At 52.8% G+C, this 57,671-nt stretch carries 56 protein-coding genes and 1 pseudogene; 34 read left to right on the top strand and 23 right to left on the bottom strand.

The genetic code is table 11. From position 1 onward, the window contains the following. The 8 genes and pseudogenes from ACMZ66_RS00005 to ACMZ66_RS00040 form a co-directional block, all read right to left on the bottom strand. Nucleotides 1-1,184: formate dehydrogenase (locus ACMZ66_RS00005; protein WP_416933244.1), on the bottom strand; the 1,184-nt coding region annotated here is incomplete at its 3' end. Further along, a pseudogene (locus ACMZ66_RS00010) lies at nucleotides 1,181-1,426 on the bottom strand (NAD(P)H-dependent oxidoreductase subunit E); the annotation flags it as partial. The pseudogene ACMZ66_RS00010 and the gene ACMZ66_RS00005, both read right to left, overlap by 4 nt. Nucleotides 1,427-1,447: 21 nt before the next feature. Then, entirely contained in the window at nucleotides 1,448-1,648 is a 201-nt protein-coding gene (locus ACMZ66_RS00015; RefSeq protein ID WP_416933246.1) for a hypothetical protein, read from the bottom strand. A 22-nt stretch (nucleotides 1,649-1,670) separates the two neighbouring features. After that, nucleotides 1,671-2,639 carry a sterol desaturase family protein gene (locus tag ACMZ66_RS00020; protein ID WP_416933248.1) on the bottom strand — a complete coding sequence of 323 codons (969 nt, stop codon included), beginning with the start codon at nucleotides 2,637-2,639 and terminating at the stop codon, nucleotides 1,671-1,673. After that, complete coding sequence (locus tag ACMZ66_RS00025; protein WP_416933250.1) at nucleotides 2,623-3,060, bottom strand: hypothetical protein; 438 nt, start codon at nucleotides 3,058-3,060, stop codon at nucleotides 2,623-2,625. Before ACMZ66_RS00025 ends, ACMZ66_RS00020 begins: the two co-directional genes overlap by 17 nt. Continuing rightward, nucleotides 3,057-4,709, bottom strand: coding sequence for a GMC family oxidoreductase (locus ACMZ66_RS00030; RefSeq protein ID WP_416933252.1), 1,653 nt, complete (start codon nucleotides 4,707-4,709; stop codon nucleotides 3,057-3,059). The genes ACMZ66_RS00025 and ACMZ66_RS00030 overlap by 4 nt, the downstream gene beginning before the upstream one ends. Before the next feature lie 98 nt (nucleotides 4,710-4,807). After that, nucleotides 4,808-6,505, bottom strand: coding sequence for a GMC family oxidoreductase (locus ACMZ66_RS00035; RefSeq protein WP_416933254.1), 1,698 nt, complete (start codon nucleotides 6,503-6,505; stop codon nucleotides 4,808-4,810). Between the two features lie 66 nt (nucleotides 6,506-6,571). Continuing rightward, entirely contained in the window at nucleotides 6,572-7,585 is a 1,014-nt protein-coding gene (locus tag ACMZ66_RS00040; RefSeq protein ID WP_416933256.1) for an AraC family transcriptional regulator ligand-binding domain-containing protein, read from the bottom strand. A 221-nt stretch (nucleotides 7,586-7,806) separates the two neighbouring features. Between ACMZ66_RS00040 and ACMZ66_RS00045 the strand changes: the two genes are divergently transcribed. The 11 genes from ACMZ66_RS00045 to ppa all read left to right on the top strand — a co-directional run bounded on the left by ACMZ66_RS00045 (nucleotide 7,807) and on the right by ppa (nucleotide 19,702). Next, the gene (locus tag ACMZ66_RS00045) at nucleotides 7,807-8,889 is read left to right on the top strand and encodes a Zn-dependent alcohol dehydrogenase (RefSeq protein WP_416933258.1); all 1,083 of its coding nucleotides are present in this window, start codon (nucleotides 7,807-7,809) and stop codon (nucleotides 8,887-8,889) included. Nucleotides 8,890-9,000: 111 nt separating this feature from the next. Next, nucleotides 9,001-10,680 carry a class I adenylate-forming enzyme family protein gene (locus tag ACMZ66_RS00050; RefSeq protein WP_416933260.1) on the top strand — a complete coding sequence of 560 codons (1,680 nt, stop codon included), beginning with the start codon at nucleotides 9,001-9,003 and terminating at the stop codon, nucleotides 10,678-10,680. A gap of 110 nt (nucleotides 10,681-10,790) precedes the next feature. Continuing rightward, nucleotides 10,791-12,440, top strand: coding sequence for an FAD-binding oxidoreductase (locus tag ACMZ66_RS00055; protein ID WP_416933262.1), 1,650 nt, complete (start codon nucleotides 10,791-10,793; stop codon nucleotides 12,438-12,440). 19 nt (nucleotides 12,441-12,459) lie between these two features. Next, complete coding sequence (locus ACMZ66_RS00060; RefSeq protein WP_416933264.1) at nucleotides 12,460-13,146, top strand: glutathione S-transferase N-terminal domain-containing protein; 687 nt, start codon at nucleotides 12,460-12,462, stop codon at nucleotides 13,144-13,146. A gap of 15 nt (nucleotides 13,147-13,161) precedes the next feature. Further along, nucleotides 13,162-14,595, top strand: a complete 1,434-nt coding sequence (locus tag ACMZ66_RS00065; protein ID WP_416933266.1) for a wax ester/triacylglycerol synthase domain-containing protein — start codon at nucleotides 13,162-13,164, stop codon at nucleotides 14,593-14,595. Nucleotides 14,596-14,608: 13 nt separating this feature from the next. Further along, complete coding sequence (locus ACMZ66_RS00070) at nucleotides 14,609-15,331, top strand: hypothetical protein (RefSeq protein WP_416933268.1); 723 nt, start codon at nucleotides 14,609-14,611, stop codon at nucleotides 15,329-15,331. Nucleotides 15,332-15,378: 47 nt separating this feature from the next. Then, nucleotides 15,379-16,812 carry an aldehyde dehydrogenase family protein gene (locus ACMZ66_RS00075; protein ID WP_416933270.1) on the top strand — a complete coding sequence of 478 codons (1,434 nt, stop codon included), beginning with the start codon at nucleotides 15,379-15,381 and terminating at the stop codon, nucleotides 16,810-16,812. A gap of 17 nt (nucleotides 16,813-16,829) precedes the next feature. Continuing rightward, nucleotides 16,830-17,204: a VOC family protein gene (locus ACMZ66_RS00080; RefSeq protein WP_416933272.1), complete on the top strand. Its 375-nt coding sequence runs from the start codon at nucleotides 16,830-16,832 to the stop codon at nucleotides 17,202-17,204. Continuing rightward, a complete protein-coding gene (locus ACMZ66_RS00085; RefSeq protein ID WP_416933274.1) occupies nucleotides 17,201-18,643 on the top strand; it encodes an MFS transporter in 1,443 nt (480 codons plus the stop codon). Before ACMZ66_RS00080 ends, ACMZ66_RS00085 begins: the two co-directional genes overlap by 4 nt. After that, complete coding sequence (locus ACMZ66_RS00090; RefSeq protein ID WP_416933276.1) at nucleotides 18,643-19,167, top strand: shikimate kinase; 525 nt, start codon at nucleotides 18,643-18,645, stop codon at nucleotides 19,165-19,167. Before ACMZ66_RS00085 ends, ACMZ66_RS00090 begins: the two co-directional genes overlap by 1 nt. A 10-nt stretch (nucleotides 19,168-19,177) precedes the next feature. Further along, nucleotides 19,178-19,702 (top strand): inorganic diphosphatase, encoded by a 525-nt coding sequence (gene ppa, locus ACMZ66_RS00095; RefSeq protein ID WP_416933278.1) that lies wholly within the window; start codon nucleotides 19,178-19,180, stop codon nucleotides 19,700-19,702. 32 nt (nucleotides 19,703-19,734) lie between these two features. On the opposite strand, the gene ACMZ66_RS00100 is transcribed toward ppa, so the two are convergent. Further along, on the bottom strand, nucleotides 19,735-20,727 hold the full coding sequence (locus ACMZ66_RS00100; protein WP_416933280.1) for an AraC family transcriptional regulator ligand-binding domain-containing protein: 993 nt from the start codon (nucleotides 20,725-20,727) through the stop codon (nucleotides 19,735-19,737). 97 nt (nucleotides 20,728-20,824) lie between these two features. Between ACMZ66_RS00100 and ACMZ66_RS00105 the strand changes: the two genes are divergently transcribed. From ACMZ66_RS00105 to ACMZ66_RS00140, 8 genes are all read left to right on the top strand, one after another. Further along, complete coding sequence (locus tag ACMZ66_RS00105) at nucleotides 20,825-21,631, top strand: metal-dependent hydrolase (RefSeq protein WP_416933282.1); 807 nt, start codon at nucleotides 20,825-20,827, stop codon at nucleotides 21,629-21,631. A 120-nt stretch (nucleotides 21,632-21,751) separates the two neighbouring features. Then, nucleotides 21,752-23,983 carry a molybdopterin-containing oxidoreductase family protein gene (locus ACMZ66_RS00110; protein WP_416933284.1) on the top strand — a complete coding sequence of 744 codons (2,232 nt, stop codon included), beginning with the start codon at nucleotides 21,752-21,754 and terminating at the stop codon, nucleotides 23,981-23,983. Between the two features lie 12 nt (nucleotides 23,984-23,995). Beyond that, a complete protein-coding gene (locus tag ACMZ66_RS00115) occupies nucleotides 23,996-24,421 on the top strand; it encodes a MarR family winged helix-turn-helix transcriptional regulator (protein ID WP_416933286.1) in 426 nt (141 codons plus the stop codon). Nucleotides 24,422-24,435: 14 nt separating this feature from the next. Beyond that, nucleotides 24,436-26,625 (top strand): molybdopterin-containing oxidoreductase family protein, encoded by a 2,190-nt coding sequence (locus ACMZ66_RS00120; RefSeq protein ID WP_416933288.1) that lies wholly within the window; start codon nucleotides 24,436-24,438, stop codon nucleotides 26,623-26,625. A gap of 181 nt (nucleotides 26,626-26,806) precedes the next feature. Further along, complete coding sequence (locus tag ACMZ66_RS00125) at nucleotides 26,807-27,169, top strand: DUF7009 family protein (protein WP_416933290.1); 363 nt, start codon at nucleotides 26,807-26,809, stop codon at nucleotides 27,167-27,169. A gap of 36 nt (nucleotides 27,170-27,205) precedes the next feature. Beyond that, nucleotides 27,206-27,853, top strand: coding sequence for a cysteine hydrolase family protein (locus ACMZ66_RS00130; RefSeq protein ID WP_416933292.1), 648 nt, complete (start codon nucleotides 27,206-27,208; stop codon nucleotides 27,851-27,853). A 2-nt stretch (nucleotides 27,854-27,855) separates the two neighbouring features. Next, entirely contained in the window at nucleotides 27,856-28,599 is a 744-nt protein-coding gene (locus ACMZ66_RS00135; RefSeq protein ID WP_416933294.1) for an isochorismatase family cysteine hydrolase, read from the top strand. Between the two features lie 70 nt (nucleotides 28,600-28,669). After that, nucleotides 28,670-29,068, top strand: coding sequence for a hypothetical protein (locus tag ACMZ66_RS00140; protein WP_416933296.1), 399 nt, complete (start codon nucleotides 28,670-28,672; stop codon nucleotides 29,066-29,068). Nucleotides 29,069-29,094: 26 nt separating this feature from the next. On the opposite strand, the gene ACMZ66_RS00145 is transcribed toward ACMZ66_RS00140, so the two are convergent. Together ACMZ66_RS00145 and ACMZ66_RS00150 are read right to left on the bottom strand one after the other, a co-directional pair. Next, nucleotides 29,095-29,343, bottom strand: a complete 249-nt coding sequence (locus ACMZ66_RS00145; protein ID WP_416933298.1) for a hypothetical protein — start codon at nucleotides 29,341-29,343, stop codon at nucleotides 29,095-29,097. A 103-nt stretch (nucleotides 29,344-29,446) separates the two neighbouring features. Beyond that, nucleotides 29,447-30,517, bottom strand: a complete 1,071-nt coding sequence (locus ACMZ66_RS00150; protein ID WP_416933300.1) for a site-specific integrase — start codon at nucleotides 30,515-30,517, stop codon at nucleotides 29,447-29,449. A 327-nt stretch (nucleotides 30,518-30,844) separates the two neighbouring features. Between ACMZ66_RS00150 and ACMZ66_RS00155 the strand changes: the two genes are divergently transcribed. From ACMZ66_RS00155 to tnpC, 5 genes are all read left to right on the top strand, one after another. Further along, nucleotides 30,845-32,530 carry a hypothetical protein gene (locus ACMZ66_RS00155; RefSeq protein WP_416933302.1) on the top strand — a complete coding sequence of 562 codons (1,686 nt, stop codon included), beginning with the start codon at nucleotides 30,845-30,847 and terminating at the stop codon, nucleotides 32,528-32,530. Between the two features lie 306 nt (nucleotides 32,531-32,836). Next, nucleotides 32,837-34,057 (top strand): hypothetical protein, encoded by a 1,221-nt coding sequence (locus ACMZ66_RS00160; RefSeq protein ID WP_416933304.1) that lies wholly within the window; start codon nucleotides 32,837-32,839, stop codon nucleotides 34,055-34,057. Between the two features lie 246 nt (nucleotides 34,058-34,303). Then, nucleotides 34,304-34,612, top strand: coding sequence for an IS66 family insertion sequence element accessory protein TnpA (gene tnpA, locus ACMZ66_RS00165; protein ID WP_416933306.1), 309 nt, complete (start codon nucleotides 34,304-34,306; stop codon nucleotides 34,610-34,612). An 11-nt stretch (nucleotides 34,613-34,623) separates the two neighbouring features. Continuing rightward, complete coding sequence (tnpB, locus tag ACMZ66_RS00170; protein ID WP_416933308.1) at nucleotides 34,624-35,001, top strand: IS66 family insertion sequence element accessory protein TnpB; 378 nt, start codon at nucleotides 34,624-34,626, stop codon at nucleotides 34,999-35,001. 23 nt (nucleotides 35,002-35,024) lie between these two features. Next, nucleotides 35,025-36,599, top strand: coding sequence for an IS66 family transposase (tnpC, locus tag ACMZ66_RS00175; protein ID WP_416933310.1), 1,575 nt, complete (start codon nucleotides 35,025-35,027; stop codon nucleotides 36,597-36,599). A 229-nt stretch (nucleotides 36,600-36,828) separates the two neighbouring features. Here the strand turns inward: tnpC and ACMZ66_RS00180 are convergent, their stop codons facing one another. The 6 genes from ACMZ66_RS00180 to ACMZ66_RS00205 form a co-directional block, all read right to left on the bottom strand. Continuing rightward, entirely contained in the window at nucleotides 36,829-36,981 is a 153-nt protein-coding gene (locus ACMZ66_RS00180) for a hypothetical protein (protein WP_416933312.1), read from the bottom strand. Between the two features lie 73 nt (nucleotides 36,982-37,054). After that, nucleotides 37,055-38,044 (bottom strand): hypothetical protein, encoded by a 990-nt coding sequence (locus ACMZ66_RS00185; protein ID WP_416933314.1) that lies wholly within the window; start codon nucleotides 38,042-38,044, stop codon nucleotides 37,055-37,057. 87 nt (nucleotides 38,045-38,131) lie between these two features. Then, complete coding sequence (locus tag ACMZ66_RS00190) at nucleotides 38,132-38,329, bottom strand: hypothetical protein (RefSeq protein WP_416933316.1); 198 nt, start codon at nucleotides 38,327-38,329, stop codon at nucleotides 38,132-38,134. A gap of 11 nt (nucleotides 38,330-38,340) precedes the next feature. Continuing rightward, nucleotides 38,341-39,183 carry a hypothetical protein gene (locus tag ACMZ66_RS00195; RefSeq protein ID WP_416933318.1) on the bottom strand — a complete coding sequence of 281 codons (843 nt, stop codon included), beginning with the start codon at nucleotides 39,181-39,183 and terminating at the stop codon, nucleotides 38,341-38,343. Between the two features lie 64 nt (nucleotides 39,184-39,247). Next, on the bottom strand, nucleotides 39,248-39,778 hold the full coding sequence (locus tag ACMZ66_RS00200; RefSeq protein WP_416933320.1) for a sigma-70 family RNA polymerase sigma factor: 531 nt from the start codon (nucleotides 39,776-39,778) through the stop codon (nucleotides 39,248-39,250). Then, on the bottom strand, nucleotides 39,775-40,761 hold the full coding sequence (locus tag ACMZ66_RS00205) for a hypothetical protein (RefSeq protein WP_416933464.1): 987 nt from the start codon (nucleotides 40,759-40,761) through the stop codon (nucleotides 39,775-39,777). Before ACMZ66_RS00205 ends, ACMZ66_RS00200 begins: the two co-directional genes overlap by 4 nt. Nucleotides 40,762-41,361: 600 nt before the next feature. Between ACMZ66_RS00205 and ACMZ66_RS00210 the strand changes: the two genes are divergently transcribed. From ACMZ66_RS00210 to ACMZ66_RS00245, 8 genes are all read left to right on the top strand, one after another. Then, a complete protein-coding gene (locus ACMZ66_RS00210) occupies nucleotides 41,362-41,652 on the top strand; it encodes a transposase (protein ID WP_416933322.1) in 291 nt (96 codons plus the stop codon). Continuing rightward, nucleotides 41,649-42,506, top strand: coding sequence for an IS3 family transposase (locus ACMZ66_RS00215; protein WP_416933324.1), 858 nt, complete (start codon nucleotides 41,649-41,651; stop codon nucleotides 42,504-42,506). Before ACMZ66_RS00210 ends, ACMZ66_RS00215 begins: the two co-directional genes overlap by 4 nt. A 39-nt stretch (nucleotides 42,507-42,545) precedes the next feature. Continuing rightward, a complete protein-coding gene (locus ACMZ66_RS00220) occupies nucleotides 42,546-43,034 on the top strand; it encodes an RNA polymerase sigma factor (protein ID WP_416933326.1) in 489 nt (162 codons plus the stop codon). Next, the gene (locus ACMZ66_RS00225; protein WP_416933328.1) at nucleotides 43,031-43,612 is read left to right on the top strand and encodes a hypothetical protein; all 582 of its coding nucleotides are present in this window, start codon (nucleotides 43,031-43,033) and stop codon (nucleotides 43,610-43,612) included. The genes ACMZ66_RS00220 and ACMZ66_RS00225 overlap by 4 nt, the downstream gene beginning before the upstream one ends. Continuing rightward, nucleotides 43,613-46,921: a UvrD-helicase domain-containing protein gene (locus ACMZ66_RS00230; RefSeq protein WP_416933330.1), complete on the top strand. Its 3,309-nt coding sequence runs from the start codon at nucleotides 43,613-43,615 to the stop codon at nucleotides 46,919-46,921. It abuts the gene before it with no gap. Nucleotides 46,922-46,997: 76 nt separating this feature from the next. Continuing rightward, the gene (locus tag ACMZ66_RS00235) at nucleotides 46,998-47,918 is read left to right on the top strand and encodes a DUF7665 family protein (protein ID WP_416933332.1); all 921 of its coding nucleotides are present in this window, start codon (nucleotides 46,998-47,000) and stop codon (nucleotides 47,916-47,918) included. Next, the gene (locus tag ACMZ66_RS00240; protein ID WP_416933334.1) at nucleotides 47,905-48,375 is read left to right on the top strand and encodes a hypothetical protein; all 471 of its coding nucleotides are present in this window, start codon (nucleotides 47,905-47,907) and stop codon (nucleotides 48,373-48,375) included. Before ACMZ66_RS00235 ends, ACMZ66_RS00240 begins: the two co-directional genes overlap by 14 nt. Beyond that, a complete protein-coding gene (locus ACMZ66_RS00245; protein ID WP_416933336.1) occupies nucleotides 48,354-49,637 on the top strand; it encodes a ThiF family adenylyltransferase in 1,284 nt (427 codons plus the stop codon). The genes ACMZ66_RS00240 and ACMZ66_RS00245 overlap by 22 nt, the downstream gene beginning before the upstream one ends. 141 nt (nucleotides 49,638-49,778) lie before the next feature. On the opposite strand, the gene ACMZ66_RS00250 is transcribed toward ACMZ66_RS00245, so the two are convergent. Continuing rightward, a complete protein-coding gene (locus tag ACMZ66_RS00250; protein WP_416933338.1) occupies nucleotides 49,779-51,644 on the bottom strand; it encodes a ParB/RepB/Spo0J family partition protein in 1,866 nt (621 codons plus the stop codon). A 290-nt stretch (nucleotides 51,645-51,934) separates the two neighbouring features. Beyond that, entirely contained in the window at nucleotides 51,935-52,810 is an 876-nt protein-coding gene (locus ACMZ66_RS00255) for a ParB/RepB/Spo0J family partition protein (RefSeq protein WP_416933340.1), read from the bottom strand. A gap of 115 nt (nucleotides 52,811-52,925) precedes the next feature. On the opposite strand from ACMZ66_RS00255, the gene ACMZ66_RS00260 reads away from it, so the two are divergent. Together ACMZ66_RS00260 and ACMZ66_RS00265 are read left to right on the top strand one after the other, a co-directional pair. Then, nucleotides 52,926-53,447 carry a hypothetical protein gene (locus ACMZ66_RS00260; protein WP_416933341.1) on the top strand — a complete coding sequence of 174 codons (522 nt, stop codon included), beginning with the start codon at nucleotides 52,926-52,928 and terminating at the stop codon, nucleotides 53,445-53,447. Nucleotides 53,448-53,495: 48 nt separating this feature from the next. Beyond that, nucleotides 53,496-55,424, top strand: coding sequence for a BTAD domain-containing putative transcriptional regulator (locus ACMZ66_RS00265; RefSeq protein WP_416933343.1), 1,929 nt, complete (start codon nucleotides 53,496-53,498; stop codon nucleotides 55,422-55,424). Nucleotides 55,425-55,464: 40 nt separating this feature from the next. Here ACMZ66_RS00265 and ACMZ66_RS00270 read toward each other — a convergent pair whose 3' ends face one another. From ACMZ66_RS00270 to ssb, 4 genes are all read right to left on the bottom strand, one after another. Beyond that, nucleotides 55,465-56,043, bottom strand: coding sequence for a ParB N-terminal domain-containing protein (locus ACMZ66_RS00270; protein WP_416933345.1), 579 nt, complete (start codon nucleotides 56,041-56,043; stop codon nucleotides 55,465-55,467). Between the two features lie 83 nt (nucleotides 56,044-56,126). Beyond that, on the bottom strand, nucleotides 56,127-56,516 hold the full coding sequence (locus ACMZ66_RS00275) for a VOC family protein (protein ID WP_416933347.1): 390 nt from the start codon (nucleotides 56,514-56,516) through the stop codon (nucleotides 56,127-56,129). Further along, nucleotides 56,513-56,827 carry an ArsR/SmtB family transcription factor gene (locus ACMZ66_RS00280; protein WP_416933349.1) on the bottom strand — a complete coding sequence of 105 codons (315 nt, stop codon included), beginning with the start codon at nucleotides 56,825-56,827 and terminating at the stop codon, nucleotides 56,513-56,515. The genes ACMZ66_RS00275 and ACMZ66_RS00280 overlap by 4 nt, the downstream gene beginning before the upstream one ends. Nucleotides 56,828-57,229: 402 nt before the next feature. Continuing rightward, complete coding sequence (ssb, locus tag ACMZ66_RS00285; protein WP_416933351.1) at nucleotides 57,230-57,649, bottom strand: single-stranded DNA-binding protein; 420 nt, start codon at nucleotides 57,647-57,649, stop codon at nucleotides 57,230-57,232. Nucleotides 57,650-57,671: the final 22 nt, after the last annotated feature.

The raw sequence follows: 57,671 nt of genomic DNA on the forward strand, positions 1-57,671 counted from the left end.
CCACCATGCCCCACACCAGCACCAAGCTGCGCAATCGCTTCGTAGGTGAGCGGCGTATCGAACTCGTCGGGAGACAAGTACGCCCCGAGCGGTCCGCCGATCTGTACGGTCTTTACCGGCCGACCCGACTGGGTGCCACCGACACGATCGATAAGGTCACGGATCGTTATGCCAAATGGAAATTCAAACAAGCCACCACGAGCGACATTCCCACTGATTTGGAAAGGCATCGTGCCGGTTGATGGGCCCACGCCAAACTCGGCATAAGCTTCGCCCCCATGCTGAACGATCCAAGGGACAGAGGCCAACGTAATGACGTTGTGAACAAGCGTGGGTTGTCCGTAGAGCCCCGCGATCGCAGGAATGGGAGGTTTTGCGCGAACTTCGCCGCGCTTTCCTTCAAGGCTTTCCAGTAAAGAAGACTCTTCACCACAGATGTATGCACCTGCACCAATAAAGAGATCGATGTCGAACGGCGTATTGTGACCAATTACCGAATTCGCCCGCGCGTTGTCTAAGGCGCGCTCTAGCACGGCAGCAGCGACTGGGTATTCTGAGCGTAAATAGATTACGCCACGGCTTGCGCCGGTCGCCTGACCGGCAATGATCATCCCTTCTATCAGACGGTATGGGTCACCTTCCATTAGCATCCTGTCAGCGAAGGTGCCAGAGTCGCCTTCGTCGGCGTTGCATACAATCCACTTCTGATCCCCTGGAGTGTTAGCGACGGTGGACCATTTGATGTGTGCTGGAAAACCTGCACCACCGCGCCCACGCAGGCCAGATAGCTCGATTTCTTTGATGATGTCCTGTGGTGAGAAGCGAGTAGGTTGGAATCCGCCTTGCGAGCGATATTGATCTAGGGACAGTGGGTCAATTAGTCCGCTGTTGGAGAATACGAGTCGAGTCTGATCCCCGATGAGTTGATCCACGAGATCCAAAGGTTCAAGTCCCGCAAATGCTGAATCACCGGTATTTATCGCCTCTGTGGTCACGTTTGCATATAACAATCGCTCACCGAGCAGGGTTTCGATTTCTATGCATGGTTCGGCCCAAGACAATCCGCGTGAACCAGTGCGTACAACCTCGACGTCTCGAGCTTCGAGTGCATCTACGATGTCATTCGCACCCAAGGCAATTGCGATTGAATCCATAGAAACGTAGGCGCGAGATACTTCCGTCATTGCTCAAGCCTTTCGAGGATAGAATTCGCGTCTGAGCAATGTGCCACCAGTTCGTCGTTAATCATGGCGACCGGACCCCGAGGACACAGTCCGAGGCAGACCACAGGTTCGTGTTCGACATAGTCGGGGCCTTTTGATTGGTTGAGCGCCTGGCTTTTCGCCATAAAATCGGCCGTTAAGCCACGACTTCCGACGGATTGGCAAGCTTCGCCCTGACAGATACGGACTATGTGTTTGGCTGGCGGACTTGTGCGTAGGTCTGCTTAGAAACTGACGATGCCGCGCACCTCTGCGCGGCTAAGGTTAAATACGTTCGCCACGTTAGAGATGTGGTTGTCGTTGATGAACCCAAATTGAGCAACGATGGCTCGTAGAGCACGGATAGGACCGCCGATCGTATCCTGATAGATCAGCGCAAGGTCATTCGCAGAAACGTCTTCATCGGATTCGATCAGCGTGCTCATCTGCTTATCCCCTAGTTTACATCTACGATGCAGTGGCCAGCTTAGGCTCGGTTTGAACGTCCGAGACATCCGGCAGCCCCGGTCCCCCAGCGGAGGTAGGGTTAAGGCGAACATGCCTTGCTTTGATCATCTTGCTGGTTTCTCTCGAACCATCATGACTCCAGCCCGGTGGTTTGAACATATAGTTCAACCGCTGTCGCAATGAAAGACCCGGTCTGACTACGTCTTTTGCGATACTTGCCCATTCATGAAAGGCAACGCGAACCACATTGAATGTGTGTAGGTTTTTAACAATGCCATATCGACAAGGTTCGTTATCATCTTCCGGAACGAATGTGCCGAAGAGCTTGTCCCAAATGATGAATGTACCCGCATAGTTTGCATCAAGGTACTTGGGATTGGTGGCATGATGAACTCGATGGTGGCTAGGTGTGTTCATGATGGCTTCGTACCAGCGGGGCAATCGCTTGATTGTTTCGGTGTGAAGAAAAAACTGATAGACGAGATTAACTCCGGCACAAAACCCTAACAGCGCAGGATGAACGCCGATTAAAACAAGTGGTACATATAGCAAGATCAAGCCTGTCAACGCATATGTCCAAGTCTGGCGTAGCGCAACTGACGTATTGAAATGTTGGCTTGAGTGATGGACGACATGGCTTGCCCACGCCCATCGCACGGTATGCTCGATACGGTGTTTGATGTAGTAAATCAAATCATCAGCAACAAACACGATCGCCACGAGCAGCCAGCTAAATTCAAAATCGAATACCCGATACTGATAAAAGTACATTAGAACAAAGGCATATAAGACTCCTGAAAGTACACGCTCAGTACCAGCGACAAAGCTTGTGAAGAGATTAAGCCCTGTGTCGCGTATTTCGAATTTTGCATTGCCGTAGACTCGGCCAATAACAAGTTCGAGTAGCATTACGGCGATGAAGACGGGAACGGCTAGGTGGGTTGGTGCGAGTTCAGGCAGCTGATCCATTGGATGTCACCTCTAGTTGGTTGAATGCTGCATACCACCGATCTGCAATATCGCGTTCTAGCTTGATCTTCACAGTTGGCATAGTGAAGTCATCCATTGTGAGCTTCAGTCCCGTTTCACAGCGCGTGATGTGGCTGATGTCAGGTTGAAGCAGGCGCGTTGCCCACTTATCTCCTGTGACAACGACAAAGCCCATTGATTTGGCTTTGTCTTTCTTTAGCTCTAGTAACGCAACACGACCATCTGTGGAGACGGTTCCGAACACAGACTCGTGCTCTGGAAAATCGGTGATGAATCGTTCTGCGGCAAACGACCAATTCGGGATGGTCTCGGGGCGCCACCAACCGGCAAGCCCGACCGCGCCTACGATGGCAAGAATTCCGATTGGTCCCGCCCACTGCAAAACGATTTCGAGACTCACTGGGCGAGATCCTCAAGGATCATTGCGGCACACTTCTCACCGATCATGATTGAGGGTGCATTCGTATTGCCGGAAATGACCATCGGCATGATGGAGGCGTCTGCGACCCTTAGTCCTTCAAGGCCATGGACTTTCAAGCGTTCATCGACAACTGCCATGTCATCCTGTCCCATCTTGCATGTGCCTACAGGGTGATAGATGGTGTCCGCGCGATTACGAATGTCTTCGCGCAGAACATCGAGATCGTGCGAACCTGATTCGTAAAGCGGTTCTGCTAGCACCTTTTCAAATGCTGGGCCTTCCATGATCTGTTGTGCTTTCAAAACGCCGTTCAGCATCACTTCCATGTCACGATCGTCTGCCAGTATGGCCGGATCGATTTGTGGTGCAGTGAGTGGATTGGAGTCCGTGAGCGTCAAATTGCCTCGGCTTTTTGGCCGAAGTACACAGACGTGACAGGTATACCCTGGATAGCGATGAATTTTTCTGCCATGGCTATCCACGATTGATAGGGCAAAGTGTAGTTGTACGTCAGGCGAAGGTTCTGATCTGTCGGTGTAAAAGAAAGCACCAGACTCATTGAAGTTTGTTGTGAGCATCCCTCGTCTGCGCAATCGGTACTGCAACGTGTCCCACATGATCTTGATGCCCGATCTGGTATTCGCTCCGATCGCATGATGAGAAGTACTCTTGTATAAGAGCGTGTAGTCCGGGTGGTCATGCAGATTCTCGCCGACGCCGGCCAGCTCGTGTCGAACCTCGATACCGTGCGGGGTTAGTTTGTCGGGTGAACCGATGCCAGAGAGTAGTAACACTTGCGGGCTTTGTAAGGCACCCGCAGATACGATGACTTCACGGTTGGCTCGAATCGCTTTCCGTTGACCTTTGATCAGTGCTTGAATGCCGGTCGCACGTTTGCCTGCGATGGTTACTTTCTCAACGTAGGCTTCTTGTATGACGGTCAGGTTTTTGCGACCCAATGCGGGATCGAGATAGGCGTGTGCGGCTGTGCATCGTTCGCCATTTCTCTGCGTCAGTTCGTAATAGCCGACACCCTCCTGAGACCCCGAGTTGAAATCGTCATTACGGGGTATCTGTGCTTCTTCGGCTGCTCGAATAAAGATGTCGTTTAGAGGGTTTGGGCTCCTCACTGGTGAGACGGTGAGTGGACCGCCAACTCCGTGGTCCTCGGTCTCTCCGGCGACATGGTCTTCAGACTTTTTGAAGTAGGGAAACACATCTTTCCACGCCCAGCCCGTATTTCCTAAATCAGCCCAAGCGTCGTAGTCTTCAGGCACACCTCTGATGTAGATCATTCCATTGATCGAGGAAGAGCCTCCAAGTGCCTTACCCCTTGGTTGAAAGCCCTGCCGGCCATTAAGGCCTTTCTGTGGGGTGGTCTCGAAATTCCAGTTTTTAAAGCCACGAGAAATCGTTAGCGCAACATTGAAAGGAACAGTGATGAGGGGAGACGTGTGAGAATCACCTGCTTCAAGCAAACACACAGTGTGCTCACCTGATTCTGATAGGCGGCTCGCGATCGTACATCCAGCTGAGCCACCCCCGACAACAACGTAGTCGAAACTCAGCGCATTCGAAGGTGTCGTTTCCGCCATTGCATCACAGCCAATTTCCCCAGGATTGGCCATTGTTTGGCAGCCGTAGCGTGATTTGTATGATCGCTATGCCCAATAATTGACATATTCGCTCAAACCCCTTCGGAGCGCGGATGAGAGATGCGATATCACTAACTAGCGAGGCTGAGCGGATTTTGTCCGGCGCGGGCTTCTTCCAAGATCATCGCAGCGCATTTTTCTCCAATCATGATGGAAGGGGCGTTTGTATTACCTGAGATGACGATAGGCATGATCGATGCATCTGCGACTCGGAGACCATCTAGACCTTTAACCTTAAGCTGCTCGTCGACAACCGCCATGTCGTCTTGTCCCATCTTACAGGTACCAACTGGATGGTAGATTGTGTCCGCTCGATTGCGGATATCTTCAATAAGCTCATCGCGATCCTTCAATCCTGAGCCATATAAGGGCTCTCCACGGATCGAATCAAAGGCGGGGCCTTCCATGATTTGCTGCGCTTTCATCACTCCCTTGAGCATTGTCTCCATGTCATCGTCATGGGCGAGGATAGCGGGATCGATCTGAGGATGTGTTTGTGGATCAGAGTTCGTTAACGTCAGATTGCCTCGACTCTTAGGACGCAAGACGCATACATGGCAGGTATAGCCGTGGTAGCGATGAATTTTTCTACCGTGGCTATCAACGATGGAGATCGCGAAGTGAAGCTGAATATCCGGAGAGGGCTCAGATCGATCGGTATAGAAGAAGGCCCCAGACTCATTGAAGTTTGTGGTCAACATGCCACGCCTTCTGAGTTTGTACTGGATTGAATCCCACATGATTTTCAATCCGGATCGGGTATTCGCACCAATGGCGTCTGATGAACTTGTTTTGTAAAGAAGAGCGTAGTCCGGGTGATCGTGCAGATTTTCACCGACACCGGGGAGATTGTGAGCGACGGAAATACCGTGCGGGGTTAACTTATCCGGAGCACCAATACCTGAAAGTAGAAGAACCTGAGGGCTTTGAAGCGCGCCAGCGCAAACAATGACTTCTCGAGCGGCGTTTATACGCTGCGATTTGTTTCCTATGGAGGCCTGCACGCCTGTCGCTTTCTTGCCTTCCAAAATGACGCGTTCAACGTAGGCGTTTTGTAACACAGTAAGGTTCTTCCTTCCTTCGGCTGGGTCTAAGTACGCGCGTGCCGCGGAACATCGCTCACCGTTGCGTTGAGTGAGCTCATAGTAACCGGCGCCTTCTTGGGATCCAGTGTTGAAGTCAGTGTTTAGAGGAATCTGAGCCTCTTCCGCAGCTCGAATAAAAACATCGTTAAGAGGGTTGGGACTGCGTACAGGAGAAACCGTGAGCGGACCACCAACTCCGTGTATGTCGGTTTCTCCGGCAACGTGGTCTTCGGCTTTTTTGAAGTAGGGTAGAACCTCGTCATAGGACCACCCATTGTTTCCTAATGCAGCCCAGCTGTCATAGTCTTCTTTGACGCCGCGAATGTAGATCATTGCGTTAATTGAAGACGATCCACCAAGGGCTTTTCCTCGAGGTTGAAATCCTTTCCTGCCGTTTAATCCAACTTGTGGGGTCGTTTCGAAATTCCAGTTCTTAACGCCTCGGGAAACAGTAACTGCGAGATTAAAAGGGATTGTCACAAGTGGCGATTTGTGTGTGCCGCCAGCCTCCAACAAGCAAACATTGTATTGTCCCGACTCGGAGAGACGACTGGCTATAGTACAGCCTGCCGAACCACCCCCGACAATTACATAGTCGAAGTTATGTTCTGCGGATTTGGTAGAGTTGTCTGTTGCCATCGATCCCAAGGCCCAATTACCCAAATTGACCCTATTTTTTGGCATGGGTTGCTCCAATGACATGACATGCCAAGTCAATGATTGACATTTTCGTTCAGAATCTTTCGGTGTTTAGTGTTGCTCTCGTTCGGCTTTCCGCCATGCACCCGGTGCCATGCCTTCAATTCGGCGGAATGAGCGTACAAAGCTTGCCGCCTCTGAATAGCCTAGCTGGTCAGCTATTTCGTCGATGTTCCTTGGAGAACCGATCAACATAACGCGTGCCAATGAATGTAGCGTTTCGGCCCGTACTTCGCGAAATGTCGTGCCTTCCTCCTTGAGCCGTCGGCGCAAAGTGCTACCGGATATCTTGAGTGATCGAGCTACAGTGTCTTCAGATTGGTTCTTTTTTGGATCAATCAGAATTAGCTCACGCACCTGATTTGCAAATGTCGCCTCCCTTCGTGATTTTATTGCCTTCAGTTCTTCCTCCGATCGTTGACGATTCCATGGGTCCGCCAGCTTTAGTGGCTCTCTAAACAGAGGTCGCTCGAATGATATTTTGTATACCTCGGCACCGTACTCAATCTTAGTGTCGAAGAATGAATCGTAGAGATCTGAGTCTTGGGGCTTGGGAGTTCGAAGCTGGACTGACAAGGGGGCGATGTTTCGCCCTAATAACTCGGACACCCAGACTTTGAGTGAGGCGACGCCGCGAATCGAACAAAAATCTCGACATGATTCGGGAAGGGTGTGGGGTAGAACAAAAAACTCAACGACGTTACCCCGAGCTCCGGTTGTTACATCGCAAAGCCAAAGAGAAATCGAGTGAAACTTAGCTGCTATCTCGAGCGCTGAGCGAATATCGAAACTTGAGAGCATGGCATAGCCCAAAGTTCCGAGCGTGGTGATATGTAATCGACTGGCTGATTGGAGGGCGAGAGATAGAGGTGCATCGATTTCACGAAGGTTTTCGATAGCTCGCAACTCTTGCCAGACCTCAATTTCGGCCTGATGCGAGTAGACATTGTCCTCGTTGAGTTCCGTGTCAACAAGAATGGACTCAGGGCTGATGCGTTGGTCTTTGGCGACGTCTAACAGTATTCGTAGGGCTGCTGCATCCCGTTTAGCGTTCTTATCAAGCATAAGCGTTCTACATATTTGGTTACCCGAGCAATTTCCGTTCAATCGTTTTTAAGGGTTCGCATACTTTCAGTCTGATTTCTGAACTAGCGCAATGCTTACCAGTATTCAGCAGATGGGAAGGAATGTGAACGAAAATGTCAACAATAAGCTGAATTAATCATGTACGGATCCTCCTCGGAGGCAGAGGCTGTCGCGTCTTAAGAAACTATCGGAGAGACATCGTGAAAGCGGCCGTACTAAGAGAGCACAACACTCCAATTGAAATCGAAGATGTTGAGATATCAAAACCTGGACCTAGGGAAGTTCTTGTTCGTCCGGTGGCTGCTGGGGTTTGTCATACGGATTTACACTTTCTCGACGGATCCTGGCCCTTTCCTCTGCCAACGATCCTTGGTCATGAGAGTGCGGGTGTGGTGGAAGAGGTGGGTTCAGATGTTTCGTACGTAAAAAAGGGCGATCACGTAATTACCTGTCTGTCTGCTTTTTGCGGACATTGCAATCACTGTTTAACCGGGCACCTTTCTTTGTGCCAGAGTCCTGAAGTTGCGAGGGAGGCGGACGAAGCGCCTCGGCTATTTCAAGGTGATAAGCCAATTAATCAATATTTGAATCTATCGTCCTTTGCAGAATTAATGCTCGTGCATGAGCACGCGCTGGTAAAGGTGCGAGAAGACATGCCGATGGATCGTGCTGCGCTTATTGGTTGCTCTACAACGACAGGCATGGGTGCAGTTTTCCATACCGCTGGTGTTGAACCGGGTTCAACCGTAGCGGTTATCGGGTGTGGGGGCGTTGGCTTGGCTGCTGTTAATGGTGCTGCAATTGCCGGAGCAGGGATGATTATTGCGATCGACCGTTTGGACAATAAACTGGATATGGCGCGAAAGGTGGGTGCGACACACACGATCAACGCCAGCTCCAGCGACGCGGTGAAGGAAGTCATTGAGCTTACAAAAGGTGGCGTTGACTATAGTTTTGAAGCCATTGGACTACCTGTAACCGCAGCGCAAGCGTTCAAGATGCTGCGTATGGGAGGAACCGCAACGATAACCGGAATGCTCCCTGTTGGTTCCAAACTCGAGCTAGATGGTCCCGACCTATTGTGGGAACGGAAGCTGCAGGGCTGCATGATGGGATCTAATCGGTTTCGAATTGATATGCCTCGCTTTGTAGAGTTTTATTTAAATGGAAAGCTCCACCTGGACGACATGATTTCCCGGCACATAAAGCTAGAAGATGTTAACGAGGCTTTTGAGGCGATGAAGACCGGTGAAGAGGCACGGCAAGTCATCATGTTCGATTAAGAAAGCAAAGTTACTGTGAACGTATAGGTCAACTATTCAGCGAATATGTCCTGTTCGCGTCTCCCCTCCGACTGTTACCAATGTACTTTTGGAAATTAGGGAGGGTTGGACGTGATTGACCGGGATGAAGCAATAGCCATAGTCACCGCGGAAGGACGGCCTTGGGAAGTTCAAGAGGTCATGGTGCACGGCAAGCCAAGAAAGTGGTTTGTGAATGGACCACAAACCTTGCGAGAGCTTTACGAACAAAACCTAACCGACGGTGAATTCCTTGTATACGAAGATGAGCGATATACGTTCACAGAGGCCTATCAAAGGGCTTCGAGTCTAGCGCATCGTCTTAAAGCTGACTTTGATGTGAAGCCTGGAGACAGGGTCGCCATAGCGATGCGGAATTATCCTGAGTGGTCTCTTGCCTTTACTGCTATCACGTCTCTTGGCGCTATCGCTGTAGCCATCAATGCGTGGTGGGAAGCGGACGAGATTAAGTACGCTTTGGAGCATACCGGCATCTCTTTGGTTCTTGCCGACGAGGAGAGAATCGAGCGTATTCAGCGGATTTCTCCTTCGGTTTCTCTGCCAATCATTTCTGTTCGATGTCAAAACGACTACCCCGGTGTTGTGCCGATTACTGACTTGCTAAACGGGAACGAATCAATGCCTGAAGCAAGCATCGCCTCAGATGATGATGCCGTCATATTGTTTACGTCTGGATCGACAGGTTATCCAAAAGGGTCTGTCTCAACACACCGGAACATTATTGCGGCGCTCCTTTCGTGGGAAACAGACTATGCAGCGATAGCTGCGGCAAAAAAACGTGCGGGCGTACAGCCGGGTGCACCGGTCAAAAACCAAGGAACGCTTCTTGGGATGCCCCTATTTCACGTAAATGGCTTGTTGGCTGTGTTGCTGTCTTCCTACCGAACGCAGCGACGAGTTCTATGCATGTACAAATGGGACCCTGAAGTAGCTTGTGATGTGATCGAAAAAGAACAGGTGACCGTCGTTGTAGCGACACCTGCGATGACAGGAGACCTCACGGATAAGGCGCGTGAGCTAGGGCGGGATTTGGCGAGTTTAAGATCCGTAGGCGGCGGCGGTGCGCCAAGGGCCACGTCTCAGGTCGAAGGTATCGATAAGCAGTTTAAAAACGCCACGCCGACCACCGGATGGGGTATGACCGAAACAAATTCAATCGGTACCGGTATTTATGCGGAAGACTATCTGGAACACCCCCAAAGTTCTGGGCGCGTTTCGGTTATGTTGGAAATTGCCGTGGTAGATACGGAGGACAATTTTCTCCCAGCAAACGAGCGCGGCGAACTGTTGGTCCGTGGCACATCTGTCATTCATGGCTATTGGAATCGACCAGACGCGAATGAAGACTCTTTCATGGGTGATTGGTTTAGAACGGGCGATGTGGCCTACATTGATGAAGATGGATATCTATTCATCGTGGATCGCATCAAGCAGTTAATCATCCGTGGTGGTGAAAACATCGGCTGCGGTGAAGTAGAAGATGCTTTACTCGATCATCCTGACGTCGTCGAAGTAAGCGTGTACGGAGTACCCGATGAACGCCTCGGTGAGAACGTCGGCGCGACTATCTTTTCGAAAAGTGTGTTGGAAGAAAGCGCGCTTCGCGAGTTCTTAGAAGCACGTTTAGCAAAGTTCAAGATCCCACACTATGTCAAAACCACAACGGATGCTTTGCCTCGAATTGCTTCGGGAAAAATAGACAAACGGGTACTTCGTCAAGCGCATCTCGATGAGCTTGGCATAGAAGCTTAAGAGGTGAGGCTCGTTGCTGATCGAAAATGTCAAGAATTGCTCTGAGTCGCCCTGTGAAAGGTTGCAGCTCAGCGTAAGAATTCGTTAACGCCTAACAACAGGGGATAAAGATGCCAGAACAGAGAGGTTATTACGGAAAGCCCAGAAAGTTTTACAGCTGGGGCTATGAAGGAGAAGAGATTACACCTGCCGAGGTCAAGAAGATGGCCGAACGTGTGGGCGAAAGACTGGGTATCGAAACCCCTGAAGTATTGTCTGACCCCACAATCGATGAACTCGAACTGCCAAAGTCGAGGATTAAGATTCCAGATTCTCTGTCGTACTTTGTAACAGGCGATAAGTGGGATCGTGTCATGCACACCTATGGCAAGAGCTTTAAGGACATGACACGAATCTACAATCGGGACTTTGAAAATCCCCCTGATGTGGTGGCTTATCCTGCAGATGAAAACGAAATTTCGTCGCTGTTTGACTGGTGTGGTGAGAATAACTACGCCGCCATCCCATTCGGCGGCGGATCGAGTGTGACCGATGGCTTCAGCCCGCCTGAGGATGGAGAGTACGCAGGATCTGTTTGTATTGACCTTGGGAATATGAACAAGGTTTTAGAAGTCGATCCTGTTTCTCGCACGGCGTTAATTCAAGCAGGCACGCTCGGCCCCTCATTAGAGGACCAGCTCAAGCCACATGGCTTGACTCTCCGACACATTCCTCAGTCGTGGGAATTTTCATCGTTGGGTGGGTGGATTGCTACTCGATCTTCGGGTCACTACGCGACCAATCTCACACACATTGATGACATGGTCGAAACTCTACGTGTTGTCACACCGTCAGGCACGGTGCAAAACCGTCGCTTGCCAGGCTCGGGTGCCGGTCCTGACCCTGATCGTTATTTCATTGGTTCAGAAGGCACATTGGGTATCATCACTGAGGCCTGGATGAAGCTGCAAGGACGGGTTGCGTTTAGAGCAAACGCGTCCATCGCGTTCGATACTTTCTATGGTGGTGCTGAGGCTATTCGTCAAATCACGCAAGCTGGTTTGTACCCAGCCAACTGCCGATACCTTGACGAACAAGATGCGCGATTCTATGGCGCAGGTGATGGTAAACATTCCATGCTGATGCTTGGCTTCGAATCAGCTGACCACTCCGTGGATGCATGGTTAGAGCGAGCAGTTGAAATCTGTCAGGACCATGGCGGTAAAGTGCAATCAAAGGCTGGATCCAAAGATAACGCACTGGAATCAAGCCGTAGTGGTGCTCAAGGTAACTGGCGAGATCAGTTCCGATATCTGCCTCGTCTTATGCATACCCGTGCAGCGATGGGGATTGTTAGCTTCACGTTTGAAACTGCATACACCTGGGATAAGTTTGAGGCAGTCGATACTGAAATCCTTAAGCGCATGCGGCAAGCTCAGAAGGACATCACGGGTGGCGGTGTAGTATGTCGACGATTCTCATTCTTGTATCCTGATGGTCCTGCCCCTTACTATTCTGTAGTAGCACCCTCCACACTTGATCGAAGCTTGGAAGACTATCAAGCGCTTTCAGATGTGGCTTCAGATGCTATCTCAGAGCTTGGTGCAACCATTACTCACCACCATGCTGTAGGCAGGAGCTTCCGACCTTGGTTTGATAAGGAAGTTGATCCGATTGTTCGGAATATGATGGCAGCAGCTAAAAATGAGGTAGATCCTAACTGGATCATGAATCCCGGTTTGCTGTTGGATCGACCCGCGCACTTCAAGATCGTTGGCTAGCTAGAAAAGGTCTCCTGCCGTGATTGATCTCTACTTCTGGCCAACACCCAATGGATACAAAGCGTCCATTATGTTGGCCGAAGTAGGCCTGCTAGGGAATGTGGTGCCTGTAGACATCACGGCGGGAGATCAATTCAAACCGGAGTACCTAGCGATTAGCCCCAACAATAAAGTACCGGCGATCGTTGATCATGAAGGGCCCGGTGGCGAGCCTATCGCGATGTTTGAGTCTGGTGCCATCCTCATCTATTTGGCGGAAAAAACTGGCCAACTATTGTCGCAGGATCCCGTCGTTCGACTCGAAACGCTGCAGTGGCTGATGTTTCAAATGGGTGGACTGGGTCCGATGCTAGGGCAGGCACATCACTTCAGGGAATACGCACCAGAGCCAATTGACTATGCAATTCAGCGATACACTGACGAGGCTGCGCGTCTTTATCAAGTACTTGATAAGCGACTTGAGACGGTCGAGTACTTGGCGGGCGAATACTCGATAGCTGACGTGGCTACGTTTCCCTGGATTCGAACTAGGAAGCTACATGGTCAAGACTTAGCTGAATATCCAAACGTTAATCGTTGGTATCAGGTAATCAAGGTGCGTCCGGCAGTATCCGAAGGCTTGTCGGTTCTCGCTGAGAGCAAGCAGTGGAAAGCTCAGCCGGGCACACCCGAATGGGAATCCATGTTTTCTAGCGGCAAGCAATGATAGAGCGGGCATCGGATGAAACTTTCCCCAACAGATGCTGCGTTTATCTACATGGAGACTGCCAGTACTCCACAACATCTCGCTAACGTATGTGTAGTGGATGGTCATTTCACTGCAGAAGATATGCGCCTTCGACTAGAACGGCGGGCACACTTACTTCCTGCATTTAGACGCAAGCTGCTTTTTGTACCCTTCAACATGGATCATCCTCGATGGGTGGACGATCCTGACTTCGATTATGCGAATCATATTCGTGAGCATAGATTACCTGAAGGTAGTTCTCTCCAGGATGCGCTGGATTTTGCGACTGAACTCAACGAACCACTCCTAGATCGGGCTCGGCCTTTATGGCGGATTGAAGTCATACACGGGCTCAAAGATGTGACTATCTTGCTCCACTCTGCGCACCACTGCTTGCTCGATGGTGCTTCCGCAGTGGAAATCGCTATGACGTTATTCGATTTCTCGGCTGAACCGGCGGATATTCCTGACGCACAAGTTCTTGAGGTTGAGGATGCCCCCAGTGCTGCCCAGCTCTTGAGCGAAAGCATGGCCGCATACTACAAAGTATGGTCCGAACCACCTCAACTTCCAGATTCTGACACGCAAGCTGAGCTGACCAAAGCCAGTCAGATAATGTCGGAGTTTGTCTCCAAACCGGCAATAACGCCTTCATTTAACATGACGCCAGTCGGTCCAAAGAGAAAACTCCGTTTTGCTGAATTCGAGTTTTCGGATATCAGAAAACTCCGGGAACTGGGTGGAACTGTTAACGATATTGCGCTGGCTATCGTGACAGAAGCAGTCGCGCGTTATTTGAAGTCGATTGATGAGCAGGTGGATGGACAACACTTTAGATTAATGTGCCCAGTCAATGTTCGTACCGAAGATGAAAAAGGAAGTTTGGGGAATCGTATCTCTGCCCTCTATCCGTATCTTCCAGCGTCTCCGATGGGCGCATTAAAACGGCTTGATACGGTAATCGCCGAGATGCTGAATCAAAAAGATAATGGTAACGCCCAGGCGCTCGCGCTGGTCGGTGAGATGATGGGTGGCCTTTCTCCGGTGGCCTTTGCGGCATCACAGCTTGTTGGAACTCAGTTTGATTGGTCTTCATTTGCAGCTGCAAATCCGTCTCCAGTGCAGCAGCCGGTAACAGGATTCCAGCAACCGAATTTTGGTATTAACTTTGTTTGTACAAACGTGCCTGGTGTCCAAGTACCTCAGTTCGTTGAGGGGTGTGAAATCCGTCAGCAAGTACCTTTAATGGTATTGAGCGGAAATCTGGGATTGGCGGTCACTGTTACTACATACAATCAGAGTTTGTATATTGGGTACAACTACGACCCGAGAATAGTCGCTAATGGAGAATCGTTAGTAGAGCATACATATGAGGTAGCCGATGAGTTACGCGAGGCTCTCAAAGAAGACGAAATGTTCGGAACGTGACGAGGAGAATCATGTGAGCAGTGTTGGTCTTTCCGAAGGGTTGAAAGGAGATATAGCCGAAGCGATCCGTGCGCATTCTCCGATTCCTGAGATAAACATCCAACTCGATCTAGCCGAAGCCTATCGAGTACAACATGAGATCACAGCTTTGCGTTCACCCGAGGGAACCGATGGCATCAAAGCTGGCGTGACGGCTAAAGCTGCACAAGGATATTTTGGACTTGAGCACGCGCTGATTGCGAGCTTATATGCCAGCTCTCAGCATGATGCCGCTGCCAGTCTTCCGTATGTTCCCGGTCGAAAGTTGGAGTGCGAGTTGGCAGTCATTGTGGATGAGCATGGCACACCTAAAGCCATTGCGCCTGCGATTGAGATTGTCCTTGTTCAGTTCGCGCGGGCAGAAGACATGTCGGCTAGTAATCTTGTAGTTACAAATTTGGGTGCGGATAAGTTCATTGTTGGTGACTTTTTAAACTGGGCGCCTTCATATGAAGATGCAAGTGCGCACCTGTCGCTTAACGGTGAAACAGTCAACACCGCAGCAATGACTGATGCTATTGGTGGGCCTGAGAAGTCCGTGCCTTGGATGTGGAATGAAGCTTTGTCTCGTGGATTCGAGACGAGTGGAGATACTCTCCTACTCACTGGTGCTTGCGGTACGGTTGTGCCTGGGGAGCGTGGGTTTTACAAAGCGGATTTTGGGGCTTTGGGCAATATTGAATTCGAGATTGACTGAGCCGAAATTGGCACAGTTTGTTTAGTTAACGAGAGGTTAGACGTAAAATGAACAACACCAACAAATTCTATATCGATGGCGAATGGGTGGCCCCTTCAGGCTCAGAGACGTTGGACGTCATCAATCCCGCCACTGAAGAGCCGATTGCTCAGATTGCAATGGGGACCAAGGCAGATGTTGATAGGGCCGTTTCTGCCGCGAAGGACGCGTTCAAGTCTTTTTCACAAACAACAGTGGAAGAGCGATCCGACATTCTGAGTAGGATTATCGAGTGCTACAAGGCTCGTATGGGCGACATTGCAGGGATTGTTTCACAAGAGATGGGCGCGCCGATAGGACTTGCCAACGCAGCTCAAGCACCGTCCGGTCTAGGGCATCTAATGCATGCGCTTAGCGCGCTTAAGAACTTCACATGGGAAGAAGATTCTGGGTCTGCCAAGATCGTCCGCGAACCCATTGGGGTATGTGGCCTCATCACGCCATGGAACTGGCCGCTCAATCAGATTGCCGCCAAGGTGGGCCCAGCGATCGCTGCGGGTTGCACCATGGTGCTAAAGCCTTCTGAGATAGCGCCACTAAACGCCATTTTATTTACTGAGGTTCTACACGAAGCCGGTGTTCCGGCTGGAGTATTTAACCTTGTTCATGGAGACGGCCCCAACGTTGGTGTTGCGATGTCCTCCCATCCGGACATCGACATGATGTCGTTTACGGGATCTACGCGTGCAGGCATATCCGTGGCACAAGAATCGGCGGTGACCGTAAAACGTATCGCGCAGGAGCTCGGTGGTAAGTCGCCTAATGTGATTCTTGATGATGCTTCCTTTCCAGAAGTGATCGCACGCGACACGTTTGGCATCTGCATGAATACAGGACAATCGTGTAACGCGCCTACGCGCATGCTTGTTCCCGCAAATCGGATGGAAGAAGCCGCAGCGATCGCGAAGGCGACGGCTGAACAAATCAAAGTGGGAGATCCAGGCGATAAAGAAACGCAGATTGGGCCCCTGGTCTCTGAGACTCAATTTGAAAAAGTTCAGGCGCTCATTCAAAAGGGGATCGATGAAGGGGCCACCCTTCAAACGGGTGGGGTAGGTCGCCCAGATGGTTTAAATCGAGGTTACTTCGTAAAACCAACCATCTTCTCGGATGTGAGTAACGACATGACGATTGCTCAAGAAGAAATCTTCGGTCCTGTACTGTCGCTCATTCCTTATGGTGATGAAGATGACGCCGTGGAGATTGCCAACGATACGGTGTATGGGCTTGCCGCGTATGTTTCTAGTGGCGACCTCGAGCATGCGGCTGAAGTTGGGCGAAAGATTCGAGCAGGCAATGTCCATCTGAACGGTGCTGGCGTTGATCCGGGTGCACCATTTGGCGGATACAAACAATCCGGTAATGGTCGCGAGTTCGGGAAGTGGGGCTTGGAAGAGTTTTTGGAAACGAAAGCCTTGCTGGGTTACAACGTTGCGTCTTAACTCGCGTATAGGAGCTGATGATGTTTAGTCCTGCTTTGACACAACTTGTCGTGAACGACATTGATACGTCGATTGATTACTACGAGTCCGTTCTCGGGTTTGAGACGACGCTTCGCCACGAGACGTCGTTTGCAAGCTTGTCCCGGGATAAGACTGAGATACATCTGGTGGCCGGAGAAGAAAAGCATCCAGTTTCACACATGGAATTAGAAGGCGAACGGATCAGCGCATATATCTGGGTGAGTGATTTTGATGCGCTGTATAAGGAATATGAAGCGGCAGGTGCGGACTTTGTTTATCCGCCAACAGAGCACGTTTGGGGTGCTGTCGATTTTTGCGTTAAAGACAGGGACGGATATCGAATCTGTTTTGCACGCGCCGCGCTTTCGTGACGGAACAGTCTAGCGTCCCATTTCACACGAAAGCTTCGTATGGCTTTGGTGCGGTTGCGTATGGCATCAAGAATAATGGTTTCGACTATTTCTTCCTGTTGTTTTATAGCCAAGTCTTGGGATATGACGCTGCCATTGTTGGCGCCGCGCTGACAACCGCGCTGGTATTCGATGCGTTGTCTGATCCGTTGGTTGGCTACTTCTCGGATAACCTGCACTCCCGCTGGGGGAGGCGTCATCCGTTTATGTATTTCGCTGCGGTGCCAGTGTCCGTTTCCTATTTCTTTATTTGGAATCCGCCCGCCGAGCTTGACGGTGCGCTCGCGTTTGTCTACATCGCCTCCCTCGCAGTGTTCGTTCGCCTTCTCATCACCATGTATGAGGTGCCTAGTTCTGCACTTGTGGCAGAGATGACGGATGATTACGACGACCGAACGAGCATGCTGAGTTATCGGTACTTCTTCGGTTGGGCCGGTGGTGCGTTGATGGGCTCGTTTGCGCTTGCATTTCTATTGGTGCCAACAGAAGAAATTGCCAATGGCATGTTCAACGTCGATGGCTTCAATCGTATGGGGTTGGTCGCGTCGCTCTTTATGTTTCTTGCCATCATGATTTCGGCGTTGGGTACGCATAGCTTCATTCCTCGGCTGAAACAGCCGCCGACGAAAACACCGTTCACCTTGAAGCGGGTGTATGGAGATCTTTTTCAGACGTTAGCCACGAGATCCTTTCTGGCGCTTTTCCTATCCGCGTTGTTTGGATCAGTCGCCACAGGCGTTAGCGCTGGGTTGAATTTCTACATCAACTCCTATTTCTGGGAATTTTCGAATCAACAAATCAGCCTGCTCTCGATCTCATTGGTCGTGTCGGCTGGTTTAGGCGCGATGATCGCGCCATTGGTTTCTCGGCGACTTGGGAAGAAAAAGGGCGCTATCGTTGTGGGCATATTGGCGTTCACTGTGGCGCCACTTGCTGTCGTGCTCCGCTTGCTTGGGATCATGCCTGAGAATGGTAGTGACTCGCTATTCCCAATCATTCTGACCATTACGATTTTTGATTGGGGTTTGATTATTGGCTTTCAAACACTGATGGCTGCCATGATTGCCGATCTGGTTGAAGACTCAGAACGGCAAACAAAGCGACGGTCTGAAGGTGTCTTTTTTTCAGCGATCACGTTTACGCGAAAGCTTGTGCAGGGCGTGGGCATCGTGACAGCGACGATTATTCTCTCAATCGCTCAGTTCCCCGCAGGTGTGATGCCCGGTAACGTGCCAGAGGAATCTTTGTTTACCTTAGGCGCGTTGTATGCACCCACGTTATTCACTTTGTGGATGGTCATGATTTGGTGTTTGGGCTTTTACAAGATCGATCGCGAAGTACATGAAGAAAACTTACGAGCGATTCGAGAAGAACAGAATAGTCGTTCTGCTCCAACGTAGTGGTTGCGTTCGATAGTGGAAAAAATGGCGTTACTCTGATTGGTCTACCGGGCTCTGGAAAGTCCACGGTTGGCGTCCAGCTTGCCAAGGTACTGGCGCGGCCGTTCGTAGACACCGACATTGAGCTGCAGACGAGCATTGGATGTTCACTTCAGACGTACCTAAGCGAACGTGGGATCGATGCTTTACGTCAAGCTGAGGCAGATTGCATACAGCAGCTAACTCTATGTGGGCAAGTCATTGCCACTGGTGGATCCGCTGTATATGACGACGACGCCATGAAGTACCTGTCGAACTCTAGTGCCATCGTGTTTCTCGAAATCGACTATGAAACTATGCTCGAAAGACTTGGTGACTTCTCACAGCGCGGTATTGCAGCGGATCTGAGTTCTGGTTTGATGCCGATGTTTGAAGAAAGGCGAGCGCTCTACTTGCGCTATGGAACATTCTCCGTGGATGCGATGCGTTCCGTTAGCGACGTTGTTAATCAGATTACGAACGAGCTGACTATCAGTAACAGATGAGGAGATTACATTGAACCTAGAAGCCGTGAAAGTCGGCCAAAACGTACCGGAAGACATCAACGTTGTCATAGAGGTCCCGGTGGGTGGTGAACCGATTAAGTATGAGATGGATAAGGCATCAGGCGCGCTCTTTGTTGACCGCTTCCTCTATACGTCGATGCGATACCCGGGTAACTATGGTTTTGTCCCACATACTCTTTCAGACGACGGCGACCCTATTGATGTTCTGGTGGCAAGCACTCGAGCCATCACCCCTGGAGCGGTAATTAACTGTCGACCAATCGGTGTGTTAATCATGAAGGATGAAGCAGGACAAGATGAAAAAATCATTTCCGTACCGTCAGCTGCTTTGACTCGCCGCTATGAAGATGTGAAAGAAGTGAGTGACTTACCGCAGATTACCCTTGATCAAATAGCCCACTTTTTTGAGCACTACAAAGACCTCGAAGGGGAAAAATGGGTGCAGATTGATAGATGGGGCGATTCGAGCGAGGCAAAGCACATGATCGAGACGGCAGTCCATAATGCCTCATAGGTTCCGAGAAGCGTGGTGCTGCCGGGCAGTTACTAATGTGCCGTTGGGACCTCGGTTGTACGAAACGAGTTTGGGGTTCGCCCTGTCCATCGGTTGAAACTTTTGCGGAAACTCGCCGCGTCGCAAAATCCTAACAGTTCGGCAATATCAGCGACCGGTAGCGTCGTACGTATTAGATACTCGGTCGCCACTTTAAGACGCACTTCGTCGAGTACGTCTTGATAGCGCAAACCCTCATCGAGTAGGCGTCGCCGCAACGTACTTTCGCTCATTGATAAGCGGGCTGCCATGTGGGCAAGCTTTGGATAAGCACTGCCTGCCGCTAGCAATTCGTCTTGTACGCGGGCAGAGGTGATGCCTTTGGCTCGAGATTGGTGCATCACACGGTCACACTCGCGTTTGAAAATCTGCTTAGCGATTGGGTCGGCTGTTTGCACCGGGATTTCAAGGCCGATTCGCGGGAAGATCAGCGCGGTGCGTTCGGCGTTGCATTCTATGTTTTGGAAGGTTGCCGCCAGTGCATCATCATCTTCAGAAGGGGGGTGGTTGATGGCAAACGTTTCTACAGTGGGAACATCGCCGATCAGAAACCGCCGCGTCACAATGATGGTGGTGAACACCAAGTGTTTAAAAAACGCATCCAGTGCGGTGGGCAGACCGCGCGCATCGGCGTAGATCCAGACCTGATCGTTCTCTATGACCTTTGTAAAACGAAGGGTCGGTAAGAGGGTGGTGGCGTACCGAATGAAGAGATCGAGCGTCTCACCCAGTGTGCTTGCGGATAAAAGGGCATATCCGAACATGCCTTGGGTGCACACGTTGAGCTCTCGACCTAAGCGAACACCAAGGGCGGGTTGCTGTGTCGCGCGTAATGCGATCATGAATAGCTGGTTTTGTGTTTCTGTCGGATACTGTTCGATATCCCGCATCACGGCTTGGAGATCGTAGTCGCAAAACACCTCGGTGGGGGACAAACCCTCTGCCGACAAAACCGCCACTAATTGTTCGAATGCATGCGCCATCATGATGACGGTATTTTACCCATATAATGACGGGATAGTACCCCCTTGGTTTGGCGATCTCACTCTACACTAGCCTGAGTCAAATATAGGAGTGTTAGTGATGACGATTCAGTCTCGAAACGTGACGTTCGAACTCGATGATGAGCTTAGTCAAGATTGGGTCGCTGGAAATCCAGTGGCCACGGCCTTTTTTAATGCAATGTCGATGACCTTTCCGCTCGGTGAAAAGATGTTTGTCGATAGTGTTCGGCACTATATCGATGATCTTGAGGACCCGACGCTGGTGGCTGAGGCACGCGGGTTTTGTGCGCAAGAGGGTGTCCATCGACGTGAACACCGCCGGTACAACGAAACCTTGTGCAAAGTCCGAGGATACGACCTGGCGCGTATGGAGGATCCTTTTGCGAAGGATCTACAGTTCGCTCGCAAGCACCTCTCGCCCCTTCAACAGCTCGCGGGTACAGCTGCGATTGAGCACATTACGGCGATTATGGGCGAATCTGTACTGAAAGACGGAACGGTGTTTGAGGATGCCACGCCGACGCTCTCCAAGCTTTGGAAGTGGCACGGCGCTGAAGAGCTTGAGCATAAGTCCGTCGCCTTTGATGTCTTCAAGGCTGTGGGCGGCACCGAAAAGATGCTCCATGTCGCTATGCGCCGAGCGATGACCTTGGTGCTCAAGAACATCATTCGGATGATGCTCTATATGTTGCGGCACAACAGTACACGTACACGCCTACGGGATTGGCGAGAAGCGTGGGACATTCTGTTTGCTAGGACAGGACTCTCCGCAGAAATTAGGCTGCGGTATCGTGAATGGTTTGTGCCCGGATACCACCCCGCACAGCATGATACGACTGACTTGCTCGCAGCGTGGGAGGCGTCTTATAGCGAAGCGGCGGCATAGGCACCGCGATAACTCGCCGATAATGGGATAAGTGGTTTTCAAACCAAAGTTTATGGGTATATACTTGCAATTTAGCGGGTATATACCCACAAGTCCATTAAACGTCGATTAGGAGAACAAATGGTTGCCAAGAGGGTGATGTGCGCGAGCTGTGATATTCACTGCATGGTGAGTGCTGAGGTCCCCGAGAGCGGAAAAGTTGGCGACATCCGGATCAAAGCCACGGATCCAAGACCGATGCATGCGGACTTGTGTATCAAAGGCGTCAATTCTCCAGCCATCTTTGCAGACGAAAAGCGACTGATGACGCCGCTCAAGCGCGTCGGCGAACGAGGCTCAGGCGAGTGGGAAGAAGTCTCTTGGGACGAGGCGCTCGATGACATTGCGTCGCGGCTTCAATCGACCATTGATCAATACGGACCTGAGTCGTTTGCGGTATCGATGTCGCCCGCGATCGTGCAAAACGATTCGGGCATGGCGCGTCGCTTTATGAACCTCGTTGGTTCCCCGAACTTTATCAGTGGCGTGGCTGTGTGCATGGGCAACACATCCGCGGTCAACCGACTGACCTATGGGTGGTTTCCGTGGCCGGACTACGGCAACACGGAGTGCATCGTGCTGTTCGGTCACGACCCGAAACCCCACTCATGGACCACGATCTACAACTCCATTCTGCAAGCACAGGATCGGGGTGCGAAGCTCATTGTGATCGACCCTCGATACAACGAGAGTGCCAAACGTGCCGATCATTGGCTGCAACTCAAGCCGGGTACCGACGCCGCGCTCTGCTTCGGGTGGCTAAAAGTGATCCTCGATGAAGAGTTATACGACAAAGCGTTTGTCACAAACTGGACGCATGGGTTTGAAGAGTTTCGAGCGCGTGTCGATGAGTTTCCGCTTGACCGGGTGGAAGCCATTACTGGTGTCGATCGCGAACTCATCGCAGCCTCTGCTCGCATGTATGCTGCAGGTCCTTCGGTCATTCCATGGACGCCCATAACTGACCAACAGCGTAACTCAACCTCGGCGATTCGACTGCAGAGCATTCTTCGTGCCATTTGTGGTTTCTTAGATGTCCCTGGCGGTGAGACGATGCAGGGATTTAATCCGGATGTCGTGCCAGAAGTGGCGATGGAGCTGCATGATGCGTTGCCAGAGGAGAAGCGGCAGTTACAGCTCGGTGCTGAAAAACACCCGGTGTATACCTACAAAGCCATGGGGTACTTGCGAGAACCCACGGAGCGAGTTTGGGGGCACGAATGGGTGAACTTTATCGGTGGTAATTTTATGGCTCATCCAACCGCGGTCTTTCAGGCCATGGCGGAAGATGACCCTTATCCGGTGCGAGCACTTTTCTTGATGGCGAATAACGCCCTGATGAGCTACCCGAACATGCAGCTCGTCTACAAAGGGATGATGAAACAAGATTTGATTGTTGCCTTTGATCAAATCAAGAATCCATCCGCGCAGTTGGCGGACTATATCCTACCCAGTGACTCTTGGTTGGAGCGCCCTGTGCTTGCAGATGGGTTCGGTTGGACTTGTATCTATCGATTCTCACAACAAGTGGTGCAACCACCGGGCGAATGTCGAGGAGCGTATGACATCTGGAAAGGGCTGGCCGATCGAATGGGATTAGGCGAGCACTTCCCATGGGCGTCGATTGAGGACGTTTACGATCATCGTCTGGAAAAGTTAGGCGCGACGTTTGATCAGTTCTCATCCGAACAAAATTATCACTTCGGACCTTTCGATTTTAAGAAATATGAACGCACGGGGTTTGCCACGCCGACGGGTAAAGTCGAACTTACTTCGACGGTGCTCGATGATCTCGGGTTTGATGCGTTACCGTATTGGCGGGAAGACCCCATTGATGATCCGAATTATCCGCTCAGAATGTTCATTGGTGTACGGGAAGATGAGTATTTTCAGACCATGCACCGTCATGTGGAGCGGTTACGCAAACGCAATCCCGAACCCAAATTTTTTGTGTCGCCAAAAGATGCTGAGGCGGCGAGTCTTGCGCAGGATGATTGGGCAGAGGTAGTCACCCTTAACGGCAGTGTGAAAGCACGCGTGGAGGTCCAGGAAAGGATGCCGGAGGGTATTGTCCGAGTACCGCATGGTTGGTGGCAACCAGAGCGCATGGAAGGTGATGGTTCCCTGTCGGGTGCGTGGGAGTATTCAGACTCTCAGATTTGTCCGGATGACGATGATCATCTGGATTACGAGCAGGGCGTACCTCAATTGAAAGGCGTTGCTTGTCGTATACAACCCTATGGCGTCGAGCGTAACCGGGATCCCAATGAAGAAATAGAAACGTTCGATTACTATCGAAAACAAGTGTCTTAGGCTATCTCAAGCATGAACGAAAACTGTATTTGTATCGACGTACGCACCGCTGCACACAAACTAACTCAGACCTACGATCAGGTATTAGCGCCGTCTGGATTGACTGTGACGCAGTTTTCACAGATGAATCTGATACGCAGCCTCGATGCACCTACGCTGACAGACCTTGCGGCGGCGAGTGATTTGGAACGGAGCACGCTCGGCCGGAATCTCAAGGTGTTGGAGAAGATGGGCATGGTAACCATGAAGGTCGGCCGTGATGCCCGTAGTAAGACAATTCATTTAAGTCGTAAAGGCATGAATGCCTTCAAGAAAGCTGCGCCACTATGGTATTCGGCCCAGACAGAGTTGGCCGAACGGCTGGGTCTGGCGGGGCGAGCGCAGCTAGAAGATTTGTTATCCGCACTAACTGAACCGTTAGTGCTAAACCAGAATTAAGGAGAGGGAACATTATGGGTGCAGAAGCAAAATATTCGGTGTGCAGTATTTGCGACATTGGCTGCCAGGTCAGAACCGAAGTAAAAGATGGCCAAGTGAGCAGGGTTATCGCGCATGATAATCCGATGCTGGCGAACAACATCTGTTTCAAAGGCGTTGCGGCTCCGAGCATCCATAACCATCCGGATCGATTGCGTAAGCCACTCAAACGTGTAGGTGAGCGCGGTGAGGATAAGTGGGAAGAAATTTCCTACGAGCAGGCAATGGATGAGATTGCCGAGAGGCTCAAGAAGGTCGTCAATCAATATGGCCCTGAGAGCTTTGCCGTCTCAACATCAGGTTGGAACACACAAGTGACCTATGGCACAGATCGACGGTTCATGAACCTCTTGGGGTCACCGAACTGGACGAGTGGCGTAGCGCTGTGTGCGGGCAATACCGCGGCGGTTAACAAGCTCACCTACGGTTGGTTTCCGATGGGCGATTTCGGAAATACGAATTGCATCGTGCTCTTTGGACACAACCCGAAGAAACATTCGTGGACGCCGATCTACAACCAGATCGAGGCGGCTAGGGCTCGGGGTGCAAAAGTCATCGTGCTAGATCCACGCGTCTCCGAACAAGCTGAAGTCGCGGACCTTCACCTCAGACTGCGTGCCGGTACTGATGCGGCGATGTGTTTGGGTTGGCTAAAAGTCATCTTTGACGAGGAGCTGTACGACAAAGAATTTGTACGTGATTGGTGTGTGGGCTTTGATGAGCTAAAAGCTCGCGTAGATGAATATCCGCTCGAACGCGTGGAAGAAATCACCGGCGTCGACCGAAATCTGATCGCAGAATCCGCACGGATGTATGCCAATGCTGACGGTGCGATCATCCCTTGGACCCCGATTACCGATATGCAGATCTCATCCACCTCTGCGATTAGACTGCATTCAATTCTACGGGCCGTCACAGGTAACCTTGATGTCGTAGGTGGAGAAACGCTGGGTGGCTTCAACCAAAGCTATATTCCTGAGACAGAAATCTCGCTCCATGAAGAGCTGTCGGCAGAGCAAAAAGCCAAGCAGCTGGGTTACGACGATCATCCGGTATATACCTATAGAGTCGCGGAAATGCTTAAAGAACCCACCGAGAAGGTGTGGGGTTTCCCATATGCGGACATCGTGATGGGGTGTCACATGGCCAACCCGTCGAACCTATTTCGCGCGATGGCCACGGAAGATCCTTATCCGGTGAAAGCGTTCTTTGTCTTGGGTAATAACGCGCTCATGAGTTACCCGAATCAACACCAGATCCTAAAGGCGATGATGAATCAAGAACTCATAGTCGCCCATGAAATCTTTATGACGCCGACCGCCATGTTGGCGGACTATGTCATGCCGGGTGATGTCTTTAGCGAACGGAACCATGTGGCGGACAGTTGGAGTTGGACCACGCGGCTTTCGTTGTCGCAAAAGTCCGTGGAACCCGGTGAAGACATCAGTAGCACATACCAGTTTTGGAAGGACCTCGCGAAGCGGTTCGATTTTGGGAACCGATTCCCCTGGGAGAGCATTGAAGATGTGATCGATCATCGACTCTCACGATCGGGGCGTACGTTCGCGGATTTTGAAAAGACCGGGTTTATGGAAATGCAAACTCCTGAGTTCCGGAAATATCGTAAGACAGGTTTCGCAACACCTTCAGGCAAAGTTGAACTGTCCTCTTCGATTCTAAAAGATTTGGGCTTTGACCCTGTGCCGTATTACCGAGAGGGACCGGCGCTCACGGAGGAATTTCCTTACGCCGTCTTCTCGGGTGTCCGCGAAGACCCCTTTTTCCAAACGGGACAGCGCAACATTCCTGAACTGCGTAGACGTTGTCCGCTGCCCAGTATTTTCATACACCCTCAAGATGCTGAAAAAGAAGGGTTGGTCGATGGCGATTGGGTAGAACTGCAAACCGCCTATGGTCAAGTAACGGCAGAGCTTGCGGTTAAAGACAACATGAAAGAAGGTCACCTGCGTGTCCCACATGGTTGGTGGTATCCAGAGCTTCGAGGTCAAGCTGAACTTGGTGGCGCTTTTCTATCGAGTGATGCGGTTCTGTGCTCAGATGACGATGAGTTTTTAGACCACGAACAAGGTATCCCACACTTTAAAGGGTACCCGGGTCGAGTCGTCAAAGTAGAGAAACCCGAACTACTGAACGGAGAACTTTAAGCATCATGACCAAGAGAACCGCACGCCAACATCGCATGCTTGAGCTCAAGTCCAAGTTGATGTCTAAGGTGGCCAACAAGTTGTTCACGTTTAAGGAAACGGGGATAGATGGCTTTGTGAAAAGAAAATTCTTACCGGCGACAAAGCCCAACCAAAACGCAACGAGTTAGTTGAGGGACGAATGAAGCTACGACTATTAGAAGACTCGATACGTCTGCGCTTGTTGGAACCTGAGGTCGCGGATATTGCGGCAGGTACACCGGTTGTGGGTAAGACCAGCATGCCGGGTGGGGCGCTGTTGTACCGTCTATCTGTGAGTGGAGAGGATGTCCAAGCGGCGTTCATTGACTCAACCATAGAGGTCACGATTTCGGAAGAGATTGCACAAGAGTGGGCGAGGTCACAGCAAGTGTCGATTCGTGGCGCTTCGCCCATTGCTGAGGGAGAGACCAAAATTCTGATTGAGAAGGATTTCACCTGCATCAATCCGGCAGACGGTGAAGATCAAACTGGTACCTTTGCCAATCCGAATCTTCAACATTGACGGTGAATGAGATCTTTTTAAGGCAAATGGTCGACGATGTTTGATCGATGGGTGAACGATCTCTTTAATTGGTTGATTCGCTGGAACACAGCCAATACGTTAGAGGGGTATCAAGCGTATCCAGCGTCGAATACGGCGGTATTGTTGGTGGATACGCAAACAGCCTTGTTGCAAGAAGATCCCCCATTTGCAGAGCGCCTAAAGGTGCTGGTTGAGTTTGCTCGTTCGAAAAATTTTGGACTGATCTACAGTCCCTACGATCCGGGTGCGAATCATGCCTTTCCCACGGCTGGCCATCAGATGTTGAAATCGCGGCTGTCGTCTCCAGTTGGCGCGAGATTTCCATCGGCAATAAGCCCCGTGGCGGGTGACGTTGTCCTGCCGCCGCGTGCGCTGTTCAGTGCATTTAGCCAAACGAACTTAAGAAAGGTGTTGGAAGATAATGGGTGGCAACGATTGGTTGTCGTCGGACCGCTGACGCTCGTCTCGTTGGACTCTACAGTTCGAGATGCAGTGCAGTATGACTTCCACGTTACGGTGCTGGAAGATGTGACAGGCTTAGCGGATTCAGACACCACTAAAAAACACCTCAGGCATACCTTCTCGCGCACAGCACACAGCATCTTGGACTTCGAATCGTTTAGATCTGCTGTCGAAGATACGCAAACTAACCAGGTCAGCTAACGATGAGTACACGAAGACAGACGATTAAGACGCTGTTGATTTCCGGGATTGCTGCCGTCGTTGGACCGTTTATTCGCGCTTCCGCTCGCAACTCAGAACAGACGATCGGCGCGGATGGATCGGTGTCCGCTGACATGGCACCTGCTCCCAAAACCGCGTTGGTGGTGGTTGATCCCTACAACGACTTCATGTCCGAAGACGGGGGCGCGTGGTTGTTGGTACGGCTCGTTGCTGAAGATAACGGGTTGGTTGAGAACCTCAGGCACCTTGTGCAGGTGGCGCGTCGCACGGGTACTACGGTCGCGTTTGCACCTCATCATCGATATCGCGAAGGGTCCCACTCAGAGCGAACCTTCCCTGCGCCAGCACAACTCCAGCAGATTGGCAGTCAGGCGTTTGCAACGGGGGAGTTTGGTGGCGAGTATGTGAGCGGCCTTGAGCCTCAAGAAGACGATATCGTGTCAAGTGAGCACTCTTGCTCCAGTGGTTTTGCCGAGACGAACCTACACGAGCAACTACAGAGTCGTGACATCACCCACCTAATAGTGGGCGGATGTATTTCAAATACCTGTATCGAAGCGACAGTGCGGAGCGGTGTTGATCTCGGTTACCACGTCACGGTGGTTTCGGATGGTATTGCGGCATTTTCCCCTGTCGGACACGAATTAGCGCTCAATGAAAGTTTCCCCTTGGTTGCACATCGAGTGTTAACCTCCGTTGAAGCTATAAAGGAACTTGAGGGCTAAGCGCTTCTTGTATCTAGCAGGTACCAGATAGAAAAATTCGAGCTGGTGGGCAAAATGAGCCTATCGAGCCGTGACGGAAGAAGTCGATATCAGCTTTGCCGTTGAGCACGGCCGCTACCTTCAAGCCCTCGACACAGGGTGTGTCACAGAAGTTGCGCTTTTGACATCGGACGAATTGTCGCTCTATGCAAAATTGGTGGCGAGACGACGGATCGGATTAGGGGAGTGCTCGGCCATTGACTATGCAGTGTCGCAACGCTGTGGCGCCGCTATTGATGATCGTCGCGCCACCAAGCAAGCACGAAGGGAATCGAGTGATTTAACGATCGGTCGGAGACAAGATTTGATGGTGTCTATGATTTCGGAAGGGCGGGTTACGGTCGATCAGGCCGATGAACGCAACCGTGAGTGGGCATCGGATCATCATTTCAAACTGACCTTCGATTCCTTTGCCGATCTGCTTGGTTAGAAGGTTTGTGGTAACGGTTTGATTGGCTAATACAGCATCTGTCGGCGTAAGGTAGCACGCGAGACATGATGGTTCTGAAAGTACACCTCATACGACTCGTACTGGGTGCGGTTGTGGATCATATTGCCACCCAACGCCGTGTCGTCTTTCCATGCGATTTCATCGCCAAGTTCAACGGGGTCCTCACCCATCAATTCAAAGATTGAGAAGCCTTGGGGTGTCCGTATGGCCACCATGCCTCGATGATGATTAATATCTACCACTAAGCCGTTCATGGCGTCGGTCTCCGAGCTGATGCGCTTTCTTTCCTTATATAGTAACGCTATAACTGGATAAATCCACAGCATCTCTTGTCAGCGTGAAGGCAGAAGAATTTGACTAAATCGGCTCATCAGGGTCGACCCGCTCTTGGCTGGTTTCGGTGCTGAGTAGCCCCTTCCCGGCGTGATCGTCAAATCGAGCGGCATCTTCGACGTATTCGCGGACCGTTTCGAGTGATCGGTGGCGTGAGTGTTCGGCCATCTTGAAGAGATTTTTGCGCTCTTGTGCAGCTGAGGTGAGAAAGCCTCGGCGTAGGCTATGGCCCGCATAGTGGGCGGGTTCGAGTCCGGCGCGTTCTGCGTGGTCCTTCACCACGAGCGCCACACTTTGTGGCGTCATTTGAGACTGACCGATGGCGTCTCCTTTGTGCATGCGCAAAAAGACCGCACCACTGGTGATCTCGCTCACGGTGATCCAGTCTTTGAGCGCTTGCACAGGACAGTGGGGTGAGGTGGGTTCGGCTGGTATCGCGACCACCTGGCCTTGGCTCTCTTGGTCGGTTTTCGAAGACGGTAACGTCACCCTGACGCCTTCGTCAGCAAAGGCCAGATGATCTATTTCGATGGCGACGAGTTCGGAACGTCGAAACGCCCCCGCAAAGCCAAAGAGGAGGAGCGCCCGATCACGTAAGCCTTTCCGAGTTTGCTCCGTGACCATGTTAGCCATCCGTGTGATGTCATCAGGCAGAGCAGCTTTTTTCTTTTTTGGGACCCGCTGAGCGTCGCGACGTATGCCTTTCATCAGTTCATTGACGGCGGGTTCATCATCAGGAGGTGGATAGCCGCTGCCTTTGTGGACCACGCGAATGCTGATCAGACGCCGCTTGATTGTCGAGGGTGCGAGTCCGTCCGCTGCTTGTTTGGATAGAAATGAGATCAAGGTGTTCGTGGTCGTAGGGAGCGCTGGCAGCTTGTAGGTTTCGCAGTAGGCTTCAAATTGTCGCCAATCACTTTGGTAAGCAGTCCAGGTGGCCTCAGAGCGTGCTTTACGTAACAAGCGCTGCGCGTTGTCGATGATGCCCTTCAGTTCGGCTTCTTGGAGCGCGTTGCGCTCCACAGATCCTTCGATGGGTGAAAAATCGACGCGAATACTGGGTACAGTGACCACTAGCTCCGAGGATTCATCCATGGCTTTGATCGCTTATTTTGGGGCTCCGATATCGATGCAAAATTGACGCTCTAAATAACTATCGAGAACGTAGGTTATCGATAGTTATGGATAAAGACTAGTTAATTATAGCTGGTTTGTACGTAGCTAAATTTTGTGAGTATTATGTAAAATATATTGACTAAATAAGTTGATAGTGGACAAATATGAGATGTGATTCGGAAAGAATACATAAAAGTTAAACGTAAATAGAAAGGATTTCTGGTGTAATTAAATAGTTGCGACTGTTCGGGAGATCTTTATAATGCCGCGTCCCATAAAAACCAGCTTGAAACGGTACAGTGATACATGAGTAAGCGCGGCATTTCGTTCAGATACCACGAAGATGACGGTCGACTGGATACGTCTCTAGGTAAGGTTGGCGAAATGGAGCACTTTCGGCGGGGCATCATGCTGGCGTTGCTGGTGGAGCGCAGAAAAGCCGACGGGGCGCACGTGGGCTGGTACTGCACCAAGTCGCGCCAGTTTGTGGGTGATGTCAGCTTTACAGATTGCATGGAAGAACCCAGCGGGAAGCGAGAAGAAAGTATGTGCTTCAAGCTGGAAGGTGAAGGCTTTTATGGCTTGGATGAGCTGGAACGCAACCCACGATATGCCCGGTACGACAATAAACCCGCCCAGCTGTATCGCTTTATCATTCGTCTATATACGCAGTTCAGTGCCAAACACATCAATCACAAACTGGCGCTGGTCGAATTAAGCGGCAACGCGCCGGTGCGCGAGATTCGCCTGCCCGGCCTGCCCTACTTGCTCCCGACACTGGTGTCTGGTGATGTGGTGGAACAGGGGTTCTCAAATCCGGATAAGCAAGATCTGATCAAAGCGTATCTTGGCCAAGATGAAGTCCTAGATCGCCATGTGCGACTGTTTGAGGGCGACACGCCGGATAGCATTCCGGATTTCTCGGATACGCTGTTTTTGTGTCAGGCCATCTTATCTACGTGGACAAATCAGCGCGCAGACGTGGTTGCATACGTCAACAGTCCTGTGTTCGATGACGTGGTTAAAGCAGTGGCGGAAGCGCGTCGTACCGCCTTTGATGAGAGTCCCAAGGCACGTCAGGGATATCGCCTGCACCATGAGCTTCCGAGAGACATCAGTGACCCAGAAATCCTTGATCAATCGCAAGCCCTTCACGCTTTTCTCGTTGAAAAAACGCGAGATGCGTTAGCAGGCTTTAAAGACCAAGTTCCGATGAGTCTTGATGCGTTAAGTAGTTGTAGCCCACTACGCGATTTTCTTCGCCTTTGGCAATACGAAAGCCTCGATTGCCGGGCCGCTTGGTGGGTCGAAAGAGAAGCCAGGCGCATCTTTAAAGGCACCGAGTCTCCATTGGCGAATATGGCGTTTCGCCTGCTTTGTCGTGTCGCTGACAACGTTGAAGATCGTAAGCAGGCGTTTACTGCGCTCAACCGGTTGGACTTGGCAGATGAGGAGAAGGCTCTGATCAAGGAAGCGCCCTCTGATGCGCCCGTTGATGTTGCCGGTTTAAGAGACAAAATTGAGGGCTTGTGGAAAATCAAAGATCATGGCTGGCGCACCGATACCAGCTCGCCGTGGTTGATTGGTCGCGATCAGGCGGTGCGATGTTTGGTGATTGGCGAGCAGCTCGCGAATAGGCTGTTAGGGAGCCCGCTGGGATTTTCCTATGCGGCTTACGACTATCATAACGGCATCGCGCAAATGTGTTGGTCGCACTCGGGACGCCTCGACGAAGACCGAACGGAAGCTCGAAATCTGGTCGATGGGTTGATCGAACTCCGCCAGCTCGAAATGCACGTAGCAGGCGCGAAACGTGGAGATTTTGTCGGCACAGGCCGGCGTGTGGCTTCAGAGGAAGGCGTGCTGGTCGCGGGCCACACGGTCCGCCGCGCCTTCACGCTAGAAATCCAAGGTGCAAATCTCCGCCAGGTTGATCGGGTCATGAACCGTATTCTCCAAGCTGCGGAAATTTCAACCACCGTCTTGAAGTGATGGGACCGCGGGTGACTTTGTCGCATGGTCGCAGCGGATCTTGTTGATCGCCGGTCCCTGTGGCTTGCGGGCTGTGTGCTAGGGGATTGCGGGACTGGCCCAGGTTAAGTCTCCCACTAAATTCCACCAAACTTTCATTATTACACAATATTTTTCAAGGCAATATAGCCCTATTGTCACTAATGACATAGCGGTCCCGCTGATAGATAAATGTAGAAGATCGCCACCAATTTTATAAATACCTAGATTTTAGCATCACATCTGTAATAATCTCGCTTACATCTTCCTTCTGGATGGGGAACGCGTGTGAGTGAGAAGCACGAAAAAATTAAAGAGCAAACAAAAGAGCGCAAAAAGGCCGCACGCAGCGCAGCCACGGTATTCACAGACGTAGTTGCGACGGCGTCGGAGCCAGGTCCGGCAAGTTTTGGCGTCATGGCCTACCGGGGTGTTAAAGGGTACGTCTATGACCCGCTGGTTGAATGGGTCCACGCGTACAAGGTCGAATCTTGGCGGGTTGAGAAACTTCATCAGGATCTGGGTGACACGAAATTGGGGACTGGTCGACCCGATGACGTCATTGCAGCGGAAGTTGAAAAGCTCGAACCGCTGCTGAAGAAGATGAATCCTGGTGAGCCTGGCCGTGCGGGTCGGACCGCGAATCAACCGTCACGGGGCGGGACGCGATCGCGCAACCGTCGAAAACGTGTAACGCCGCCCTATGACACTGTGGCATTGGATCCGGCCATCGATAATGAGGCCGTTATTGCTCAAATTGTTGAGCTGATGTACGCGTGCAAGATGAGAAAGGTCGTGTTGTCTAGTCTGCCGGGCTATTGTGGCTGGCGTGTCGCGGGCGACCTCGCTGGAAAGTGGTTGACCGATGCTTGCGACTTCTGTGAGATCATCATTGATGACTCCTCTGATAACGGCCTAGAGCAGCGGGAGTTCATGACCCGGCCGGATAGCATGGTGTCGGGGGGTTTGGTTTCTCTGCCGACTTATATGGCGACTGGTGATGGTTACGGCTTGCGCCACGGGTATCACGTTAGCCGACCTGCGGGGACGCTCCTGTTACCCATCCTGGTCAAAGGACGAATGCCGGATTCTGGAGAGGTGAGAATTGTGGCCCTTGAGAACACCGGCGCTCACTTGGTGGCCACGCGCTACTCGGAGGACCACAGCAAGATCAAGGCTCACATTGTCGGCCCCGAGTCAGCACAAGCCCCGTTTCCCCTCAACGAAGGTGATCACGTTGTGATGGCATCCACTCAGGCAATGTATGCCGAACGAATTGGTAAGTTGACACCGGCCACCCAAAAACCGCACGAAGAATTGCTGGTGTTCGCGTGGCGTCGACGCTACTGGTCTAACAATACATTTAAGGAGCTTCGCCGCAACATTGAGCAGTTGCTGTTCAATGCTTGGCGGATGGCTCGCGAAGATACTGATGCACTTGACGCGTTTAAGAACAACGAGGCGCACAGCAAACGATTTCAAGAAGTCGCGATGCCAGTGTTCGGGTGATGTTAGATTCGACGTGGATGAGCGTCGTCATCATTGAAAAACAGCCAGCGCTATTCCCCTAAATGGTCACAGTGACACACAGGTCAAACTCCTTAGGGCCAAGCGGTGCCCGCCTTCAATATTTCGGCTGGCTGGCTGGCTTTTTGTCGCTGCGTCTGTCCGTCCAAGGTAAGCGCTCTGCGAACGACGTGTACCGATGCTAGATTTGATTGTGTAGAACAGTCTGTTTCGATAAAGGAGACAGGCATGGCACTGACGAAGAATCAGCTGTATTGGAAATCCCATCTGGAAGCGCTGCAGTCGTTCGACGGCACAGCGGCGGAGTACGCAAGGCTGCACGATCTCGAAGTGAAGAAGCTGTACGTGTACAAATCGTGGTGGCGCGATCACGGTGGCGAAGTTGAGCAAGCAGCATCTGGCTTTGTCAGGGTGACGACGCAAACAGCCCAAGCACAGTACAGCCCTGGCGTTCAGGTGATGCTGCCGAATGGTGTGCGTCTGGGGTTGCCGGATGTGACAGCGCCAGGCCTTCTGGAACGGCTTGCACGTTTGTGAGCCACGCGTCTGTGAGTCAAGCGGCCCGCCATCTGACGATCTGGCCGGTGGATATCGTGGTGTATCTGCATCGTGCGCCGGTCGATTTCCGTAAACAGATCAATGGCCTGGTCGTGTTGGTGAGTGAGTCGATGCAGTCGGATGTGTTTAAGCCTGCACTGTATGTATTTACCAACAGCGCTCGTAATCGGGTGAAGGTGTTGTACTGGGATGGTGATGGCTTCTGTTTATGGTTGAAGCGCCTAGAGAAGGCTCGGTTCATCTGGCCGGTGGCGCACGCGTCCGATGTACTCAAGTTGTCGGGTGATCAGCTCAACTGGCTGATTGGTGGCTACGATATCTTCCGATTCCCTCCCAACGAAGTGCTATCTTTTGATGCGATAACATAAAAGCGCACGTATAATGGCGAGTCATGGAAACACTGGCTCGCCAAACGTTACCGGATGATATCGAGGCTTTAAAAGACCTCGTAATCGAGCAACAAGCAGTCTATCTAGCCGCACTCAAAGAGGCCGAGCTACAACTCGCCAAGTATGAAGAAGAACGCCGCGTTGATCGTGCCAGACGCTTTGGTGCGAGTACTGAGGCAGGCGATCTCCAAGCCAACCTCTTTGATGAGGCAGAAGCATTTAAAGAAGCGGTAGACGATACTGCGGATGAGACGGATGCAGACGTCGTTGAGGTTGCCGCGCACAGTAAACGGCGTCCGAAGCGCAAGCCGCTACCCAAAGACCTGCCCCGTGTGGTTGTCACCCACAAGTTAGATGAGTCGGATAAGTGCTGTCCTTGCGGATGCGAGATGCGGATCATCGGTGAGAAGGTCAGTGAACAGATCGATGTGATCCCGGCTCAGGTCTACATCTTAGAGCACCATCGACCCACCTACAGTTGCCCGAAGTGCGATGAATCGATCAAAACGGTGCCCATGCCAGTTCAACCGATCCCGAAGAGTGTGGCGAGCCCCGGGTTACTGGCCCATGTTGCAGTGGCCAAGTATGCTGATGGGTTACCCCTCTATCGCCAATCGAAGCAGTTCGAGCGCCTGGGCATCGATTTACCCAGAAATACGCTGGCCCGTCACATGATCAAGGTGGGTGAGTTGATCGAGCCTTTGATCGAAGCGCTGACCGAGCACATCAGAGGCTACGATGTGATGCAGATGGATGAAACGCCGGTGCAGGTCTTAAAGGAGCCCGGCAAAGTGGCCCGCAGTAAGAGTTATATGTGGGTGATGAAGGGCGGACCGCCGGACCATCAGGGGATCGTATACCACTACGATCCAACACGCGCACAAGGGGTGCCAAAGCAACTGCTAGACAACTATCAAGGCTATCTGCAAACGGACGGCTATGCCGGTTACAACGCCATCTTGACTCAAGACGACATCATCGGCGTGGGATGTTGGGCGCATGTACGGCGCAAGTTCATGGAGGCCAAGAAAGCTCTACCCAAAGCGGATCAGAACAAAGGCAACCGGGTGAACCAGGCGCTGGCGTTTATCAGCAAGCTGTATCAGTTGGAGCGCCGACTCAAAGACAAAGACCCTGAGACTCGGCAAAGAAACCGACAGAACGAAGCTGTGCCCGTACTCAACAAGTTCAAAGCGTGGTTGGACAAACAATCGGTGCCGAGTACCACGTATCTCGGCAAGGCGATCCAGTACACCCAGGGGCAATGGCCGCGGTTAGGGATCTACCTAGGAGACGGCCGAGTCTCGATCGACAACAACGGTGTTGAGAACGCCATCCGACCCTTCGCGCTCGGACGGAAAAACTGGTTGTTCTCTGATAGCCAGGGCGGGGTCAAAGCCAGTGCCAATCTGTACTCTCTGATCGAGACGGCCAAAGCCAATGGCTTGAACGACTACGCCTACCTGAAGTACGTGTTCGCTGAGTTGCCCCGAATAAGCAACGACGAAACCGCTACACTGCTGCCCTGGAACATCGATCCGGAAATGCTTAGCCGCCAGCTCAACAAACCCAGCTAAACAACACGCCGTTCACTGAACGCTTACCGTCCAAGCCGTTTGAATCCCCGCGTTTAACTGGAATGCTCATCGTAGTCGTGCAGAGCATCCCAAACCTTTCGGGTCGAAAGCAGGCGCTCACTACTGCGTGGCTTTACAAAGCGTTAGGACAGAAACAGTTACTTCTCGATTCTGAAAACACGTTGAGCGATAGTTCCAACTGGGTGCCGATAAAAATTCGAGGCGCCAGTCAGTTCAAGAAACCGTGATAGTGCCTGACCGATTGAACGGCTTCACAAAATCGCTGGGTGGTGGTGCGATCCATGATCACAGTGCGATCATCGACTCGAATGTACACACTGTCTTCTTCGTAGAAGGATGATCGTCCAATTTCTAGGCTCATTTCAGATTTTCCGACCTGGTCCTTAACGATCTCTTCAAAATAGCAGGTTGTGGCCATATCGATTTATTCCTGGTTAGGATTCTCTTAAGTTGATTTCGCGGCGGATGTGATCCATGAACCTATCCTGCCATCCATCAGTGTGCACAAAGCGATCATATTGTTCGCTGGTCCCCGCGAGCAGTTCTAGGCGGGAACGTTGAGACAGCACTTCCCAGTTTTCATAGAGTACATAGAGTGCATTGCCATAGGTTATGTTCTCGAACACCACGAGATCATCAAAAAATTTGGCGCCTACATAGCTGGTATATCGGCCGGTCCCCTTAAGAAAGTGCTCGGGATTCAATTGGCTAAAGAGCTCGATTCGAGATTCAGCGACATCACTGTCGGTGTTGCTACGGGTCTGACTCCGAATTGCGGCAATCAGCGCACCGCGCTCCCCTGGTGGGAATATTTCCCAATCGAGTCCGATGGTTTGGAGGTAGTCGTCTCGCGATACATCGCTGGGGTACACATCGACCGCACCGACATTCTCTTGTAGTAAGTTGAGGCAGAAGAGCAGATCGCCTTCGTAGTCAGCGCTTCCAACATCGATCGTGTGCCCGACCTGAAACGTCATCGCTGCCGAACGATCGCTTTCTGAAATCAGATCCACCGACAGCTCTAAGAATCGTGGCTCGAAATAGGTCCGTTGATACACCTCCCGATCGTGGGAGTGGGTGTGGTAGCCATAAGTGCTGCCATCCCCAAAGTTCGGCGTTTCCCATGAGAACGTCTTCGTCACCTTAGGAAGGTCCCGTCGGACGATTTCCCTGCCGTGAATGTTGTAGGTGCTATATTTTCCAGCCTGAGGAATGGGCAGCACGCTGCGGCGAAATGCTACGGTCCCGTCTGTGTTGAGGCGGATATCCAGGTGCGCATACACACCCTCGCTCAGGTCTTGTTTGGCTATTTTCTTGTTCGTGGCAACGGTAATGAGGGGGGAATCGATGGCATCGATTTTCGCTCGGATATGTTTGGGGATGGCTCGGAAACTTTTTTGCCAGGGATGTTTGATGTAAGCCATTTCAGCCCCTCTTCGTTGTATCAAGCTAGCGGCATGGGCGATTGGGTGGCGCGTGCCTCTGCAGTGCGTTGCCTTCGTGCTTAGCCGTTAGTCCGGATCACACACGTATTCAAACGTGTCGAACGCACTATCGGACTCGATCTGCACGCCGCCGTAGCCGATCGAACTCGTCGGAGACTCACCCGGCAACAACGCCTTGAATAATCGCCTGGATACCACAATCACAGAGGGATTTTCCGACTCAATAATGTCCTCAACGAAGTCCTCTGCGGTCGAACGATTCATGAGCGACGCTCTCACTCTGTCGGTGGCGCTTCTAGCGCTGTATTTGCGAACAAGTCCGCCTGCAGCAATCGTACAGTGACGCCCTTAGAAAGGTGACATGTCGGTTGTCGAGCCGCATGCATTAAACGTGGCTCGGTCGAACACTCCTGCTCCGAGTTAATCCAACCCACTGATCCAGCAGCATCGGCCACCAACACACCTTCGACCTCTGAAGGCACCATCTCCAATAGCACCGAGGGCACGCCGCGATCGTTGGATGTTTGGGTCACCTGCCATGTCGCCGCGTCATCGACTGAGAGCGCCATGGCGGCTAATCGGTAGGGCGCACGCTCATCCAGACCGGCTTCACGCACCGCCAATCGCTCCTCGATCGCGGTTAATTCTCTGGCGAGTTCGGGACTTAACGAGGCCTTTGTCTCGGCGCCATTGAAGCCTAACAAGCCGAGCGCAAATGCAGCCAACAAGCCGAAACCGACCGTACTCAAGCGCCAAGGATCCGACCAAGAGATAGCGCTGTCCCGTGCTGAACGAACTTCACCGCCACCCATCACCTCGAGTTGTGTGAGGAGATCTTTCATGCGATCGACCTCCTCATCTACCGCAGGTTGTGCAAACCGCGCTGAGAGTTGTTGACAATAACCACACCCATCCAAATGATCGCGTGCCGCCGCCGTCAAAACATCATCGCGATGGAACGCTATCAATTGATTTAAAGAAAGATGTGCAGGATCACGCGCCATGTCATGGATGGCTGTGCGACGTGCATCGAGCGCCTCAGGCGATATCCCACGACCGGCAGCAATGTCGGCCTCCACCGCTTCGGGGTTGTCTACAATGTCGTCATACCAAGCCATGATTACGTATCCTGTTGTCTCTACGCTAGATAACTCGCGAACGATCAAAGTTTCGCCGTAAAAATTAAATAATCCCTAAGTCTTTGATTTTTCTGCGTAATTTATAAATTCTAGAACTCACGGCAGAGTAACTTTGACCCAGCACATTGGCGATTTCTCGATTACCCATCCCTAACGTCAACAGTCTAAGCACGTGTTTTTCGTCCTCCGAAAGTGCTTCCGCGACGCTCTCCCAGGCTTTGCTGGCTGCGGTCATCTCTTCTAGCGTCGGTTCGCCTGAAGGCACCTCCGCGTCGCCAAGCGTCTCCATGCTGGCAATATGGTGTCGACGACGGGCATTCCATGCCTCCGAGCGCATCATCTGAGTGATATAACTCACGGCACGCCGAGAATTGTCGACTTTTTCAACATAATCACCTGACATGAATCGAACCAGAGCGTTTTGCACCAAGTCGTCCGCGTCGTCCGGCACCACATATTGAGCGGCAAAATAGAACAGCCGTCGATACACCAACTGATACCATTCTCCAAAAGCGTCGAGGTCTTTGGGATCATGCCGCCACGTCGTGTACGTTTCTTCTTCGGGCGCGCTCATGAGGGATCGTCCAATAGCCGGGGGTCATCTTTATAAGTAATGTCGGTGACCACCGCGTTGAAGATTTGCTGGGGCGTGAGCCCGCCACGTGATCCCATATCGACAAAGGCCAACGCCACTTCTCGAATGTCCCGGTCAGACAGTAGCCGATCGCCAAAACATGTTTCCGCACATCGCGCGATCATCTTGTGATAGTGCGCATCAAACCGCTGCCACAAAGGCCGCCGCGCCTCTGGTGTACTGGCCGATTTAATGGCCCGACACAATGTCGTCAACGATTCTGCGACGTGGGCTTCGAGATTCACCTTAAAGGCGAGGTAGCGCGGATCTAGGTGATCTTCCGGGCGTTTCATCGACTGATGTCCGCCCTGGACAGGATAGTACTCGCTGGTGTTCAGATGGCCTTGCGCGGAGGGCATGCTTACCCAGAAGTCATACTTACCCGCCACCGCGTAGATCTTCATATTGGTCGACGGTTGCGCGCCGCCGAAGTGTTCTTTCACATCGGCAGCCAAAGCCTTCAGATAGGCCCCTTTGCGCAATATCCACAATTGCTGGACCGGCAGAAACGACCGCATAACCCAGTAGATCCCGGTGAGTCGAAGCGGCCAGCCGATGACGTTCGCTGCCATCGATCCCTGCTGCGGGGTGGCATGCAAATTCAAACACGCGATGTCCGTCAGCGGGTGATTGACGTGCATCTTTGATTGGATGGTATCGACGATCCCCCTTAGGGCCACAATGCCACCCATACTGTGCGCGGCGAGATAGAGTCGTTCTCCGGTTTTGAAGAACAGGCGCAGATCTGACATCAACGCTTGTCCTTCGATGCCGACCGCTTGATACGATCCGGGGATGACGCCCGAACGGTAGCCCCAGCAGAGAATATCGAGCTCAGGTAACTCGGGGTCGCTGGCGATCAGCGATGGGAACTTGCCCCAGGTCTCCGTGTTGTGCCCCAAAATCCCATGCACGAAGACCACGGTGTCCAAACCACGTTTCTCGGTTTGCCACGCCGTTGCTGGACTATTTTGTTTTGCGAACCAAGCCAGGGTCTTCCCCTATTCAGTCGTATCCATCTATTAACCGAAATGAGACCCATTTATCGAAAAACCAACGTCAGCCGCGAGGGTCTGGCGTTTACGCCCGAAGCTATGGGCATCCCGCCCAGGTCCGAGCTTACCTGGATCTTGGTTTTTTTTCTTTTTTCGCCTGTTCGTTTCGGTTAGTCCTTAACCCCCGGCATAGGAGACCACCGGTGATACCATCACACATACAGAGGATGTAAATGAGACAACGCCAAGCTAGACATCAAGCCCTACTCGATGACATCCAGGCCGATCGGATCAATCTAGACGAGGGCCTGGACGTCGCTGACCACCGCACCCATGGGTATATTCCATCTGAGGTACTGTGCACGCTCGTCAGATCTCGATATCGCGCGTACACCGCGCCTGATCTGTTTGACCGTATGGTCGAGGTCCTGAACACACGCATCGTCGATGTGGTTACTCTGATCTTACCCCGAAATTTTGGACACCCAGTTAAGCGTCATACAATGACGACAGAAAACGAGGTGTTACATGTCGAAAAGGAAATTTTACTCTCAGGAGTTTAAACAGGAAGCGGTAAGCTTGGTGGTTGATCAAGGCTACACCTGCGCCGAAGCGGGCCGAAGTTTGGGCGTGCGTGGGAGTTTGGTGGGGCGTTGGAAGCGCGAATTAGAATTGGGAGACAGTGCCTTTCAGGGTTCTGGGCAGTTGACGCCAGATCAGAGACGAATCAAGGAATTGGAAGCTGAAAATCGTCGTTTGAAGATGGAGAAAGACGTCTTAAAAAAAGCGACGGCCTTCTTCGTGCAGGAAAAACCATGAGGTATCGATTTATCGAATCGCATAAGAAGGCCTGGCCGGTAAACCTCATGTGTCGAGTGCTGCAAGTCGCTCGTAGCGGCTACTACGATTGGCTGAACCGCCCAGATAGCGCACGAATGATCTCAAATCGTGTCCTGGACGCTGAAATTCGAAGAATTTTTGCCGAACACAAGCAGCGCTATGGTGCGCCCAGGATTGCAGATGAGCTCCACGACCAAGGCTTTACCTGCGGCAAGAATCGGGTGGCCAGACGCATGAAAAAGCTGGGATTACGCGGCATCCAGGCCAAGAAATTCAAAGTCACGACGGATTCGAACCACGACAAACCTGTGGCGCCGGACCTTCTGGATCAGGATTTCACAGCTACTGCGCCGAACCAGAAGTGGGTCAGCGACATCAGCTATATCTGGACAGATGAGGGCTGGCTATATCTGGCTGTGGTAATGGATTTGTACTCCCGTGCGATTGTGGGCTGGTCGATGAGCAAGCGCATGACCCAGCAGTTGGTCATTGACGCGTTGACAATGGCGCTGTTCAGACGAGGCTTCCCCAAAGGCACCATCATCCATTCGGATCGCGGTAGTCAATACTGTGCGAAGGCTTACCAGCGGTTAATCAATGAGAAGGAATTGCGTTGTAGTATGGGCCGTCGAGCGAATTGTTATGACAACGCTGGAATGGAGAGCTTCTTTCACACTCTGAAAGTTGAACACGTGCATCGTCAACGATACCGGACTCGATCAGCTGCCAAGTCGGCTGTGTTCGAATATATTGAGGTTTACTACAACCGAAAAAGGAAGCATTCTGCGATCGGGCATCAAATTCCAATGATGTTCGAGCAGAAAAGTGCTTAACCACGTGTCCAGTAAATCGGGGTAACTTCAACTCCGACCATGAAGAAACCCATCTGGTGGCGCTTCTTAAACCAGCGTGACAGCGAACTCTTTGAGGACGGCATCCAGAAGATTTGGCATCTGATTTTAGAAGGGTCGGAGATCAGTAATTGCGAAGTCTATTTCTGGCAGTTTATTCAAGATCGCCTCAAAGAATGGCGACGGCAACTGGAGAAAGAGGCTCAGCGCTATCCCACCATGGATGCCTTCATAGACGATGAATCCGAACCCCCGTTTATAGAGGGTGTCGCGGATGAAAACGGCACCTCACCCGAAGCGCGTGCCATCCACCAGGAGCGCGTGCAGCATGCTTGGTTGCGCCTCTCCGAACTCTCTGACAAAGAGCAGGCGGCCTACTTTTTACGTGAAGTGGCTGAGCTGAAGTGGCAGGACGTGGCCGTTCGTATGGGCCACTCCATCCCAACGGTCAAGAAGTACCACAAGCTCGCCCAGCAGGCTGTTGCATTGGACCAAAGGAAACCCGCATGAATCCAACCCAAGTGGAACACATATTCAGGTCATTCTTAGACGACCACCCCGATCCGTCTTCGGAGGACTGGCGTGCATTGCTACAACGTTATCCAGAGTACACCGAGGACATTGTCCATCGGGCGATCTCCCATGGCTCGCGATTAGAAAGCGAGAGGCGTCAGATCGGTGCGCGGACCTTGACGTTCGCGCAAAACTTACTACAAAGCCAGCCTAGCCCGGTACTTGAAGCGGTGGACGCCCAACTCACTGCCGTCAAAGGACCCCAAGTTCGAGACATCGCCCGACAGATTGGATTAGGTGAGCACGTTAACCTGCTCAATGGCGTCCTGGTCGGTCGCACCCAAGCACCCGTGCGCGTCTTGTCCGCCTTAGAAACCTATTTTGACGCGCCTGCGATGGTACTGCGCGCCGTATTCGAGCAACGATTTGCAGCGTCCGTGGTCCCGGCCTTCAAGGCCACCCGCGAACAACCCCAAGTCACCGTCGAACCGACCTCCTGGGTAGACGCCGTGCACAGTCTGGAGCTCAGTACAGAAGAGACCACACGACTGCTGCAAATGGCTGAGGATGACTAATTGGACCCATTTCAGCATGCGCGACAACGCGCGTTATCTGTTCGCGAAGACTTACTCCGCAACGACCCAGATACATTTGTGGCGGCTGACAGATTTCTCGAGTGGGTTGAACAACGGCTCGACATTGGCGTGCAAGCCGTGGCCCCCGGCGCGTCTGAACTGGGCAAGGGGGATGGTTGTTTGCGTCGCGATGAGCAATTCATCTACATCCGACGCGACCTGCCCCTCGCCGACCAGGCGGCAGTGGTTGCGCACGAATTGGGACATTGGTACTTAGACGACCCCACGCACGCCGCACCGACGGCCAGTGTGCAGCTGTCGGACCTGCAAGGACAGAGTCAGAGTATCGCGCAGGTCGAAGCCTATGGCACACGGGAACGTAACGAACTGATCAAAAATGTCTTTGCACGGGAGCTCCTCGCGCCTCGACATCTGTGCGCCCTTGCGCACGGACAAGGGCAGGGGCCCCGTCTACTGGCGACCCAGTACACCTTGCCCGTTAACCTGGTACGGCAACAAATGCTTGATGCGGTCTTGCTGCCCCCACCGCTACCTGCAGCGTCAAAGCCCCTATACCCACCCACGCCGGATCAGCGCAACGCCAGTACCGCGCACGAACGCTTTGTGAACGTGGTGGCCGGACCCGGCACAGGCAAAACGACGACGTTGATCCATCGTGTCCGCCACCTCATAGAGTCAGAAGGGGCGGACCCGTCCAAAATATTGGTCCTCACCTTCACCAACAAGGCCGCATACGAACTGGTTGAACGGTTGCGCAGTGCGGGTATCCAGCAGGCCAACCACATCTGGGCGGGCACGTTTCATAACTTTGGTTTGGAATTTCTCCGCAAGTACCACGATGTGTTCGACCTCCCCCACGATATTCAACTTGCCGACAAGCTCAATCAGGTGCTGTTGCTCAGCCAACAACTGCCGCACATCCCACTCCGTCAACATCTCCGTATTGAAGATCCCACCCTATGGATCGTGGACACATTGAAGGCGATCTCTCGGCTCAAGGAAGAATTGGTCAGCGTCGATGACTACCGCACCTATCTCTTAAACGAACCGTCAGTGGACGCCGACCTGCAGGATGCAAGGGAAGATCTTCTCACACTCTACGAGGCGTACGAGTTGGTGCTCCGCGACCATAAATATGTGGACTTTGTCGACCTGATCACCGTGCCGACACGCGCCATCCAACAAGATCGTATGCGCTACAGCGAACTGGCCAACCACTACGAATATATTTTGGTGGACGAGTACCAGGACGTGAACCACGGCATGGTCGAGCTTGTGAAGGCGCTCGCCAAGTCGGCCCGTTCGTTATGGGTGGTCGGCGATGTCCGCCAGGCCATCTATCATTGGCGTGGCGCCTCTATAAAAAGCCTGACGCGTTTTGAGGACGAGCATCGGCCGAATGCTGAGGGCCAACAGATTCAGAAATATCCGCTGCGCTACAATCGACGCAGCACCCAAGAAATCATAGACGTGACTCGGGTGTGTGGTGAACAACACGTGCTAGAACCCACATTACCCCTAGACAGTGTTGACCCCGAACCCAAAGACAAGCATGGCCCCTTGCCCGAGATGATCATCTGCACCGGCGATCAACCGGGGCTGGGTCAAGCTATCGCAGACGAGATCCAACAGTCACACAAGAACGGTGTGCCCTATTCAGATCACGCCGTGCTGAGTCGGAGTGCACCCAAGATCAACGCGGTAGCTCAGGTGCTCACGGAGAATCAAATCCCCATACTCTATCTGGGTGAGCTCACACAGCATGCTGCCGTTAAGCGGCTGTTGTGTCTATTCCAGCTGTTGGTGGAACGACAACCGCGCACCCTCGTTGGGCTGAAGGCGTTTTTTGGACTTAAGATGAGTTTGTCCGATATCCGTCAATTGATGGCAGATGCACAGGGAGACCTGTCCTTTCAACGGGGACGTTGGCTCCATCGCCCGGTCGAGCAGCCAGCGGTCGAATCCGATCGTCAGCAGCTTGTTGCCGCATTAGCCGGTCACAACGCGTTTTCCAATCCTTGGGTCGTGCTGTGTGACGTCCTGCTTGAACACCCCCTGGGTCTGCAGGACCTCGCGGGCGACAACCATGAGGCCACGGTGGCGCGGTTGGCCATCTGGCAATTTGTCCAATCCGTCTTTGATGGAGATGGCGATCGAAAACAGCCAACGCTCTTTCGCTACCTCATGCGTCTACAACTTCGCCTGCAGCTGGACGAAACATACACAAGCCGCGAGTTGCCGCCGGAAGCCCAACACTTAAATGCGGTGCAGCTGATGACGGTGCACGCCGCTAAAGGGCTCGAATTCCCCCATGTTCATCTTGCCTATTTGGATGAGGCTTACGACCGTAAATTACCGACCTGGCCACCTCCGTCACCGATCCACGCGTGGGTACCGCCAGAGGCCCTGCGCAGCACGCAAGCCGAGTTTGAATACGAGCAGGCCATTGAACGGAATAACCTGCTTTATGTGGCCGTGTCACGCGCAGAACAGACGTTGCGTTTGTATGAGTTAGGGCGATTCAACGACAAAAGTCGCCCCACCCAACTACGTGCCACGCAGCACATCCTTAAGACTCGCACCGTTGAGACGCCTGTTACTTTTCGACCAAAACCCGCGACCGGCGGGCAGCAAACGATCTCAATTAGTTTTGCCGCGCTGCGCACCTACATACGTTGTCCACGCCAACACTGGTATCGTTACGCCCTTAAGTTACCCCTCGAACGGGACCTCAATCCGACGGTTCGCGCCCGTTTTGCACTCATGGCGGCGGTCGACGATCTGTCTGCTGATCCCAGCCTGGATCACATGACGCTGCTCGCACAGCACTGGTCCGAACGGCACCTACCCCCTTATGACGACGATCCGATGCTGTGGGAAGACGCGCGCAGCATTCTGGATAACGCACAACACTTACTGAATCAGATCAATGGCCAACCGACGCAAGTCACTGCCGAGTTAATGGGTGTTCCAGTTGAGTTGCCGACACTGTTGCAGACCCAAGGTCCCGTCTCAGACCTGCATCTACTGCGTTTTTCGTCGCGCGGGACCGTCGATGAAGACCGCCTATTCAAGGCACTCCTCTTCGGCATGGCCAGCCGGCCCAACATTATGGTGCACGATTTACTCACGTACAAAACCGCCGTCGTCGAACCCAACAAGCGGATCGAAGAGACCAACGCGTATAAGGCGATGCAACGGCTCACGCAAGGGGATCGCGCACCGACGCCCGGTACCCAGTGCAACTACTGTCCGTACCTCACCATTTGCCCTGCGATGCCGACCTGATTTTCTTTTTTGTTGCGCTCGATTCGGTTGAGTAAGGACCGGGACGCGTGCCCAGCAACACAAAAGGAATCACACGGTGAACCAATATGTTTTTGTCCAATCCGAAGCCTTTGAGTCGATTGAGGTGCTCGACCTTGACCCTCACGTCACACCGGCGACCCTCTTCGACCGCTGCCTCAGTCTGGTCGGCCACGACACCGCTTATGGTTTGTATTTAGAAGACCGTGATGATGTTGAAGGTCTCGATGCGCTAGCGGAGATCGCCGCCGGAATGCGCCTTCACCTCCACCGCCGGCGACACCTCAGCGTGACGGTCTGCTACGCAGGTCACCAAATTCAGCGAGACTTTCGGCCAGGAACCACCATCCGGCGTGTGAAACGATGGGCCGCTCGCTTGCTGTCCATCTCGGTCTCTGATGCCGCGGAACTCATGCTGCAGGTCGAAGGGTCTGATCAGCGTCCGGACGAAGACATCCACATTGGTACGCTTACGCAAGACTGCGGGCTCAAGTTTGACCTGGTGCCGTCACCCCGCATTAATGGGGCACAACCTGACGAGGCGGTGCTCCGGCGCCATCTATCCGAAGGTCGCTTTATTGCGGGTTGCCAACGTCGCTGGACGTATCACACCCTTGAGTGGCCGCATTTATTTGTCAGCATTACCGCCCGAGACGGGCGACGCGTGGGCTTAAAGATCGATTGCAGTGGTTATCCCAATCAGCCGCCCACGGCCGTACCTTGGGATCAGGCACGTCGTCAACCGTTAAGCCAAAACGCCTGGCCAAAGGGGGGGCGTGTCTCACTGGTCTTTAATCCCCGTTGGCAGTCCGGCACTGCGCTCTACCTGCCGTGTGATCGCACCGCCATTGCTGGACACGGTAATTGGCTACATGAGCACCCTAGTCTGATTTGGGACCCCAAGCGCGGCATCACCCAATATCTCGAAGCCGTCCACGAGGTCCTGCAGAGTCACGAGTTGATCGATGAAGCGGCTTGAGATGAGCCGATCAACGTGGTCGTCGTTATTGTCCATGTTGAGGACCCAAAGTGATGGGGTCCGAGAAGCCGGTGCGTTCCTGCTCGGGACACAGACGCGCAATGCGTTGCGGATCAAAGACTGGGTGGCGTACCACGTCCTGTCGGACCAGGTTGGACAAGCTGACTACATCACCCTCGAATCCGATGCGTTCGTCCGTTTGTGGCAGATCTGTCGCGAGCGTGACTTGCGCGCCGTGGCCGATGTGCACACGCATCCTTGCGGCGCGCATCAGAGCGTCACGGACCGCGCCTATCCCATGATCGCCACACCCGGACACGTGGCGTTGATCGTGCCGGATTACGCCCAAGGCGACATCGACGTGACCGACATCAGTATTAACATTTACAAAGGGAGCCACCAATGGGCCTCATACACCGGCACGGCAAACCGTCAATGGATGCACGTCACATCATGAATGCAAATGAGTTACATCGTACAGAGAAGATCCTGGTGGACAGCGGCATGGCACGGACGTTTGCAGAGGCACGCGACTTGTTTGCCACCTACGGCGTGGTCATTGAATTGCCGGACAGTGATGGGCGAGCCGAGGAGTCCAACCCGATGTTGCAGACGATCCTGAACTGCGCAGCGCGCACATTTGCAGGCAATATCGCCGTTCGATCACCGGGGGCGCCCAGCGACGCTCTACAGCCATTGCTCGAACCCTATGTCTGCACCACGGCGTATGACCCTGCTGAAATGGCGTCGTGCGCCGCGCGGTACAACTGGCCTGTGATCTCGTTGTCGCCGGACGGTCAGGATGCCGGTGTTATACACCCTTGGGCAGAGGGCTGGCAGTTTGGGCTCGATCGTTCCCGGCCCTCGCAGGCCGCCCACCCCACGGCCTTGATTGCGGCCGGTGCACTTGCGGTAGCAGAAGCCTTTGCGCTGATGCGGAGAGATCATCCCTATGCCGGTCGTCGATCCGTGACCCAAACGCTTCAACTGAATGACGCACCGTTCACGCCTGTCCCCACCGAGCCTGCTCAGCCGTTACCTGATCTTTGGTTACTTGGCCTCGGGCACCTGGGCCAAGCCTATGCCTGGACGTTAGCCCAATCGAGTTACGAGACCGGCACCCTGCATCTTCAAGATGACGATGTGGTTGAGTGGTCGAACGTTTCCACCTCGGTCTTGGTGAACGCGGACGACGTGGGTTGTCAGAAAACGCAGGTGGTCGGCGATTGGTTGTCTGGCCATGGCTTTTCAGTGCTGACACATCCTGATCGATTCACTGGGCATCAATCGGTCGACCAAGCCGAATCAATGACCGCATTGGTTGGTGTTGACAACCCGTCCGCGCGTCGAGGGATCGAGCACGTTGGTTTTGAGTTTGTGATCGATGGTGGTTTGGGCGCGGGTGTCCAGGACTTTCAAGGGATCCGGATCAGGACATTCCCTGGGCCGGTCCAGGCCACCGAAGTGTGGGCTTCACCGTTACAAGTCGATTTAACCACCCAGCAGGCTAGTGCTTATCAGCACTTGCTGGCTGGTGGTGCTGAACAATGTGGTGTGACCACCCTTGCGACGCGTGCCGTGGGGGCGCCATTTGTGGGGTGTTATGCGGCCGCCCACGCCATCAGTCTGCTCGAGCAACGCCTTGGTGGTGCGCCGGCCCCGTATCTGGTGGATACCCATCTGCGATCCCCGGAGATTTTGACACGCGCTTTTGCCTAGTATGTCGCCGTTGAGCTTCGCATGAGGACGCTCGAACAGACGGCGTTTTCATTTTATGACCTCACCAAATTTGACGGGTGAGCGCGACTCGACAGCGATCGGGGCGATTACGTGGCCCCGATCGTGCAGATGGGTTGAGGCTTAAGTCTGAATGAACTCTCTCGGTACCCATTGGGTGCGAAGCTGTTTGAGTTCGGGACTGATATCTTTGGGTAGTGGGCCGACGAAGAATCGATGGAACCATTCGACGAGGGCTCCTTTTTTATCGTGTTCGTGCTCGGTATACCATTCTTCACCGAATAGCTCGGTGCCAAGCGTGATGAGCGCTGCGTGTTTGAGGCGCTTAAAGTAGCCCTCCCCGGTCGGTCGCCAATAGGATGCATAATCTGGGGCCAGGTCCGTGAGTGCGGCCTCGGCGACCGTGTCATCACTAGCGACCCCTGTAGTGAATGAGACAGACACACAATACGTTAGGAGGGCTTGTTTGCGTTTGGGCGTGAGCTTACGCAGAGCGGCGAAGCGTTCTCCGGGACGCTCGATGGTCATCCATTCTGTCGGCAGTTTGCTGCGTATTTTTTTCAGGTGCAGGTCGGGTGTCGTGTCTTCGAAACCCGACCCCATAGGGCTGGCGACGTCCACGCTCAGCCGTAACGCTTTGTGCTGCCAGCCGAGCTGCAAGACATCGTGACACAGCGTATAGAGCAAGAGATCACTCGCCAAGTTGGGGTCGTCCAGAAGGGCGGCTTGTGCGGCTTGTTGGCGGTGCGCCCCGAGATCAGTAATGAGTGCTTGGGGCAGTGTCGTGTTGGGTGTTTCGCTCGCGCCGTCGTTGTGTTCGGTGCGTTTATGCGCGGACCGTGACAGGTAACCTCGTGCGATTTGAGTTTTACCGGCGTTACTGATGGTGATGAAACAAATGCCCTGTGCTTTTTGTGCGTCGGTGTAGGTGCGGTACGCATCGATCTCAGCTTCCAATGCATCGATAGCATCGGTCAACGCCTCATCTTGTGCTTCGGCGTCATCCGTCCACCCCGCTTCACAGCTGTCGTGCAGTTGGTGTTGTGTGTCGATCAGGGTTTGCAGACGCTCCGTGAGTTCAGCGGGGAGATCGACGGGTTCGGGTTCGACATGGTGAAATTCATGTGCAGGAAAGTAGGGGTCGGTTGTGCAGCGGACCTCGCCCCACCCTTCTTTGGATTTGATCCGTGCGGCGACTTTTTCCAGTTTCGAGAGTGCCAGTTGTTCCACCAAACCGCGATCGGACAGGTGATCGTGTTCAGCGAAGAGGTCCGTGACCAAACTCCCCCCAGCCGCTTGATAAGCGGAGAGGCCGATGTACTTGACCAATCGATCATCGGAGGCGATGGAAGCATCACCCGTAAAGGCTTGTCTCACACGATAGGCATAGCATTGATGGCCCAATTCCTTGAACACTCGCAATTGCTCTTTTTGGCTAGACGCTAGCGTGAAGGCCATGACGGTTTGTAGGTCGATGGTTTCGGCGCGGTAGGCGTTGAGGATGCGTTTGGCGACTTGGCCGAGCTTGAGGCGTTGCTTGACGCGCGGTTCCGGCAATCCGAAGCGCGCCGCTATGGCAGGCACATCGGCCCCCTCTTGGCGCATGGCGTCAAAGGCCTGAAATTCATCGGCAGGATGCATGGGCGCGTGCAAATTTTCAGCGAGGGACACGGCGATCAGGCTGCCGCCGGTTTGGATGCGGCACGGCACGGGGTAAGAGTCTGGCAAGACACCTTGTCTTACATTTTCGCCGATGGCACTCCAGCGGCGACCACCGGCATGGACCCCGAAGGCAGTTCCTTCGTCATCTAGAGGGGAAACGATCAGATTTTCTAATACGCCGATGTCAGCGATGTTGGCGATTAACGCGGCGTCCGCTTCGTTGTTGGGTTTGACGGTGCGCACGTTGGCGGAGCCTTTCTTTAGTTGGTGCCACGGAATTTCGACCGCCTCTGACAGTTCGACGGTGGCCTGGATGGGTTCTTTCATAGTGAGATTCCTCGCGGATGGATTGTGGATTGACGCTCGCGGTGCTTTGCCCCGCCAAGCGCCTGCGCCGCGTCGCAAGTCAGACCGGGGTAGCAAGCTGCAATTGAGCGCGACCAAAGCCGCATGCGACTCGCAGCGCAGCGAGAATCGAACGGGTGTAGGGGCGGCGAAGTGGACTCGGTTGCAGCGCGCGAGGGCAGCGCCCTTAGGGTCGCGTCAGGGATCAGAGGTGCGGCGTGAGCCGTCCAGGATGGATGAGCGTCTAGCGAACGGCGTCGAGCCCGCCCGCGCTAGTGCGGGGACGCCCCTTGGTCCTGCTGAACCGTCGTTGTCGAGTCTTCGCCATTGGGACGAATCCCCAACAGCTGAAGGACCGCTTTGAGTTCTTCGGGTGAGGTGCAGCTGATGGTGACATCTGTGCGTTGGTCATTGATGTTGCTGATGACGACGCTCTGTCGCTGGCGATCACTTAAGCTCGGTTTGGTCTTAGGGGGCTTAACCGGTTGTGGATGTTGTATCCGGTTGGCGAGTGATTCGACGGCGCGAACGGATAGGCCTTGATCCACGACCTGCTGAGCGACGAGATCTTGTTGATCTGAGGATAACGGCAAAAGTGCGCGTGCGTGCCCCATCTCGATCAGCCGTTGAGCTAACAAGGTCTTGGCGTGCTCGGAGAGCTGTTGGAGTCGCAGTAAATTCGCCACAGCCGCTCGCGAACGCCCCACGATGTCGGCGATGGCTTGTTGAGACAAACCAAATTCGTCGCGTAGCCGAGCCAAACCGTCGACTTCTTCGAGGACCCCTAAATCCTCCCGTTGGATATTTTCAATCAATGCCAATGCAGAGGCTTCTTGATCTGAAATCGACTTGATGAGTGCCGGTACTGTGTCCAATTGGACCGTGCTGGCTGCGCGCCAGCGACGTTCACCGGCAATTAATTGATAGCCGGTGCCATGGGGCCGCACAACGATCGGCTGCAAGAGACCATGTTGCTGAATGGAGTGCACGAGCGTCTCCATCGCATCCGGATCAAAGTCACGTCGGGGTTGAAAGGGATTCGGTTCGATCGCGGCCACGGGGATCTGAGCGACGTCAGCGGTATCGCTTGGGCTGGGCGATCCGGATAGCAGTGCCGTTAAGTCTCGACCGAGTTTTCTCTTAGCCATAGCGATAAGGATATCAAGCTCGATTCACGAAGGCTTCTCTTCGATATCGCGGACGCACAGGCCAGGGTCTGATTCGATACCGGCTATGGCTTGATGATATGGTGCACGGATGGGGATGTCTGAGCAGCGAAAAATCTATGAAGTCGCCCGTTTTGTTTTGGATGGTGCGGATCAAGATCGCCTGTGTACACGCCTAGAGATAGACGAAGCGTATGCATTGGCCGGGTGGCGCGCAGTGGCGTCTGAACTCGGCGAGCACTTAGGGGAGGCGGTCGACGTCGAGACCTTTACCGTCCCACCTCTATTCCAAGATCGCTTGCATGAGTGTCTGGTCTATTTGCTCAATCGGATTGAGGCGGAAAAGCAGCGGGAAGTGTTGGGCGATGGCACACGACCCCAACGCGAACCGCTACCTGAATCAGAGAATACAGAAGAGGCAGCCGGTGACCTGAGCGTAGACACGAACACAGACGAGACAGCAGACGCGGATGTGACCGGTCAAGACGCTGCGGCCGGTCATGCGTCAACATCAACCGCGCGGCAAGGGAGTGATGGACCGATGCGGGTCAGTACGGTGTTAGACGATATGACCTTATCTGAAGACACGGATCACTCGGCGGTCGACAATCCTCGCTGAAGGCGATATTTTCACGCTCACAGCGTAAAAAAAACGCAAAAAACAGCAATGACAACCCTAATTCGCTTGATGGGTGAGTTTTACGTTGGTGATGCGCCGATAGAACACACCCTAAAGGGCAAAAAGAACCAAGCCATCGTGGCCTACCTCGCCTACCACTTAGGGGAGCCTATGGATCGCGATATCTTGGCGAATTTGTTGTGGAGCGGGGACGAATTGAGCGCCGCCCGGGCGAGCTTACGGCAAGCCCTCGCGACCATTCGTCGTGCGTTGCCAGAAGGGGTGCTCAAATCTCAAGGACGCCTCCCCTATTTAGATGCTGAAATGGTTGCGGTGGATGTGCAGTTGGGGACTTCGCTCGCCGCGTCACGGAATGAGGTCATTCGCGGACCTTGGTTGGAGGGCTTTTCGGTGAATGCGCCCGCATTTGAAGCGTGGATGACGACGGAACGTGCCCAGGTGCACGCCGACCTGATTGCTCGCCTGTGTGCGCAGGCCGACCAACAAAAGCAAGACGGTCACGCGGACGGGGCGATCGACACGCTTCAGTGTGCGCTACGACTCGACGATACATCCGAACAGTTGTATCGAGAGTTGGTGGCACTACATCGCCAGGCGGGTGACCCGGTGCAAGCCATGCGGGTTTTTCGCCAAGCACAAACGATTCTCGGCACAAAATTATCCGTGGAGCCCTCCCCCGCCTTGAATGAACTCGTTAAAGACTTAGATGTGGGCCTTACGAGTCTGCCTACACATCAGAGTTCTGGCTTCAGCCGCAAAGCGGTGCTGCCTGCCATTGGTGTACTCCCCTTTGCGAATTTGTCAGCCGCGAGCGACGATGATGTCCTGGCGGATGGCATGACGGATGAGTTGATCAACTTGCTGAGTCAAAGCGCCAGTTGGCGCGTGGCCTCTCGGCATTCCAGTGTGGCCTTAAAAACCACGTTGATGGATGTGAAAGAAGTGGGTCAGGCGTTGGGTGTGAACTATGTGGTGGAAGGCTCCATTCGACGACTGAAAGATATGCTCAGGGTGTCGGTCCGATTGGTTGGGGTCGATGATGGACTCAACTTGTGGTCGCAGAAATACGAGCGGGCGCTGGCGGATATCTTTGAGGTTCAAGACGAAGTAGCCGAGGCGATCTCTCAAGCGATTAAGAATCGCTTGGGGTTTGCCGAGCGTGAGCGGATACGTCACACCCCACCCAGTCAACTGGATGCGTGGAGTTTGTTGGTCAAAGCCCAGCAGGTGATCGTCGTGGATCGCGAATCACGCGACTTACAGCGCTCGTTAGTCATGGACGCCTTAGCTGTGGACCCAGACTATCCGCGGGCCCATGCATTCTTAGCGATGGTTCTGTTTGTCGGTGTGGGGCGAGGCTATGCTGCGGAGCCCAAGGCTGATTTTGCTCTGGGGCTCAAGCATGCGGACATTGCCTTGGCCGGCAGCCCTTTTGATGTGGTTGTGTTGCGTAACTGCGCTGGCGGATATGCCGCCGTGGGCAAGTCTGAGATGGCGCGTAAAATTGTCATGCGGGTGTATGACATGACGCGGGTGCCTGACACGTTGTTGGTCAGTGTGCTAATGTGGCATGGTGAATTGGATCAGGCGATCCAACACTGTCAGACCATCGTGGATGGGCTGGATCCAGAGCTGTCGACGGGTCCGGGTGAACTGCGACCCAGGGCGCTCTTGGGCAACCTACATATGTTGCAGGGGCGCTATGAAGAAGCGCTGACTTACGCCGAGCGGGATTTGGCAGAAAACCCCACCAATTATTTCGCGCACGTCAATATCGCAAACGTGTTGGGATTTCTCGGTGAAAATGAAACCGCACAAAAGGCCTGGTCAGATGCCCAATCGTTGGTCCCGGAGCTCACACTCGAGGCGTTTCATCGAGGCTACCAAGAGGTGTGCACCGAATCCTCGGTAGCCGATGGGTTTGTGAATGGGTTGATGGCTGCTGGGATACGATAGACACACACCCGACGTTCGTGGTTTGTACACGCGTTGTCGATCACGACCAATCGATCTCGAGCAACTGGCTCAAGAGATCTGAATCATCCGGATAACAATAAAATGGTATGACCGTTTGTGTCGTTGCCTTACACGCTCGATAGCGGTGATGCCCCCCGACAAATGAGATTTCACCGGATCTGTTAGGCGTAATCACGATGGGGGACATGGCCTGCCCTGCAGCGACGTGTGCGATGACGCGAGCCAACTTGTGCGCATTGCCAGTAGTCCAAAGTTCGGTGGCAATATCGGTGTAACAGAAAGAGGATAACAGTGGATCGAGATGTTCAAGCAATACGAACCCAAGCTTGAGCTCGGTCAAACTATGCAACCATTCTTTCCTTGCTTTAAAAGGATCGTCGCTCGGTAGAAAAGTTGGTGGATCGAAGGAAAACTCCCGTCCTTCGATGGATAAATCCCATTTGAATTCAAGGCTGGGCCATTGGCTGATTGGCTCGAAAATGATTTCTTCAATCGCCGCGGAGAGTGATTCGTTGAGTGCCTGTCTGGCTAGATGTTCATCTAAGTCGAGTCCGGCGCCCCGTGCTGATATTTCGTCTAAGGGATTAACAGGACACATTGAGGACCTATAACGTGATTCGCCAATGATATTTGATCATTCCGTAACACGCTCACCGGCAGCTATCGGCCACAAACGGACATCTATTCTACGAGTTCTATCAGTTGAATTAGGTTTCCGCATGTATCGTCGAAGACGGCCATGATAGCTCCACCTGCTTTGACGGGCGGCTGAATAAATGAAACATCAAGGGACTCCAACCGCCTAACTTCGGCTTCGATGTCGTCCACTTGGAATGCGCTGATTGGGATACCATCGGCAACTAGAGCTTCCTTGTATGCAATGGTCGCAGGATGGACACTCGGCTCCAAGCCTAGCTCTACGCCATCAGGCTCTTCTGGCGATGTGACGGTTAACCACCGGTGCTCTCCAAGGGGAATATCATGTTTGACGTTGAAGCCAAGCTTCTCCGTGTAAAACGCTAGTCCTACTGCTTGATCATTTACGGGGATGTTCTTCATGTACATTTTCATTTTGTGTCTCCTTCAAAGAATGGTTCGAGCCAAGGACTGATCGCACCTGTCAGTACGGACGCCGCAAAAGAATGAATTTTCGTGCGTCCTCGCCAAGCTGTTTGTATGAGTTCTGCTTGTTCCAGAGTGGTCAGGTGGCGCGTAATAGCCTGCCTAGTTAGGGTCACTTCATGTTCTTCGAAAAGACGAGCACAGAGTTCGAACAACGTTTGATCGTTGCGCTTCCTGAGTTCATCTAGGATCAACAAACGAGTGTCATCGCCAAGAGCGCGGAACACTTTACTGAGGTGAGGATCAATTGGAATGCTCATAACTCATTATGCAACATTGTTGTTGCATATCAAGGTGAACTTTTTTTAAAAACGTCTGCCAAGGGTCGTTTACAGCGTTTCGGCGATTCGCATTCAGAAAGTGAGCCCTTCATTAAGTGCCGTTTGTAGACTAAGGGTCTAACGACAAAACTAAGTCGTGGGTAGCTTGTCTGTTGTTTCCGTCAAGGATCAACGCCAAAGGCGCACGTTCCGCTCAGACGGTGGCGGGTGTTTTGCAGGCGATCCGTTGGCTACGGTAAAGCCTCTAATGGGTGCCCACGTTGGCTTACGATTTAGATGATCTGAAAAAGGATCGGGTCACCGAAGTGACCCGATAAGAACGAGGCGCGATCCGATCGCGCTCAACAGTTGCGTGAGGCGTGCGCAGAGGCAGGCCCGTCGCTAAAACGGAATATCGTCTTCCATGTCAGCGGCAACGGGAGGGGATTCGCTTACCGGTTCGTCACTGGCATCAGCGTTGCGGGGTTTACCGTCGAGCATTTGCAACTCGTTGGCATACACCTGCGTGCGAAATCGTTTGATGCCATCTTGTTCCCAAGAGGACGTGCGGTTCGCACCTTCAATGTACACCCGCGAGCCTTTGCTCAAATACTCACCAGCAATTTCCGCCAGCTTGTCGAACATGACCACTTGATGCCATTCGACTCGTTCTTTGAGGTCACCGGTTTGTGCATCACGCCAGCGGTCGCTGGTGGCGATGGACAGTTGAGTGACCGGTTTACCGGCGCCTGTGTAACGGGTCTCTGGGTCGCCCCCGAGGTTACCGATTAAGGTGACTTTGTTGATTCCTCTGTTCGTCATTTTCAATTCTCCTAAGCAGGAT

Origin of the sequence: Thalassospira sp. (assembly GCF_048059015.1) — a bacterium.
Classification (GTDB): Bacteria; Pseudomonadota; Alphaproteobacteria; order Rhodospirillales; family Thalassospiraceae; genus Thalassospira.

Coding starts and splice junctions, on each gene's coding strand:
- tnpA (WP_416933306.1), top strand. CDS start 34,304: ATGGCACTGACGAAGAATCAGCTGTATTGGAAATCCCATCTGGAAGCG.
- ACMZ66_RS00245 (WP_416933336.1), top strand. CDS start 48,354: ATGGATGCACGTCACATCATGAATGCAAATGAGTTACATCGTACAGAG.
- ACMZ66_RS00030 (WP_416933252.1), bottom strand. CDS start 4,709: ATGGCCAATCCTGGGGAAATTGGCTGTGATGCAATGGCGGAAACGACA.
- ACMZ66_RS00150 (WP_416933300.1), bottom strand. CDS start 30,517: ATGGATGAATCCTCGGAGCTAGTGGTCACTGTACCCAGTATTCGCGTC.
- ACMZ66_RS00215 (WP_416933324.1), top strand. CDS start 41,649: ATGAGGTATCGATTTATCGAATCGCATAAGAAGGCCTGGCCGGTAAAC.
- ACMZ66_RS00075 (WP_416933270.1), top strand. CDS start 15,379: ATGAACAACACCAACAAATTCTATATCGATGGCGAATGGGTGGCCCCT.
- ACMZ66_RS00185 (WP_416933314.1), bottom strand. CDS start 38,044: ATGGCTTACATCAAACATCCCTGGCAAAAAAGTTTCCGAGCCATCCCC.
- ACMZ66_RS00200 (WP_416933320.1), bottom strand. CDS start 39,778: ATGAGCGCGCCCGAAGAAGAAACGTACACGACGTGGCGGCATGATCCC.
- ACMZ66_RS00240 (WP_416933334.1), top strand. CDS start 47,905: ATGAAGCGGCTTGAGATGAGCCGATCAACGTGGTCGTCGTTATTGTCC.
- ACMZ66_RS00190 (WP_416933316.1), bottom strand. CDS start 38,329: ATGAATCGTTCGACCGCAGAGGACTTCGTTGAGGACATTATTGAGTCG.
- ACMZ66_RS00115 (WP_416933286.1), top strand. CDS start 23,996: ATGAACGAAAACTGTATTTGTATCGACGTACGCACCGCTGCACACAAA.
- tnpC (WP_416933310.1), top strand. CDS start 35,025: ATGGAAACACTGGCTCGCCAAACGTTACCGGATGATATCGAGGCTTTA.
- ACMZ66_RS00250 (WP_416933338.1), bottom strand. CDS start 51,644: ATGAAAGAACCCATCCAGGCCACCGTCGAACTGTCAGAGGCGGTCGAA.
- ACMZ66_RS00065 (WP_416933266.1), top strand. CDS start 13,162: ATGAAACTTTCCCCAACAGATGCTGCGTTTATCTACATGGAGACTGCC.
- ACMZ66_RS00055 (WP_416933262.1), top strand. CDS start 10,791: ATGCCAGAACAGAGAGGTTATTACGGAAAGCCCAGAAAGTTTTACAGC.
- ACMZ66_RS00225 (WP_416933328.1), top strand. CDS start 43,031: ATGAATCCAACCCAAGTGGAACACATATTCAGGTCATTCTTAGACGAC.
- ACMZ66_RS00270 (WP_416933345.1), bottom strand. CDS start 56,043: ATGTGTCCTGTTAATCCCTTAGACGAAATATCAGCACGGGGCGCCGGA.
- ACMZ66_RS00080 (WP_416933272.1), top strand. CDS start 16,830: ATGATGTTTAGTCCTGCTTTGACACAACTTGTCGTGAACGACATTGAT.
- ACMZ66_RS00195 (WP_416933318.1), bottom strand. CDS start 39,183: ATGGCTTGGTATGACGACATTGTAGACAACCCCGAAGCGGTGGAGGCC.
- ACMZ66_RS00100 (WP_416933280.1), bottom strand. CDS start 20,727: ATGATGGCGCATGCATTCGAACAATTAGTGGCGGTTTTGTCGGCAGAG.
- ACMZ66_RS00210 (WP_416933322.1), top strand. CDS start 41,362: ATGTCGAAAAGGAAATTTTACTCTCAGGAGTTTAAACAGGAAGCGGTA.
- ssb (WP_416933351.1), bottom strand. CDS start 57,649: ATGACGAACAGAGGAATCAACAAAGTCACCTTAATCGGTAACCTCGGG.
- ACMZ66_RS00120 (WP_416933288.1), top strand. CDS start 24,436: ATGGGTGCAGAAGCAAAATATTCGGTGTGCAGTATTTGCGACATTGGC.
- ACMZ66_RS00220 (WP_416933326.1), top strand. CDS start 42,546: ATGAAGAAACCCATCTGGTGGCGCTTCTTAAACCAGCGTGACAGCGAA.
- ACMZ66_RS00155 (WP_416933302.1), top strand. CDS start 30,845: ATGAGTAAGCGCGGCATTTCGTTCAGATACCACGAAGATGACGGTCGA.
- ACMZ66_RS00265 (WP_416933343.1), top strand. CDS start 53,496: ATGACAACCCTAATTCGCTTGATGGGTGAGTTTTACGTTGGTGATGCG.
- ACMZ66_RS00130 (WP_416933292.1), top strand. CDS start 27,206: ATGTTTGATCGATGGGTGAACGATCTCTTTAATTGGTTGATTCGCTGG.
- ACMZ66_RS00125 (WP_416933290.1), top strand. CDS start 26,807: ATGAAGCTACGACTATTAGAAGACTCGATACGTCTGCGCTTGTTGGAA.
- ACMZ66_RS00145 (WP_416933298.1), bottom strand. CDS start 29,343: ATGAACGGCTTAGTGGTAGATATTAATCATCATCGAGGCATGGTGGCC.
- ACMZ66_RS00180 (WP_416933312.1), bottom strand. CDS start 36,981: ATGAGCCTAGAAATTGGACGATCATCCTTCTACGAAGAAGACAGTGTG.
- ACMZ66_RS00280 (WP_416933349.1), bottom strand. CDS start 56,827: ATGAGCATTCCAATTGATCCTCACCTCAGTAAAGTGTTCCGCGCTCTT.
- ACMZ66_RS00275 (WP_416933347.1), bottom strand. CDS start 56,516: ATGAAAATGTACATGAAGAACATCCCCGTAAATGATCAAGCAGTAGGA.
- ACMZ66_RS00035 (WP_416933254.1), bottom strand. CDS start 6,505: ATGCCAAAAAATAGGGTCAATTTGGGTAATTGGGCCTTGGGATCGATG.
- ACMZ66_RS00135 (WP_416933294.1), top strand. CDS start 27,856: ATGAGTACACGAAGACAGACGATTAAGACGCTGTTGATTTCCGGGATT.
- ACMZ66_RS00015 (WP_416933246.1), bottom strand. CDS start 1,648: ATGAGCACGCTGATCGAATCCGATGAAGACGTTTCTGCGAATGACCTT.
- ACMZ66_RS00260 (WP_416933341.1), top strand. CDS start 52,926: ATGTCTGAGCAGCGAAAAATCTATGAAGTCGCCCGTTTTGTTTTGGAT.
- ACMZ66_RS00110 (WP_416933284.1), top strand. CDS start 21,752: ATGGTTGCCAAGAGGGTGATGTGCGCGAGCTGTGATATTCACTGCATG.
- ACMZ66_RS00255 (WP_416933340.1), bottom strand. CDS start 52,810: ATGGCTAAGAGAAAACTCGGTCGAGACTTAACGGCACTGCTATCCGGA.
- ACMZ66_RS00020 (WP_416933248.1), bottom strand. CDS start 2,639: ATGGATCAGCTGCCTGAACTCGCACCAACCCACCTAGCCGTTCCCGTC.
- ACMZ66_RS00105 (WP_416933282.1), top strand. CDS start 20,825: ATGACGATTCAGTCTCGAAACGTGACGTTCGAACTCGATGATGAGCTT.
- ACMZ66_RS00040 (WP_416933256.1), bottom strand. CDS start 7,585: ATGCTTGATAAGAACGCTAAACGGGATGCAGCAGCCCTACGAATACTG.